This is a genomic window from Mesorhizobium sp. M1403, assembly GCF_040317695.1.
Classification (GTDB): Bacteria; Pseudomonadota; Alphaproteobacteria; order Rhizobiales; family Rhizobiaceae; genus Mesorhizobium.
The window spans coordinates 1-57671 of sequence record NZ_JAMYKY010000027.1; the positions used below are offsets into that span (position 1 = coordinate 1).

General features: G+C 61.4%; 54 protein-coding genes and 5 pseudogenes (1 of these 59 running past the window's edge). 33 read left to right on the top strand and 26 right to left on the bottom strand.

The window, feature by feature from the left end; genetic code table 11:
* Positions 1-583: 583 nt before the first annotated feature.
* The 5 genes and pseudogenes from NKH01_RS28810 to NKH01_RS28825 form a co-directional block, all read right to left on the bottom strand.
* Positions 584-1732 carry a tyrosine-type recombinase/integrase gene (locus tag NKH01_RS28810; RefSeq protein ID WP_353023540.1) on the bottom strand — a complete coding sequence of 383 codons (1149 nt, stop codon included), beginning with the start codon at positions 1730-1732 and terminating at the stop codon, positions 584-586.
* Between the two features lie 20 nt (positions 1733-1752).
* Entirely contained in the window at positions 1753-1983 is a 231-nt protein-coding gene (locus NKH01_RS35360) for a helix-turn-helix domain-containing protein (RefSeq protein WP_502912689.1), read from the bottom strand.
* 65 nt (positions 1984-2048) lie between these two features.
* Entirely contained in the window at positions 2049-2300 is a 252-nt protein-coding gene (locus NKH01_RS28815) for a hypothetical protein (RefSeq protein ID WP_353023542.1), read from the bottom strand.
* 820 nt (positions 2301-3120) lie between these two features.
* Positions 3121-4521: an NAD-dependent succinate-semialdehyde dehydrogenase gene (locus NKH01_RS28820; RefSeq protein ID WP_502912690.1), complete on the bottom strand. Its 1401-nt coding sequence runs from the start codon at positions 4519-4521 to the stop codon at positions 3121-3123.
* Between the two features lie 55 nt (positions 4522-4576).
* Positions 4577-4807, bottom strand: a pseudogene (locus NKH01_RS28825) (Atu4866 domain-containing protein); the annotation flags it as partial.
* A 149-nt stretch (positions 4808-4956) separates the two neighbouring features.
* Here NKH01_RS28825 and NKH01_RS28830 point away from each other — a divergent pair.
* Positions 4957-5850 (top strand): LysR family transcriptional regulator, encoded by an 894-nt coding sequence (locus NKH01_RS28830; protein WP_353023659.1) that lies wholly within the window; start codon positions 4957-4959, stop codon positions 5848-5850.
* A gap of 237 nt (positions 5851-6087) precedes the next feature.
* Here the strand turns inward: NKH01_RS28830 and NKH01_RS28835 are convergent, their stop codons facing one another.
* The 5 genes and pseudogenes from NKH01_RS28835 to NKH01_RS28855 all read right to left on the bottom strand — a co-directional run bounded on the left by NKH01_RS28835 (position 6088) and on the right by NKH01_RS28855 (position 9987).
* Positions 6088-6852 carry an oxidoreductase dimerization domain-containing protein gene (locus NKH01_RS28835; protein WP_353023545.1) on the bottom strand — a complete coding sequence of 255 codons (765 nt, stop codon included), beginning with the start codon at positions 6850-6852 and terminating at the stop codon, positions 6088-6090.
* Positions 6746-7393: pseudogene (locus tag NKH01_RS28840) on the bottom strand (FAD-dependent oxidoreductase); the annotation flags it as partial. The gene NKH01_RS28835 and the pseudogene NKH01_RS28840, both read right to left, overlap by 107 nt.
* Positions 7394-7466: 73 nt before the next feature.
* Entirely contained in the window at positions 7467-8051 is a 585-nt protein-coding gene (locus NKH01_RS28845) for a DUF308 domain-containing protein (protein ID WP_353023547.1), read from the bottom strand.
* A gap of 633 nt (positions 8052-8684) precedes the next feature.
* Entirely contained in the window at positions 8685-9308 is a 624-nt protein-coding gene (locus NKH01_RS28850; protein WP_353023549.1) for a hypothetical protein, read from the bottom strand.
* 91 nt (positions 9309-9399) lie between these two features.
* Positions 9400-9987, bottom strand: coding sequence for a TetR/AcrR family transcriptional regulator (locus tag NKH01_RS28855; RefSeq protein ID WP_353023551.1), 588 nt, complete (start codon positions 9985-9987; stop codon positions 9400-9402).
* A gap of 782 nt (positions 9988-10769) precedes the next feature.
* Between NKH01_RS28855 and NKH01_RS28860 the strand changes: the two genes are divergently transcribed.
* From NKH01_RS28860 to NKH01_RS28870, 3 genes are all read left to right on the top strand, one after another.
* Complete coding sequence (locus tag NKH01_RS28860) at positions 10770-11378, top strand: DUF6338 family protein (protein ID WP_353023553.1); 609 nt, start codon at positions 10770-10772, stop codon at positions 11376-11378.
* A 184-nt stretch (positions 11379-11562) separates the two neighbouring features.
* Entirely contained in the window at positions 11563-11841 is a 279-nt protein-coding gene (locus NKH01_RS28865; RefSeq protein ID WP_353023555.1) for a hypothetical protein, read from the top strand.
* A gap of 250 nt (positions 11842-12091) precedes the next feature.
* Positions 12092-12649 (top strand): SDR family NAD(P)-dependent oxidoreductase, encoded by a 558-nt coding sequence (locus tag NKH01_RS28870; protein ID WP_353023557.1) that lies wholly within the window; start codon positions 12092-12094, stop codon positions 12647-12649.
* Positions 12650-13123: 474 nt separating this feature from the next.
* Here NKH01_RS28870 and NKH01_RS28875 read toward each other — a convergent pair whose 3' ends face one another.
* Positions 13124-14149, bottom strand: coding sequence for a LacI family DNA-binding transcriptional regulator (locus NKH01_RS28875; protein WP_353023558.1), 1026 nt, complete (start codon positions 14147-14149; stop codon positions 13124-13126).
* Positions 14150-14353: 204 nt separating this feature from the next.
* On the opposite strand from NKH01_RS28875, the gene NKH01_RS28880 reads away from it, so the two are divergent.
* From NKH01_RS28880 to NKH01_RS28910, 7 genes are all read left to right on the top strand, one after another.
* On the top strand, positions 14354-15385 hold the full coding sequence (locus NKH01_RS28880) for a sugar ABC transporter substrate-binding protein (RefSeq protein WP_353023560.1): 1032 nt from the start codon (positions 14354-14356) through the stop codon (positions 15383-15385).
* Between the two features lie 97 nt (positions 15386-15482).
* Positions 15483-16439 carry an ABC transporter permease gene (locus NKH01_RS28885; RefSeq protein ID WP_353023562.1) on the top strand — a complete coding sequence of 319 codons (957 nt, stop codon included), beginning with the start codon at positions 15483-15485 and terminating at the stop codon, positions 16437-16439.
* A 17-nt stretch (positions 16440-16456) separates the two neighbouring features.
* Positions 16457-17233, top strand: a complete 777-nt coding sequence (locus NKH01_RS28890; RefSeq protein WP_254819833.1) for an ATP-binding cassette domain-containing protein — start codon at positions 16457-16459, stop codon at positions 17231-17233.
* Positions 17233-18207: an ABC transporter permease gene (locus tag NKH01_RS28895; RefSeq protein ID WP_353023564.1), complete on the top strand. Its 975-nt coding sequence runs from the start codon at positions 17233-17235 to the stop codon at positions 18205-18207. Before NKH01_RS28890 ends, NKH01_RS28895 begins: the two co-directional genes overlap by 1 nt.
* 10 nt (positions 18208-18217) lie before the next feature.
* Entirely contained in the window at positions 18218-19240 is a 1023-nt protein-coding gene (locus NKH01_RS28900; protein ID WP_353023566.1) for a Gfo/Idh/MocA family oxidoreductase, read from the top strand.
* Positions 19241-19320: 80 nt separating this feature from the next.
* Positions 19321-19575 carry a MurR/RpiR family transcriptional regulator gene (locus NKH01_RS28905; protein ID WP_353023568.1) on the top strand — a complete coding sequence of 85 codons (255 nt, stop codon included), beginning with the start codon at positions 19321-19323 and terminating at the stop codon, positions 19573-19575.
* Positions 19572-20531, top strand: a complete 960-nt coding sequence (locus NKH01_RS28910) for a sugar phosphate isomerase/epimerase family protein (RefSeq protein ID WP_353023570.1) — start codon at positions 19572-19574, stop codon at positions 20529-20531. Before NKH01_RS28905 ends, NKH01_RS28910 begins: the two co-directional genes overlap by 4 nt.
* A gap of 87 nt (positions 20532-20618) precedes the next feature.
* Here NKH01_RS28910 and NKH01_RS28915 read toward each other — a convergent pair.
* Positions 20619-20782 (bottom strand): annotated as a pseudogene (locus tag NKH01_RS28915) (IS3 family transposase); the annotation flags it as partial.
* A 527-nt stretch (positions 20783-21309) separates the two neighbouring features.
* On the opposite strand from NKH01_RS28915, the pseudogene NKH01_RS28920 reads away from it, so the two are divergent.
* Positions 21310-21471 (top strand): annotated as a pseudogene (locus NKH01_RS28920) (LysR family transcriptional regulator); the annotation flags it as partial.
* Here NKH01_RS28920 and NKH01_RS28925 read toward each other — a convergent pair.
* Positions 21434-22255 (bottom strand): helix-turn-helix domain-containing protein, encoded by an 822-nt coding sequence (locus NKH01_RS28925; RefSeq protein ID WP_353023572.1) that lies wholly within the window; start codon positions 22253-22255, stop codon positions 21434-21436. The pseudogene NKH01_RS28920 and the gene NKH01_RS28925 sit on opposite strands and share 38 nt — an antisense overlap.
* Before the next feature lie 104 nt (positions 22256-22359).
* Here NKH01_RS28925 and NKH01_RS28930 point away from each other — a divergent pair, with 104 nt between their 5' ends.
* The 4 genes from NKH01_RS28930 (at position 22360) to NKH01_RS28945 (ending at position 27479) form a co-directional block, all read left to right on the top strand.
* The gene (locus tag NKH01_RS28930) at positions 22360-23922 is read left to right on the top strand and encodes an ABC transporter substrate-binding protein (RefSeq protein ID WP_353023573.1); all 1563 of its coding nucleotides are present in this window, start codon (positions 22360-22362) and stop codon (positions 23920-23922) included.
* 75 nt (positions 23923-23997) lie between these two features.
* Entirely contained in the window at positions 23998-25989 is a 1992-nt protein-coding gene (locus NKH01_RS28935) for a CocE/NonD family hydrolase (protein ID WP_353023575.1), read from the top strand.
* Positions 25990-25992: 3 nt separating this feature from the next.
* On the top strand, positions 25993-26118 hold the full coding sequence (locus tag NKH01_RS28940) for an AraC family transcriptional regulator (protein ID WP_353023661.1): 126 nt from the start codon (positions 25993-25995) through the stop codon (positions 26116-26118).
* Positions 26119-26783: 665 nt separating this feature from the next.
* On the top strand, positions 26784-27479 hold the full coding sequence (locus NKH01_RS28945) for an SDR family NAD(P)-dependent oxidoreductase (protein ID WP_353023577.1): 696 nt from the start codon (positions 26784-26786) through the stop codon (positions 27477-27479).
* 718 nt (positions 27480-28197) lie between these two features.
* Here the strand turns inward: NKH01_RS28945 and NKH01_RS28950 are convergent.
* Complete coding sequence (locus tag NKH01_RS28950; RefSeq protein ID WP_353023579.1) at positions 28198-28704, bottom strand: cupin domain-containing protein; 507 nt, start codon at positions 28702-28704, stop codon at positions 28198-28200.
* A 36-nt stretch (positions 28705-28740) separates the two neighbouring features.
* Positions 28741-29421, bottom strand: a complete 681-nt coding sequence (locus NKH01_RS28955) for a peroxiredoxin-like family protein (RefSeq protein WP_353023581.1) — start codon at positions 29419-29421, stop codon at positions 28741-28743.
* Between the two features lie 460 nt (positions 29422-29881).
* Here NKH01_RS28955 and msuE (NKH01_RS28960) point away from each other — a divergent pair, with 460 nt between their 5' ends.
* The 15 genes from msuE (NKH01_RS28960) (at position 29882) to NKH01_RS29030 (ending at position 45530) form a co-directional block, all read left to right on the top strand.
* Complete coding sequence (gene msuE / locus NKH01_RS28960) at positions 29882-30442, top strand: FMN reductase (protein WP_353023583.1); 561 nt, start codon at positions 29882-29884, stop codon at positions 30440-30442.
* Between the two features lie 31 nt (positions 30443-30473).
* Positions 30474-31637 carry an acyl-CoA dehydrogenase family protein gene (locus NKH01_RS28965; protein WP_353023585.1) on the top strand — a complete coding sequence of 388 codons (1164 nt, stop codon included), beginning with the start codon at positions 30474-30476 and terminating at the stop codon, positions 31635-31637.
* A gap of 22 nt (positions 31638-31659) precedes the next feature.
* Positions 31660-32772 (top strand): LLM class flavin-dependent oxidoreductase, encoded by a 1113-nt coding sequence (locus NKH01_RS28970; RefSeq protein ID WP_353023587.1) that lies wholly within the window; start codon positions 31660-31662, stop codon positions 32770-32772.
* 69 nt (positions 32773-32841) lie between these two features.
* Positions 32842-33903, top strand: a complete 1062-nt coding sequence (locus NKH01_RS28975) for an ABC transporter substrate-binding protein (protein WP_353023589.1) — start codon at positions 32842-32844, stop codon at positions 33901-33903.
* Between the two features lie 12 nt (positions 33904-33915).
* Positions 33916-34935, top strand: a complete 1020-nt coding sequence (locus NKH01_RS28980) for an ABC transporter permease (RefSeq protein WP_353023591.1) — start codon at positions 33916-33918, stop codon at positions 34933-34935.
* Positions 34929-35726: an ABC transporter ATP-binding protein gene (locus tag NKH01_RS28985; RefSeq protein WP_353023593.1), complete on the top strand. Its 798-nt coding sequence runs from the start codon at positions 34929-34931 to the stop codon at positions 35724-35726. The genes NKH01_RS28980 and NKH01_RS28985 overlap by 7 nt, the downstream gene beginning before the upstream one ends.
* A gap of 22 nt (positions 35727-35748) precedes the next feature.
* Positions 35749-36294, top strand: coding sequence for a YcnI family copper-binding membrane protein (locus NKH01_RS28990; RefSeq protein ID WP_353023595.1), 546 nt, complete (start codon positions 35749-35751; stop codon positions 36292-36294).
* The gene (locus NKH01_RS28995) at positions 36291-37925 is read left to right on the top strand and encodes a copper resistance CopC/CopD family protein (protein WP_353023597.1); all 1635 of its coding nucleotides are present in this window, start codon (positions 36291-36293) and stop codon (positions 37923-37925) included. The genes NKH01_RS28990 and NKH01_RS28995 overlap by 4 nt, the downstream gene beginning before the upstream one ends.
* A 196-nt stretch (positions 37926-38121) precedes the next feature.
* Positions 38122-39459 (top strand): LLM class flavin-dependent oxidoreductase, encoded by a 1338-nt coding sequence (locus NKH01_RS29000; protein WP_353023598.1) that lies wholly within the window; start codon positions 38122-38124, stop codon positions 39457-39459.
* 57 nt (positions 39460-39516) lie between these two features.
* A complete protein-coding gene (locus NKH01_RS29005; protein WP_353023600.1) occupies positions 39517-40494 on the top strand; it encodes an ABC transporter substrate-binding protein in 978 nt (325 codons plus the stop codon).
* Positions 40495-40520: 26 nt separating this feature from the next.
* Positions 40521-41408, top strand: coding sequence for an ABC transporter permease subunit (locus NKH01_RS29010; protein ID WP_353023602.1), 888 nt, complete (start codon positions 40521-40523; stop codon positions 41406-41408).
* A complete protein-coding gene (locus NKH01_RS29015; protein ID WP_353023604.1) occupies positions 41381-42172 on the top strand; it encodes an ABC transporter ATP-binding protein in 792 nt (263 codons plus the stop codon). Before NKH01_RS29010 ends, NKH01_RS29015 begins: the two co-directional genes overlap by 28 nt.
* A gap of 12 nt (positions 42173-42184) precedes the next feature.
* A complete protein-coding gene (locus NKH01_RS29020; protein WP_353023606.1) occupies positions 42185-43774 on the top strand; it encodes an FAD-dependent oxidoreductase in 1590 nt (529 codons plus the stop codon).
* The gene (locus tag NKH01_RS29025; RefSeq protein WP_023804055.1) at positions 43771-44142 is read left to right on the top strand and encodes a 4Fe-4S dicluster domain-containing protein; all 372 of its coding nucleotides are present in this window, start codon (positions 43771-43773) and stop codon (positions 44140-44142) included. Before NKH01_RS29020 ends, NKH01_RS29025 begins: the two co-directional genes overlap by 4 nt.
* A 62-nt stretch (positions 44143-44204) precedes the next feature.
* On the top strand, positions 44205-45530 hold the full coding sequence (locus NKH01_RS29030) for an LLM class flavin-dependent oxidoreductase (RefSeq protein WP_353023607.1): 1326 nt from the start codon (positions 44205-44207) through the stop codon (positions 45528-45530).
* Positions 45531-45533: 3 nt separating this feature from the next.
* Here NKH01_RS29030 and msuE (NKH01_RS29035) read toward each other — a convergent pair whose 3' ends face one another.
* The 11 genes and pseudogenes from msuE (NKH01_RS29035) to rsgA all read right to left on the bottom strand — a co-directional run.
* Positions 45534-46100, bottom strand: coding sequence for an FMN reductase (gene msuE / locus NKH01_RS29035; RefSeq protein ID WP_353023609.1), 567 nt, complete (start codon positions 46098-46100; stop codon positions 45534-45536).
* Between the two features lie 5 nt (positions 46101-46105).
* Positions 46106-46912: a sulfurtransferase gene (locus tag NKH01_RS29040; protein WP_353023611.1), complete on the bottom strand. Its 807-nt coding sequence runs from the start codon at positions 46910-46912 to the stop codon at positions 46106-46108.
* Positions 46913-46988: 76 nt separating this feature from the next.
* The gene (locus NKH01_RS29045; protein WP_353023613.1) at positions 46989-48788 is read right to left on the bottom strand and encodes a vanadium-dependent haloperoxidase; all 1800 of its coding nucleotides are present in this window, start codon (positions 48786-48788) and stop codon (positions 46989-46991) included.
* A gap of 52 nt (positions 48789-48840) precedes the next feature.
* Positions 48841-49674: an ATP-binding cassette domain-containing protein gene (locus NKH01_RS29050; protein ID WP_353023615.1), complete on the bottom strand. Its 834-nt coding sequence runs from the start codon at positions 49672-49674 to the stop codon at positions 48841-48843.
* Entirely contained in the window at positions 49671-50486 is an 816-nt protein-coding gene (ssuC, locus tag NKH01_RS29055; protein WP_353023617.1) for an aliphatic sulfonate ABC transporter permease SsuC, read from the bottom strand. Before ssuC ends, NKH01_RS29050 begins: the two co-directional genes overlap by 4 nt.
* A gap of 2 nt (positions 50487-50488) precedes the next feature.
* Positions 50489-51667, bottom strand: coding sequence for an FMNH2-dependent alkanesulfonate monooxygenase (gene ssuD, locus NKH01_RS29060; RefSeq protein ID WP_353023619.1), 1179 nt, complete (start codon positions 51665-51667; stop codon positions 50489-50491).
* A complete protein-coding gene (locus NKH01_RS29065; protein WP_353023621.1) occupies positions 51664-52614 on the bottom strand; it encodes a sulfonate ABC transporter substrate-binding protein in 951 nt (316 codons plus the stop codon). Before NKH01_RS29065 ends, ssuD begins: the two co-directional genes overlap by 4 nt.
* A 253-nt stretch (positions 52615-52867) precedes the next feature.
* On the bottom strand, positions 52868-54262 hold the full coding sequence (locus NKH01_RS29070) for an FAD/NAD(P)-binding protein (RefSeq protein WP_353023623.1): 1395 nt from the start codon (positions 54260-54262) through the stop codon (positions 52868-52870).
* 92 nt (positions 54263-54354) lie between these two features.
* Positions 54355-54687, bottom strand: coding sequence for a BRA0787 family protein (locus NKH01_RS29075; protein WP_353023625.1), 333 nt, complete (start codon positions 54685-54687; stop codon positions 54355-54357).
* A 113-nt stretch (positions 54688-54800) separates the two neighbouring features.
* Positions 54801-54989: a hypothetical protein gene (locus tag NKH01_RS29080; protein WP_353023627.1), complete on the bottom strand. Its 189-nt coding sequence runs from the start codon at positions 54987-54989 to the stop codon at positions 54801-54803.
* Positions 54990-55375: 386 nt separating this feature from the next.
* Positions 55376-56019 (bottom strand): annotated as a pseudogene (gene rsgA / locus NKH01_RS29085) (GTPase RsgA); the annotation flags it as partial.
* 269 nt (positions 56020-56288) lie between these two features.
* Between rsgA and NKH01_RS29090 the strand changes: the two are divergent.
* A complete protein-coding gene (locus tag NKH01_RS29090) occupies positions 56289-56555 on the top strand; it encodes a BrnA antitoxin family protein (protein ID WP_353023629.1) in 267 nt (88 codons plus the stop codon).
* Between the two features lie 153 nt (positions 56556-56708).
* A protein-coding gene (locus NKH01_RS29095; RefSeq protein ID WP_353023631.1) for a metallophosphoesterase family protein crosses the window boundary here: on the top strand, positions 56709-57671 show its 5' portion. 297 nt of this gene lie beyond the right edge of the window; the window shows 963 of its 1260 coding nt (coding positions 1-963); its start codon is at positions 56709-56711; its stop codon lies beyond the right edge, outside the window.

Genomic DNA, 57671 nt, shown 5'->3' on the forward strand with positions numbered 1-57671 from the left:
AACGAACGCCCCAGAAAGACCTTGCTCTATCAGACCCCAGCGGAGAAGTTCGCTGAGTGTGTTGCAGCGATCGGTTGAACCCGCCGCGCAAAGCGGTCCGCACTACGCTGGGCGCAACGGTCGGCTTTCTTGCCAGTCATCCTGAAAGCTGCCAGGCCGTTAACGGCCCCGAACGAGACGCTCCTCGCTCGTCGCAGAGCGTCGTCAATGGTTCTACCGCGACCTTCCAATGTGAGACTGAAACACCGTCATGATCCTCCTTTCACCGTGTTAAGGTGAGCGAGGCGTTAATCGGGTGGAAATGTAGCGCCGCAGGTGGGACAAGAACATCGAAAAACATTGGAACAGATTTGAATGCTTTGCTGTCCCACTGGTTCCTAACTGCTTGATTTAGCTTCTTTTCCAAACATCCTCCGGGCCCACCATAACCATTGATTTTATTGATGAAAATATGCCTGGGCCCAAAACGTTTTGGGCCCGTTATGGGCCCAGAGAAAAGGGCAGCCGATATGCCACCCTGCGCATAGTCGGTTGATCTCACCTACTTGACGACGCGCAGGGCCGCTCGCTGCTTCATCGCATCTCATTTGGCCTCACGCTCGTTGATGGCGCGGGCTATGTCGACAGCCATTCGCTTCTTGTTGGCCTCTCGGACATATTCGTCCGTCACCGTCATGGAAGAATGCCCCATCGCCTCCATGATGGCGCGAGCTTGGATGTTGCATTCGGCAAGATACGTGCCGAAGGTGCGGCGTAGCCCGTGCAAAGTGTAGCCCTCCGGAATGCCGGCCTGCTTGTTCCAATGTGCCATCATGCCGGTGAGGCTCTTTTCCGCGAATGGACGCCCATAGGCATTCTTCAGCACCGTCCCGCCTTTCGAACGATCGAGCGGCGCCAACGCTTGCGCTAGCTTGTCGACGATGGGGATAAACATCTCGCGCCCGCCGTGACGGTTGCGGTTCTTCTTCTGCCGGAAATCGAAGGCCTCAATCACCTCTAGGGAGCCATCGAACAGTTCGATCTCCTCGAAGACCAAATCGTCCCATTCCAACGAGGCGATATCGCCGCGTCGGTTGCCGAGCCAGAAGCCGAGCGCGTAACAGGTGCGCGGCGGGGAGCCGATCGGATGGCGCGCCTCGAACTTTTCACGAATGGGGACCGGCCACGCGGGATTGGCGGTCGATTTAGGAATGCGGACGCGGATCGACAGTGAGGGATCGTCCTGCGGTTTGATCCATTTCTCAACTTCGATCCCCACCCACAGGAGCTTCTTGATTGCAACCAGCAGGTGCTTGGCAACCGTCCGGTTGGCGGCAAAGACGCTTTCGATAATCTCACGCAGATGGTCGGCGTCGAGATGCTCTACTGGCGTATCGCGCCAAGTTAGCGGATAGGCAGGATCGACCTGCATCCGAAGGAAGCGTTCAATAAGCCGGGCATTCTTCCGCTGCGTCGCTTCGTCAAAGTCCAGCCATTCCATCGTCGCCTCAAGTCGCCGCGCTGCATGACCGAATGTCTTTGGCAACGCCCGACCGGGTAGGTCGATAATAATTGCCTTAAGGCCCTGGCCTTGCGTCGCCCTTTCGTAGGCAGCCTCGAACTCCGGATCGCCGGGCTGACCGGGGAGGCGGATTTCGGGCATTCCTTTTGCACGATAACGATAGACTGTCTTTTCGTTTTTGAGGCGCGACGAAACGCCGGGGTAAGTGTCATCCTTGAATGGCCGGGCCATTAAACCCTCCTTCCAGTCTTCTACCGCCGCTTTTCCACATGCGAGGAGGCCTCCATCATAGCTTGAAGCGAAAGCGTTTTGCTTTCGAGGGCAACGCGTAGGAGTACCGGGTATGGGAAACCTCGACCTTGCTCTATGCCCTCGTATGTGCGTTTCGGTATTCCCAACACCTTGGCTGCACTTTCAGCAGTGAATCCCCCCTTCGCCCGCCAGGCTTTCACATCTCGCGCAAGCTTCTCATCCTCGTTCACGTCATCCCTTCCGCTCAGACGATGAACGTACTACGCCGACAGCGTATACGCAATGTGCGTAGTCTCTATCTTGTTGCAGCCTTCTGCTTACTCCGATCCAACAGTTCTTGGAGACCGCTATCTTTGTCTGGCAGCGAGGAGAAAGCGATATCGAGGGTGACACGATCCCAAATCGTACGACTGTTGATGAGCTTAGGCCTCGGCATGCGGCCATCAGCAACCATTTCGTCGAATAGCGTCGGTCCGATGCCGATATATCTCGCTGCCTCCTCACGAGAGAGCCCTCGAGGCGGGTATGAAAGCGCGTCATTGTTCATGGACGCCGCCTTGAACTTTTTGGTGCCGAAACAGCGCCATGAAAGACAAAGCGTCTGACCGCTTCAACAAGCCTCTACCCAGATCGGCGAGCCATAGTTGCCGTCCGCAAATCCACATCTCTGCACCATCCGATAATGACGAGATCGTGCTGCTCTATATGAGATGTCGTGTCATGTGGAAGTCGGCTGGCTAGCTCGTTCGGCAAAGGCGAGTAGCGACGTGCGCATCGGAGGGGTGACGGGCGGCGGAGTGTTTCGCTACAAACTTCGGGGGTTCGAGTCGCTAGAGCGCTACATCGCATCACCCACTATCAAAGAGGCGTTCTTCTGCTATCGGAGGTGACGTGCTCCCCTGAATTGTCCTCGGTTAGCCGATGCCCTCCGAAGGCAGAGGTCACAGGTTCGAATCCTGTCGGGTACGCCATTTTACCCATGTATTACAATAGCTTAGACGACGCTAAGTGAAATACGTTTACGCGAGGCAAGGAACCCGTAAGCAGTGGAGCACGCTTTGCCACCAACTGGCTGACGCCAATCGGTGCAATTTGCGTGGGATTACCCATTTTCTGCGGAAGCGATGCGTTCCGATGATCCAGCGGAACGGTTGAGCGTTGCTCGCGAAGGCAGCACTCAACCCGTTCAGTTCATCGTGGGTTTTGACGGCTTTGCCGCCATGCACGAACCCGCTGCGCGGCCATGGCGAGCAGTTGGCTGCCAGAGAGTGGGGGAGTCGTCATGAGGTGGAAGGGCCGTTGAAAGGCACGGCTGCGGCATCAGCCGCGGCGGGCGCAGTGTTGAAGATCCCTCCGGCGAAAGCGCTTCAGCGGTTGAGTCCGGCCATCAGGACGTACTTGACCTCGACATATTCCTCGATGCCGTAATAGCTGCCCTCGCGGCCGTAGCCGGATTGCTTCACGCCGCCAAAGGGGACCGAAGCCGTGCCGACCGAACCCGAGTTGAGGATGACCATGCCAGCCTCGATATCTCGCGACAGCCGGAAGGCGCGGCCGAGTGCCCGGGTGTAAGCATAGGCGACCAGCCCATATTCGGTGTTGTTGGCGCGCGCGACCACCTCTTCCTCGGTCTGGAAGCGATAGACTGCGAAGACAGGCCCGAAGATTTCGTTTTGCGCCATCCGCGCGTCGTCGCCGATGTCCGCGAGGATGGTGGGCTCGTAGAACAGGCCGCCCAGCGCGTGCTGCTTGCCTCCGAGCACCAAGCGGGCTCCATGCTCCCGCGCGTCGTCAACCAGCGCGGCCACCTTGTCGAAGCCGGTCTGATTGACCAGTGGCCCCACAACGAAGTCCTCGCGCATGCCGTCGCCGACCTCCAGCTTCGCCACCCGCTCCGCGAGCGCCGCGACGAACCGGTCGTAGACGCCGTCCTGCACGTAGATGCGGTTGGGGGAGATGCAGACCTGACCGGAGTTGCGCAGCTTGGCCGCGACGATCCCAGCAAGCGCCTCGTCGAACTCGGCGTCGTCGAAGACGATGAATGGAGCGTTGCCGCCCAGCTCAAGCGTCATCTTGGTCAGCGTTGCACCGCTCGCGGACGCCAACAGCTTTCCGACCGCAGTCGAGCCGGTGAAGGAGATTTTGCGGATGCGCGTATCACCGGTGAACAGCTCACCAATTTCCTTGGGGTTGCCCGTCACCATCTCGAACACGCCCTCCGGAATGCCGGCGCGGCGTGCATACTCTAGCAGCTTGTAGGCAGTGAGCGGCGTCTCTTCGGACGGCTTGATGATCATCGTGCAACCGGCGGCGAGCGCCGTCGCGATCTTGCGGCAGATCATCATGAACGGGAAGTTCCAGGGCGTGATCGCGGCGGTAGGCCCGACCGGCTCCTTCACGACCATCACCGCAGCGCCCGTAGCCTGGGTCGGGATCGTGTCGCCGTACACGCGCTTGGCTTCCTCCGCATACCATCCGATGAAGCCGAGGCCGTAATCGATTTCGCCCAGCGCCTCCGAGAGGCATTTGCCGTTCTCCTGCACCATGATCTCGGCAAAGATGCGCTTATCGGTCTTGACGAGGTCGAACCAAGCCCGCAGCAAGTCGCCGCGCTCTTTGGCAAGCCGGCGGGACCAGGTGGGAAAGGCCGCGCACGCGCGGTCGATTGCGGCCTTCACCTCGTCCAGGGACAACTCGGGCGCTTGGCCGACAACAGTGCCGTTGGCGGGATTGTAAACTGTAATCATGGGAGATTCCTTTGTTTGGATCGAGTGCGGCCATTACCGCCCGCGAGCCGGGTGTTGATTGCATCAGGTCGTCGGTTCAGGCTTGCTCGCGGTGGAACGTCAGGCCGACATGGTGGAGCACATCGTCGATGAACTCGCCGTCCGCCTCGAACCCGGTGTTGTCCCAGTAACGGATCTGGTTGCCCGTCACCTCGTAGCGGCCTTGGTAGGCGTGCTTTCGGTCGCCGCGCGCCTCGTCGTAGCGACCGTCGGGAAGCAGTTCCTGGCGGATGTAGCCGTCCTTGGTCACCCACATGCCCACGAAGGGCGAAGATGGTTCGCTTGCCATGCTCGTCTCCATTGTTCGGAAAGCGGCTCGCCATTGGTCGCCGTCTGGACAATGAAATAGCTTGGCGCGAGCGCCACCTCCAATATATCAACTATTATTTTTGATACATTTAATGTATCATGTTTCTTATGGAGTTACGGCACCTTCGCTACTTCCTCGCCGTTGCCGAGGAGCTGAATTTTCGGCGCGCGGCAGAGCGGGTTGGTATCGCGCAGCCGCCCCTGAGCAGCCAGATCCACGATCTGGAAGCCGAGCTTGGGGTACGGCTGTTCCGCCGGGTGCCGAAGGGAGCGGAACTTACCGAGGCGGGCGCGGCGTTCCTCGCCGAAGTCCCCTCGATTTTCGAGCGCGTCGACCAGGCTGTTCGCATGGCGCAGCGGGGCGGGCGCGGTGAGGTTGGACATCTCCGGGTGGGGTATACCGGCTCGACCTCCTTTAACAATCTTGTGCCCGAAGCGCTCCGTCAGTTCCGCCGGACCTACCCGGAGGTAGAGCTAACCCTCGAGGAGTTGAACAGCCTTCAACTCCTCGATCGGTTGACGCATCAACGGCTGGACGCGGTGTTCATTCGCCCGGGAAGGGAGCCAGTCTCAGGCGCTGCCGTGCTGTCCTTGCCGCCTGAAAGCATGATGATCGTCGTTCCGGCCGAGCATCGTCTCGCCCATCTCTACGCCGTAGAGATGAAGGACCTCGCCGGCGAGCCGCTGATCCTCTTCTCACGGCTTTTGGGCCCGGCGCTCTATGACGAAATAATCGCGGCGTGTCGCCGCGCCGGCTTCGAGCCCATCATCGGCCAGGTGGCGCCGCAAATAACGTCCATCGCCAATCTCGTGGCGGTGGAACTCGGCGTTTCGATCGTTCCGGCACGGATGGCGAACGCCGCTATCCCTGGTGTCCGCTTCCTTCCGATCAAGGGGGACGCGCCCGTGGCGCGCCTGGCGCTCGCCACCCGCTCGGAAGACCGAAGCGTCATCACGGCAAACTTTGTGCGCTTCGTGCGGCGCGCGGCGGAGAAACCCTGAATCGCTGCGGTGTCATTGAAGCGGTCTGAAAAACACAGATCGCGCAGAACGCGACAAGGGTTCCGCAAAATGTGCACGCAGGCCCCGAAATCCGTGCTGCCTAGCCTCCAGCCTGCCTGAGTGAGTGAGCGTCGGGGAACCGATTCCGCAATGTCAGACCGTGATGGGGGCGCGCCGCGCCATATAGGCTCGAATTGAAGACGCCCGTGATCCTATCGAATCCGCACTCGAGTGCACTTAACTGTCGGTCGAAAGGTCGAGCAGGACGGTCGGGATCAGCTCCGAGACGGTGGGATGTAAGGGGACAGCCCAGCGTAGCGTCTCAATGGGTTGGTCGGCATTCATCATGTCGAGGATGCCGTGGATCGCTTCATCGCCGCCGGTTCCGAGGATTGTCGCGCCCAGGATGCGGCGTGTCTCGGCATCTGCCACCACCTTCATGAAGCCTTGCGTTTCGCCTTTCTCCACTGCCCTGCCAACACGGGTCATCAAACGCTTGGCGTGAAGCAGCGGACGTCCGGTGCTGGCCGCGTCCGCGTCCGACCTCCCCACCCGTGCGGGCGGCGGATCGATGTAAAGGGCATAACCGGGCAAGCGCTGGGTAACGCGCCGATCTTCGCCGTCAAGCAAGTTGGCAGCGACGATTTCGAAGTCGTTGTAGGCGGTGTGGGTAAACGCACCGCGGCCATTGCAGTCGCCCAAGGCCCAAATGTTGGGGGCACTGGTCTGCAAGCGGTTGTCGACGACTACATAGCCGCGCTGATCCGTGACCACGCCTGCCCGGTCCAGGCCGAGATCATCGGTGTTGGGTCGTCGCCCAACGGCCATCAGGACATGGCTGCCGACCACCGCGGGCGCACCTTGGCTGCAATCGACCGAAACGGCGATGCCGTCATCATGGGGGCGGAAAGGCAATGCAGTCTGCGCCTGTGCGTACAGTGATGCCTTCGGCTTCGAGGATTTCGCGGACGGCGTTCGAGACATCGGCGTCTTCTCGCGCAATCAGCCGATCCATCCGCTCGACGACGGTTACCTCGGCGCCGAACCGACGGTACATCTGCGCGAATTCGAGACCGATGTAGCTGCCGCCCACCACGACCAGGTGGCGCGGCAGCGTGTCAAGAGCGACCATGTCGGTGTTGGTCAAGATCGGGACGTCGTGGATGCCTGGCAAATCAGGAACGAGAGCACGGCCGCCGACATTGATGAAGATGCTGGCGGCGCTAAGCGTCTCGTCATTGACAACAACAGTGTTGGCGTCGCTGAACCTGGCATGGCCGCGAATAAGCTCGACATTGGCCATGCCGGCCAGCCAATTCTCGTTGCCTGCCCTACCATCCGCAATGACCTTCTGCGCGCGCGGCAACGGTGGCCATCTCGACCGCCACTGATTCGCCTAGCCTGAAGCCATACTCGCCACCGCGGCGCGCTGTGGATGGCATAGGCACTGGCCGATCAGGGTTTTGGTCGGCCTGCAGCCGGTGTTGACACAAGTTCCGCCAATCTGATGCCGCTCGATGATGGCGACCTTCATCCCCTCGGCGCTCAGCCGACCCGCAAGCGGTGAGCCGGCCTGGCCGGCGCCAATAATGATAGCGTCAAACTGGCGGACCATTTCAGCTGGCCGCCTGGGCGGACTTGCGCCGCGCGCCGCTCACCGTAAGCCAGACAGCGGAGACGAGGAAGTAGAAGGCGCCAAAGGCCGCATAGGGCGCGACATTGGTGATGTCGATCATCGTCAAACTGCCCGCCATCTTCACAAAGAAAATGCCTGCCAGTGCCGACTGAGCGCCGCTCAGCACCATCGCCCACTGCGCCCCAGACTTCCAGCGCCGGACCGCGGTTGCGAGCTGAAAGACGCCCGACAGCACCGCCCAGACACCGAAGACCGCGAGCACCGCATTCATGCTTTTGCCGAGAGCAATGGCGACTGCCACTGTTGTGATGATGCTGATGACGAAGTTCAGCAGTTGGGTCTTGTTGCGGTTCAAGCCCCCGGTGCGCTGGCCGTCAATAAAGTTGGCCAGCGCATCCCAAGCCGGGTAGGCGACCAGCATGACGGCTGCCAGCGGAGGCACCACCTTGGCCACCGTGAAGGCCAAGATCACCCAGGCAGCCGAAACGGCAAAGCGTATGAAATAATAGCTCTTAAGCCAGGTGGTTGAGGATTGGATCAGGTTGTTTTCAATGTTGGCAAGCATTTCGATTTCTCCTTCGTGTTTGTTGTGACTACCTACTAGAAGGTAGATTGCGGGGCGTCAACCGCTTTTCTCGTGGGTCTCGAATTGACAAGATAGGTTTCCGAGAAACGAGCCCCGAATCCGGTTCAGTGATGAGAAGGACGCGGCTCCTCTTCCTAACGGCTTAGCAGCGTTGAAAACTCGCTGCCGACCGAGCGAAAGCCTCAACTCGGCTTGGAACCAAAACTATCGCCATCTGAATGGCGAAGGTACCGGCAGTAGCTGAGGGAAGCACCGGTGCAACCAGACGAAACTCCTTGGCCACGCTCCGGCCGGTGGTGCGGAGTTTCTCATCACGGGGCAGCGGACCGAGGCGATTGGCTTTCACCCGCCGCGCGATCCAGGCATTAAAGGCATCCGACGTTATCGAGTTGGTGCGGCAAATTGCGACGCCGGACGACGCCGATATCGGCCTGATGGCGGAAACCTTCTGTACCGTACCTGTAGTCGAGCGAGAGGCCATGTTCGGACGTCCTTATCAGCATCAAGGTCAGATCATCCGGCGCATTAGTCGGGTGCTTGCTCCCCCGAGGAGCCCCGGTGCCGCCGACAAACGTGCGGGCTGTGCTTACTGCTCAAAGGGCTCCGATGACTTCACATTGGCGGGACGACGCCATCTTTGCCGACAACCACCTGGTGACCGAGCACACCGCTCGCCGCCTTCTCAGCAACGATGAAGACCACAGCCCCCGATGCGAGATCGTCCTTTGTAGCTGCGGCGAGGGTAACCACCGGCGTGCCGTTGGGGATGGCGATCTTCTTCTCCTTGCCTTGGTAGGAGACGGTTACGGTCCGTCCCTGGATATCCTTGACAGCATCGGCCACCGTGGCGTTCGTCATGCTGCTATTGGGCTTGAGATCCCAGCCGTAACTTCCCTCGCCGGCACCCCGCAACTCCGGCGGGAAGATGAGAACCTCGAGCGCGCCGTCACCGCCCTCGGCCTTTGGCTGAGAGGCGATCCCGACAAAGTCGCCAGGCTTGATGTCGGTGACCTGTGCCCGTGCTACGGCCGAGATTTTCCAGCCGTCGACCAAAGCGACGTCAACTGTTGCGCCCTCCCGGGTCTTCACTTTCAGCACCGATGCACTGAAGGTCTCAATTGTGCCCCTGATATGGAGTTGCGGGGCCTTCTGGTCTTCCGCCTGCGCAGTGCGGGTTAGCAGCGGAAATGCAGCAAAGCCCATTGCGACAAGCGCGGGCAAAACTTTACGGATCATGATAGTTTCCTTACCTACTGGTTGGTAGTTACTCGACGTAGAATGAGACTTCGGTGGCTGGGGTCGCCGCCGCTGTCGCGCAAATAACTTGTTAGTGGACCTTCGCTGCCAAACGCTGGACGGTCGGCGTCAGGATGGCGTCAAAGAGGGCAGGGTTGCCATTGGCACGCGCCGACAGCATCGCGCCATGGACAATCGCCATGAAAATCTCCGCCTGCAGTTCCGCCGAGCCCGCAAATTTGAGAAGCCCTTGCTGGGCGCCGCGCTCCATGACCTTGGTCAGCCAGGACGATAGAAACCGGAAGTAAGCCCGGACCTCGGCGGCAACCTCAGGCGGGAGCGCCGGAAGTTCGCTGGCAAGCAGCGCGCAGACGCAAAACGGGATGCTCGCGTCTTCAATGCATTTTGCCCAGTGCTCAGCGTATGTTTGAAGCAATGCGAGCGGGTTAGGAAGTTTACTTTCCAGATCTGCCATGCCGACCTCCGCACGCTCTCGATGGCGCGCCACAAGAGTGCGAACAAGGTCGACTTTGCTGGGGAAATGATGGTGGATGCTCGCCTTGCGAATTCCCACTACCCCAGCGATATCGGCATAGCTGAATCCGTTGTAGCCGCCCGACACAATGAAGTTCCGCGCGGACGCTAGAATCTGGTCGGAGGTCATTCCAAGATTGCTCATGCTGCCACGTGCCCTTTCGCTGCATATCTGATTTAGCATGATACCTACCTTCTAGTAGGACCGTTGTCAATGCGAGATTGCCGAGGGGCATTGTCGGAGAATCCGGTGGGCGGGTTCCGTACCTCCGCTCGTCATTCGATAGTTCGGCAACTTGTCATCCGGGCAAGCCCGATTTCTCAGATGTGAGATGGTGAGGTTGGACCTCCCTCGCGGGCGCCCGAACTACGCGACCGTGACATTTAACCCGGGTTTTCACCCAACCATTGTCCGGCCGACGTAGATATCCGCTGCTCGCCAAGCTGACCTGGATGTCGGCGATGGGAGATCTGCGGTGGATGCTGCATGGCAGCTAACGGCCAAGAGCTACCGAGCGATCTGCGCCTCGTGGAAGCACAGAGCCAAACTTCGCCCGCTGTCCGGTGCGGGGCGGTACTGGCTGGGCACTCTATGGGGGCCGAGATAGCCAGGCATGCTCCGCCAGGAGCCGTGCTTATGTGGCTGGGACCATTGCGTGGCAGATCGGCTACGATAGGGAAGAGCGTCATGCCCTGCGAGGCTTCATCTGGAAGTACATTGATGGGCGCTGGCAAATGCTTTTTCATCAAGGGACACCCACTGGTCGGGGAGCTGGTGGCCGCTGACGTTGTGCTACATTAATCGAACGCTGCACTGAGGGATCTGAAGCTCACGCGTCGACAGAAATTGCCGATGGTTTTCGTCCGCGTTTCCTCGCCGCTGCGACTCAGCGCATAGTCAAGGAGTGGGAATAGGCGGGGCGGAACTTGGGCAACTTTCTTTCACTCGACGCCATCTACGTCGCGTTGGTATTCGTCATGCCGGGCTATATCATCGCGTCTTTTCGTGCTCACTTCATCACGGGCAATCGGCTCGACGGGCCGGACTACTTCGTCAGGCTGCTCACATTGAGCGCGCTTAATTTCACGCTCTCGGGATGGGCGATTTATCTCGCTATCGCTTGGGACGTCGGAGTCGAGATGCGATTGGCCGTCTGGCTGTTCGTGTTGCTCGTCTCGCCGGCGGTGATTGGGTTCATCAGCGGGATAGGCTCGAAGGCCGAATGGCTGCGAAGTATCTACGGGTGGTTCAGGCTGTCGCCTCTTCACATCATTCCGACATCTTGGGAATATCAGTTCTCCACCCTTCGGGAAACATGGGTTTATGTGGTCCTAAAAGACGGGACGACATTCGCGGGATACTGGGGAAGCAGGTCATTCGCGTCGTCGCGTCCAGAAGAACGCGACTTGCTCATAGAGCAGGTCTTCGAAGTACCCGATGACGGTCCATGGACTCCCACAAACAAGAGTGTTCTCATCGCCTCCGGCGAGATTCGAACGGTGGAATTCACACCCATCGAAAGGAACAAAGGATGACTGAAAAGACCAATGTAGCGTCGGGGCGCCCGCCTGCTGGCTCCGCCGAAAACAAGGGCTTCCAACCAAGCCGAACGCCATCGGGCGGGCGTGAAGGAGTTCAAGGCGGCTACCAGGGGCCAACCAGCGAGGGCGCCCCTGCCAGTCCACCAAGCGGCGGATCAAGTGGCGGCAAGAAGTAGGCATGGACGCCGATTGGGATCATGATGATATGGCGAGGCTGCTCGCCTTAGAACATGCGTTCTGCGCCCTCGCTCTGATCTCGGCCAGCAACTACGCCTATCTTGCCGAAAGCACACCAAGCGCGGCAGTCAAACAGTTCCGGGCGGCGATAGAAGGTTCCGTGTACGATTCAGGCCAAGCCTCAAAGGAGACGCAGGGGCTCATGAAACAGCATCTGAAAAGGATGTTCGATCATATCGCCCACATGGCCATCCATGCCGATCAAGGAGCGAGGAAGTAGGCCTCCAACGGAGGTGCCTTGCAAAACATTCGTCGGCATCGTCGACAAGGCGGCAATATTTGGCACTGGGCCAAGGGTACGGGATAGGACATTGGGGCCAGAATGCGCAACATGTTCATGACGCCGGTTGTCGGTCTCGGGATTTCGGGAGGCCAACTGACAGGGATTGCTTCAGCCGCTAGCGATGAATTAACTACTGCTTTGTCTGCCAACGGCGGCCGATACAATCTCGCCGAGCTGGGCCGCAGCTGTGGCTGCGGCAAAGAGTGGGCGGATCGACATCTGTGTCGCCAACGCCGGTGACGTGCTCGTAGAAGATTTCGCGACGTCCCTGGAGGATGATTGGCATGCGCAAGTGGATGTCAATTTACTGGGCGTAATGCGGACCTGGCAAGCCGCGTTACCCTTTATGGGAAGTGTAAATGGCGGTCGGCTCATCGCCGTTTCGTCAGCGGCTGGAGTAAGGGGAGAGCCGCATATTCCGACCTATAGCGCGACGAAAGCCGCTATTTCCGGATTGGTCCAGGCACTGGCGCTTAAGTACGCGCTCCGCTCCATCACTGTTAACTGCGTCGCGCCAGGCGAGATTGAGACAATGCTCAACCAGGAGGGACGGCGACAGGTTGCGGCCCTGACCAACGCGCCTCCTGAGGCGATCCTCCAGGAGCTCGTTGAAAAGCACATTCCGCTAGGCAGGCTCGGTCGCGCAGATGAGGTTGCGAAACTCATTGCATACTTGGCCTCACACGAGGCAGCATATATCACGGGCCAGACGCCCGTTCTGGACGGCGGCCAACTTCTGACCTGAGGCCCTCCGAATCTGCCAGCGGGTCAAAGTTTGTGCGATTGGTCCGAAATCGACCCATCCCAGCAAAATGACCTGCGTTTTCTAGATGGAATGGTTTCGCAGTCCATGTCAGGTTTCGGCGGAGTCTCATTGGGAGTTCTCGCTCAATCTATGAGCTGGAAGGCGAGTTGTGCCTGCTCATAGGTGCTATTGTCCTCCTTTTCCTCAGTCAGGTTTGTGCAGCCATGTATAGTCCAGCTATTTCAAGGCTGGAAAGACCCTTGGGCAACGCGTGCGGCAAAAGGCGGCCACGACGTATGAATGGGATCGTTGGGGGCCAATCGAGAATGTCGCGGCAGGAAGTAAGCTGGTGTGAAATGCCAGCATGATCCCATGGCAATTGCAGCTGCGATATCCTGTCTGGAATCGGACTTCTGCCGAACCGGAAATCATGACCCGACGGCGACATTCGTAGGCAGGGCCATGGATGACCCCTCAAAGCCCGCAATTATATCGCGTATGGACCAGTATCTGAGAGTGCGCGGGTTCGGCTTTGAGGCCGTTGAGATTGTCCTTGATCCAGCGAGCGGCTGCGCCCAGTTCGCTAACGAAATCGTGCGAAATCACATAATCCATGATGCCTGCCTCGAGCAGGTTACGGGAATGGTTCGTCAGTTCGTGGCCAACGAATACAGTCTCGTGCGCTTTGCCGGCCATCTCCAGAGCCTTTGCCACGCCCCGGTTCGCTCCGGCCACATTGTAGATCGCGGCAGGGTGACCATTTGCCTCGAAATAGCGCGTCAGCTGCTCGCATGTGGTTTCGGGTCGGTCATCCGAGATCACGCGCTCTTCAATCTTCAGATACGGAAAATCCGACCGTAGCACCCTGCGAAAGCCCATCTCACGCTCCTGCTGGCAGCGAAACGGTACGCTCATGACGATCAGGATATTGTTGCGCTCCCTCGGCAGGGCATTGCCGATCAGCAGCGCGGCGACGCTGCCAGCAGCGTACTGATCATTGCCGACATAAACCGAGCGGCGCGAACTCGGCAGATCCGTCGTCAGGCATATTACGGGAATCCCGATGGTACGCAGCTTGCGGATCGCGCGGTTGATTGCCGGATGCTCGCGGGCGATGATCACCACGCCGTCCATTCCCTCGCCGCGCTGCTCGATCTGCCGTGCGAATGAGGCGGGCTCAACCTCACTGGTGCTCACAAAAACGCCGTCGATCTCGATGCCCGCGAGCGTGCGATTGGCCTCAGCTGCGGCCGAAGCCATCGCGGCGTTGAACGTCTCGCCGGAATCGCTGACCAGCAGGATGCGGAGCGGAACGTCGCGCTCCTTGCTTTCGCTGCTAAGCTTTTCCAGTGCCACCAGCACGCGCGCTCTTGTCTTCTCCCGAACGCCGCTGCGGTTGTTCAGGACCCTGTCCACCGTCGCCGGGCCCACCTTGGCAAGTGCGGCAATTTCCTGGACCGTAGGACCTTTCCAAAGCCTTCCAGGGGCGCTGTGGGTCACCGGAGTCTCCTATGTTTGATGTAAAACACATCATTCAGGAAAAGTGAGCTGCCCGCAACCGCAATGTTTTGAAGAGCTTATATACGCTTTGTGCTGCGCAGCAAATTTTGATGCGATCTACATCGAAAATGACCCATCGCGCCCGTTGAATGATGTTGTTTCAATCGGAATACTTTGCATCGTCTAACGGAGGGAGGAGCCCCCATGAACATCAAGAGATTGGCGATGCTTTCGGCCGTGCTGGCCGCCACCGTGATCGCAGGCACAGCGGATGCACAGGACAGTGGCAAGCAGTACCGCTTCGTCATGGTCTCGCATATTGGATCGAACGATCCCAATATGAACTGGCTGACGCTGTCGCTGAAGGAGTTCGAGAAGAAATATGCAAACGTGAAGACGGAATACATCTCGACCAACAACTATTCAGTCCAGGAGCATGTCCGCCTTCTCGAGCAAGCGATTGCAACGCATCCTGATGGCATCGCGGTGCCAATCGTCAGCTCGGACGCGTTCGAAGGCCCACTGCGCAAGGCAATCGACGAAGGCATTCCAGTCGTTGCCTTCAACATCCCGGATAGCCGGCCAGCTGGTGAGCGCATCCCCTACCTGACCTACGTCGGCGGTGATGAGTATTTGACGGGCAAGAAGCTCGGCGAATACGCGATCGAACAGGCCAAGGAAGGCAAAATTCCGCAACCCAAGCATGTCGTCTGCGCCAGCCACGATTCCGCCCATCAGGGTCTCAAAGCCCGCTGCAAGGGTATGAAGGATGCAATGACGGCCGTTGGCGCCAAGTTCGACGAGTTGTTCATCGGTGCCGAGCCGGCCGGCGCACGCAACGCGCTGCAGTCGTTCCTGCAGGCCAATCCCGACACGAATTATATCTTCACTGTAGCCGGCTGGTCCGCACCCTGGGCTTGGAGCGTTGCCAACGAGATGAAGCTCGATCCCGATGTCGACGATAAGGGTATGACCATCCTGACAGTCGACGAGGGCCCAGTCTCGATTGAAGGCGTCCGCGCCGGCCACCTTCTGGCGACCAACAGCCAGGGCTTCTGGCTCCAGGGTTACGAGCCGATGGAGTGGCTCTACTGGAACAAGAAATTCGGCTACGCGCCGCAGAGCGACATCCTGACCGGGCCGGTCATCATCAACAAGGACAATGCCGATCAATGGGCCAAGCAGGTCCGGGCCGTGTTCGGTGACAAGGCCTACGACGAACAGAATACCTGGTAAGGGTTCCTCCCGAGAGGGGTGGCTTATTTCCTCGGGGAATGGCCGCCCCTTCTTTTATCCGCTTACAGCGGTTCCCGGAACAGCGGAACAAAACTGAATGAAACACCTTGTTCGCAGCCAGGGTTTTGGCGCGGTCATCGGCGTCGCGGTCATGCTTGCCGTCTTTACGCTTGTCGACTTTTCCGGCTGGTGGACGGTTCAGACCGTGTCGAACGTGACCCAGTTTGCATCCATCCTCGCCTTCGTCACGATGGGCGAGGCACTGGTCATTATGACCAAGGAAATCGACCTATCGGTGGGTTCGGTCTACGGGCTGGCGGGCGTTTCCTTCATCACCCTGGAGCCGCCACTTGGCGTTCCCGGTTCGCTGCTCTTGGCGCTTCTCATTGCGGCGCTTGCCGGCCTGGTCCAGGGCATTGCCGTGGTCAAGGGGCAGTTGCCGTCAATGATCGTAACCCTGGGCGGCCTCTTCACCGCGCGCGGCATCATCTACGTCTGGACGGGCGGATCAGTGCATAATTTCTCTCCCGACGCGCGCGCCCATCCGCTGACACGAGTTCTGGGCGGTGAGTTGTTCGGCGTCGAAGCCGCGATTTTCTGGATTGTGGCGATTGCTGCGCTTCTCGGCCTGATGTTGTGGGCAACGCCGTTCGGAAACCGACTGCTTGCGACCGGGGGCGGGCGGGAAAGCGCCGAATCGCGAGGCGTTCGGACCGAGAGGGTCAAGATCGTGACCTTCGTACTCTGCTCGCTGCTGGCTGGCTTTGCCGGGATCCTGACCTTGTGCAACCAACCGCAGACCCACGTGACGCTTGGCGAGAACATGGAGCTGGAGGCAATCTCCGCCGCGGTCATCGGCGGCTGTCTGCTCACCGGTGGCCGCGGTTCGATCCTGGGCGCCATCCTGGGCGCACTCATCGTGGTGAGCTTCCGCTACGAGCTGATTGCGCTCGGAGCGCCATCGTCCTGGTACATCACCTTCGTCGGCGTCGTGCTTATCGCGGCGGTAATCTTCAATCAGAGCCTGGCCCGGCGCCTCGGGCACAGCGTTTGACACGGGAGCGCGCCCGAATGACGAACGATCATCCCCTCATCCAGGTCAAGAACCTCGACCTTTACTTCGGCGCCTTCCATGCGCTCAGGAACGTCTCCGTCGACTTCCACGCAGGTGAGCTGGTAGGCCTCGTCGGGGACAACGGCGCCGGCAAGACGACGCTGATCCGTGTCCTATGCGGCATTCATGCGCCGACTTCCGGGGAGGTCTTCTTCGATGGCAGGAAGGTTGAGAAGTTCCATCCCAAGCTCGCCATAGATCAAGGCATCGAAACCATCCAACAGTCGGTGGGTCTTTGCGACAATCTGTCGATCGCCCGCAATTTCTATCTCGGGCGGGAGCCAGTGAAGCGCATCCTCGGCATTCCATTTCTGGATTTCGCGCTGATGCGCGAGAAGTCGGCCCGCGTCATCCGGCAGTTCGGACTTCGCGACAACGTATCCACTGACGATGAGGTGGAACGCCTGTCGGGCGGTGAGCGCCAGTCGGTCAAGATCGGCCGGGCGGTCGAATTCAAGAACCGCGTCGTCATCATGGACGAACCGACCAATCACCTGTCGGTACGCGAACGCGAACACGTCAATGAGCTTGCCGTGCAGCTCAAGGAACAGGGCCTGCTAGTGATCTACATTACCCACGACATCTTCCAGGTCCACAAGCTCGCGGACCGCATCGTCATCATGGAGAACGGCGCGAAGGTCGCCGACGCGTCGACTGATGCGATGACGGCCGAGGAGCTGGAGGAAGTCATCCGTCAGGGCGGTCGTGTGGTCGAGAAGCGGGAGACGGCCTGATGGCTTTGTCGGCCGCCAAACCCCTGATACGACGTCACGCCGAGGTCGGCATCCTTCTTATCGGCGCGGTCCTGGTCATCCTGTTCGCGTCGACCTCGGATGGCCGATGGGCCAATCTCTACAACATCGGGACGATCGTCCAGGTGACGGCCACACTTGGCCTGATGAGCCTGGGGGTGGCGCTGGTCATCGGAACGGGCGAGATCGACATTTCCGTGGGCTCGACGTTTGGCATGGGCGCGCTGGCCTATCTGTGGCTCGCAGCACATGTCGATCCGCTGGCAGCGGCCGCCGCCGCGGTCATCCTGGGTGCGGCTATAGGCCTACTGAATGGGCTGCTCGTGACCCGGACCGGCACGCCGTCCCTCATCGTCACGCTAGGGACGCTAATGATCTTTCGAGGCACTGCAATCGCGCTGACCGAGGGGTTCTCATTCTCCATTCCTTATGCCGCGCGCAAGGGATGGAGCTATTTCCTGCTCGGCGGTGACGATTTCCTCGACTTCAACACCGCACTTTACTGGCTGATCGCCGTAGTCGCCGTCCTACTGGTGATATTGAAGGCGACGCCTTTCGGCAACCGGCTGCTCGCCGTCGGCGGATCGGCAGAAAGCGCTCACTCCCGTGGCGTCCGCGTCGGTCGCATCAAGCTGTCCGCGTTCGTGCTGTGCGGAATGCTGGCGGCGTTCGCCGGCACGCTGGAGGCCGGCAAGCTCGGTTTCGCGGACGGGTCGATGGGTCGTCTCATGGAATTGCAGGCGATCGCCTCCTGCGTGCTTGGCGGGTGCGTGCTGGCCGGCGGCCGCATATCGCTTCTTGGAGCGCTGATGGGAGCCTTCGTGCTGTCGTCCATCCAATCGTATCTCGTCGTGATGGGCGTGCAGCCGCAATGGTTCGTGCTGATCCTCGGGGTGATCGTGGTACTCGCGGCCTATGGCGACAAGTCTCTTCGCCAATGGGCCCTCAGAAGATGAAAGCAGCAGCATGACCGTTAGAATTGCGATCGTTGGGGCCGGCATCATGGGGGCCGACCATGCCCGGATCGTGGCGGAGGAGTTGCCCGGAGCAACCCTGCAGGTCGTGTGCGACGCCTCACCCGAGCGGGCGAGGACAGTGGCGCAGGAACACGGCGCGGGCGACGTCACCACGGATCCGGTCGCGACCATCAAGCGCGGCGACGTCGATGCCGTGGTCATCGCCAGCCCCGACGACACCCACGCGCCCTTGTCGCTGGCCGCCATCGAGGCCGGCAAGCCTGTGCTTTGCGAAAAGCCACTGTCGCAGGACGCGAACGAATGCCTTCATGTGATCGAGGCCGAGGTCGCGCGCGGCCGACGCTTCGTCCAACTCGGCTTCATGCGCCGCTTCGATCCCTCCTACCGCGATCTGAAGGCGATACTGGACGATGGCTCACTTGGTCGCGCGATCATGATGCACAACTTCCACCGCAACGTGGAGGTGCCGGCGAACTTCACCGGTCAGATGGCCGTCACCAATTCGGCCCCGCACGAGTTCGACGTTGCCCGCTTTGTGCTCAGCACCGACTACAAGGCGATCTCCGTCTTCCAGCCTTCGGTCGTCGACACGACCAAGACCGGCGCGCCGGTCTTCATGGTGCTCGAGACGGACAAGGGCCAGCTCGTCAACATCGAGATCAACAACAATGCCGCCTATGGTTACGACGTTCGTGGCGAGCTCGTCGGCGAGAAGGGATCGGTCCTTCTGAATGCGCCCGTCTACACGCGCCGCAACGACCAATTGATGGCCTACGAGCGCTATGCTCCCGACTGGCGGCCACGCTTCGCGGAAGCCTACAGGCTTCAGGACAAGGCGTTCCTGGAATTCGTCCGTTCGGGCGTGTTTACGACAGTCGCGGCCGACGCATGGGACGGCTACTGCGCCGCGCGGGTGGCTGAAGCGGGAATCGAGGCGCTCGCTACCGGCGCGCGCGTGGGCATCACGATGGACGCCAGGCCGGATCTCTATCGACGCCCGAAGCTGCCATGAAGACCCCTGTCGCTCAGATGCGGCCAGCCTCAGCTGCAAGGCCTGCAGAGGTTTCAGCAATGTGTCAGGCGCCTGAGGACATGGCTGCGCTGAAGCAGTGGATAGCCCGCAATTCTTCCAACTTTTCCAGGGTGACGCTCCGCATAGCCCGGTTCGCGCTGGAAAATCCGACTGAGGTGGCAATCGATAACGGCGCCGAGCTGGCCACCGTTGTTGGCGTCTCCCGCATCTCGATTAGCCGCTTTGCGTTGGCCTTGGGCTTCGAAAGCCATGCGCAGCTTCGCCGCTTCTTCCAAAGAGAAGTCATATCGCGTCAAAAAAAGGATCTATCATGAAGCTGGGTTTTGTTTCCGACAGTCTTGGAGGCATGTCGTTCGAAGCGGTTCTCGACAACGCGGCGCGCCTCGGCGTCTCGGGTGTCGAGGTGAACACCGGCGGCTGGTCGACCGCGCCGCACTTCGACTTGGCGTCGATGAAGGCGAAGCCGGAAGCGCGACGGGCTTTCCTGAAGGCGTTCGGCGACAGGGGACTTGAGATCATCGCCCTCAACGCCAACGGCAATCCCCTTCATCCCACCCAGCCGGAACAGGCCGGGTGCCTGAAGGACACGATCCGCATTGCCGGAGAAATGGGCATCAAGACGGTCTGCACCATGTCGGGCTTGCCGGCCGGTCGCGAAGGCGACCTCATGCCGAACTGGGTGGTCTCCTCCTGGCCGCCCGAAACGCAGGTGATGTTGCGCTATCAGTGGGGGGAGAAGCTGCTGCCGTTCTGGGCTGAGGTCGCGGATCTGGCGAAGAAGAGCGGCGTCGAACGCATCGCACTGGAACTACATGGCAGCCAGTGTGTCTACAACGTTCCTTCGCTCCTCAAGCTCCGTGCGGCCATCGGTCCGGCGATCGGCGCCAACCTCGATCCCTCGCATCTGTTCTGGATGGGGGCGGATCCACTGATTGCAGCCGAAGCGCTGGGCGAGGCGATCTTCCACGTCCACGCCAAGGACACCATGCTTAATGCGTCGGTTCAAGCGACCACTTCGCTGCTTGAAAACGGTCCGCTGATGGACATTCCCGGCCGCAGCTGGTCGTACATCACGCTCGGCTTCGGCCATGGCGAGGAGTGGTGGCACAAGTTCTGCTACCGACTGAAGATGGCCGGCTACGACGGTTGGCTCTCTGTCGAGCACGAGGATGTGCTGCTCAACAGCCTGGAAGGGCTCGAGAAATCGATCGCTCTGCTGAGAGGCGTGGTCCCTGTAGCCGCAAGCGATTTCAGCCCGCAGGCGATCTAGAGTCGAGTGCTTATTTGCGAGGGGGTGCTCGGATGAGGATGCGCGCGCTAGTCGATCTCGACTTCGCCGTCCTCCCGACCGTCACGGCTTGCGAACCGTCAGCCGTTCTTCTCGGTAGAGTCGATAGATGCGGTTGATCCCCGATGGTTCGCCCTCCGGCGCAGCAGGATGAACAGCCGCCGGTAGCCGAAGCGGCTTCCCTCATTGGCAAGCTCGCGCAGCCTTCAGCGCAGCTCCGTCTCCGGCGGGCGACCTCGCTCCAGAACCGGACCGTCTGTTTCCGGCCCCACTCAGGACCTCTGCACGCTCGACGTAAAATGTCCGTTCCTAGCGCTATCAATAGCGTCACGTAGCACACTGCAGGCGCTTCTCGTTCCGCCATCCTAGACGCCTTTGAGCAAGGCGCGTTTGGTGGGACAAAAACATTGAAAAATATTGGAACGGATTTGAATGCAGCGTGGTCCCACCGGATTCTAACTTGTTGATTACGCTTATTTTCCAAACATCCTCCGGGCCCACCATTATCGTTATTTATCAGAGATTTATGACCCGGTTCGCCTCGAGGTTCGCCAACAGGTTCGCCAAGCATCGGCTTGCGCGTCGAGGATACCAAGGTCAGGAGGAGGACGGCTATGGCGAAGTAGCGGGGCGGCCCCGACAGACCGTCGACATGGATTCAGGTATCGTCCGAGATATGGTTTGTTGCTCCGTCCTGATGTGGCGCCGCCTGAAATCGCGCCAGACGCAACGAACTCGATTGACCTTTGCGCGAAACGCCATGCGTGACATCGACCTGAACCTGCTCACCGCCCTCGACGTCCTGCTCCAGGAATGCAGCGTGACAAGGGCTGCGCTCAGGCTCCGGCTCAGCACCTCCGCGATGAGCCGCACCCTGTCACGGCTCAGGGAGGCGCTCGGCGATCCGGTCTTGGTGTCTGCACAGACGCGGCGGCAACCGGCTGGGCCTCGGTCAGAAAAGACAGCACGGCCGTGGGTAGCGCTGCGGAATTGGGCGCATAGATGCCGCAACGCGATATAAGACTTCTCTTGTTGACGCGTTTCCCCAGATATTGCCAGACGGTGCGGGTGGCGTAGGGCAGATTGTTGTTTCGCCACGATATGCCCATAGTGACGCCCCGCAGGTAACGCCGCTGGTACGTTTCGAACGGCATGAGGATCGTCTGTCCAAAGGTTGGGGCATCGCCGCGCGTCAATTCCGTCAAAAAGATGCGCTGGTGCCGATACGCCGCAAGCCCCCTATAGCGTGAACGCTGCACGATGCCGTTTTCGGCATCTTCGATGCGCTCAAGCGAGGAAACCAGAACTTGTCCGCCATTCTCGCGCAAGTGAGCGCAGGCGCAGACGATCCGGTCAGGCCAGGACAGCGACGTGTGCCATGCCTGGTAGAATCCGAGATATGGTCCAAGTGCATGCAAGTCACCCGGAAAGGCGTCCGCCAGCGGCCTTTGGAGGGCCGTTTGTCGGCGCCACTCGCTCAATTTGCTGCGGAAGACGCCAGGGGACAGGTCGAAATCGGCTGGTTCGAGGCCAAAAGCTGCCGCGATCGTCAGGAGGTTATGAGCGGAAGGAAGGGTTCCTGCATTGAGGTAGCGGTTGAACTGCTGCCGGTTGATACCGATGGTGCGGCACAAATCGGATACCGATCTGTGGGTGCTGCAGGCAAGTTTCAGGTTGCTGCTGAAATTGGCGCATGGCTTGCTCATGGAGACAGTATAAACTCGCTTAAAAACGCTTCAAGCGACGAAATTGCGTTGCCGCGGGCTCTGCCTAGTATCGGCCACAAGGCTTCAGTCCAAAGGGGAACCCAATGAGCGCTTCCAGCAGGTTATCGAGTCTCTCACGCCGTGATCTTCTTCAAGCGGGGGTGGCTCTGGGCCTTGTCGCAGCCGCAGGCTCGCTTGCGTCACCGGCCGCGGCGCAAACACCAGTGCGCGGCGGACAGTTGCGGCTGGGGCTCGATGGCGGCGCCTCCGCCGATACGCTCGACCCGGCCCTGGCGTCCGCCAGCGTCAATTTTGTGATCGCGCATTGCTGGGGCGATACGCTGGTCGAATCCGATCCCAAGACGGGCGGGGCGGTTCCCTCGCTGGCCGAATCCTGGTCCCCGTCGGCCGACGCCAAGGAGTGGACCTTCAAGATACGCAAAGACGTTCGTTTCCACGATGGCAAGGCATTTACTGTTACCGATGCAGTCGAGACCTTGCGCCGCCACGCCGGAAAGAAATCGCAATCGGGCGCATTCGGCCTGCTGTCCGGCATAGACCGCATCGAGGAACGGGCGGGCGACATGGTGGTGACGCTGAAGGAGGCCAACGCTGACTTGCCGCTGATATTTACCGATTATCATCTTCAGATCCAGCCGGGCGGCGGCGTGGAAAAGCCGACAGCTGCGATCGGCACTGGCCCCTACAAGCTGGTTGCGTTCGAGCCGGGCATTCGCGCCGCTTTCGAAAAAAACACCGACGACTGGCGCCAGGACCGGGGCTACGTCGACGGCGTCCTTATTACCGTGATGAACGACCTGACTGCCCGGACCAGCGCCTTGCGGTCCGGTCAGGTCGATTTCATCAGCACCGTCGAACCCAAGATCGTGCCGTTGCTGAAGCGGGTTCCGGGCGTCGAAATCCTCCGTACCTCCGGCAAGGGGTTCTATTCCTTTCTGATGCATTGCGACACCGCGCCGTTCGACAACAATGATCTGCGTCTGGCGCTCAAATATGCGATAGACCGCGAGGCTATCCTCAAGCGGGTTCTGGGCGGGTTCGGCACCATTGGCAATGATTACCCGATTAACGCCAACTATGCGCTCGCGCCTACCGACATAGAGCAGCGCAAATACGATCCCGACAAGGCCGCATTCCATTTCAAGAAGTCGGGTCTTCAGGATCCGATCCTGCTGCGCACTTCCGAGGCGGCGTTCCCCGGCGCGGTCGATGCGGCCCAGCTTTTCCAATTGAGCGCGGAAAAGGCCGGCATCAAGATTAATGTGCAGCGCGAGCCGAGTGACGGCTACTGGTCGGAAGTCTGGAACGTCAAGCCGTTCTGCACCTCCTTTTGGGGTGGACGTCCGACGCAGGATGCACGCTATTCCACTTCCTACGTTTCCAACGCGGAGTGGAACGACACCCGCTTCAAGCGGCCCGACTTCGACAAGATGGTGGTGCAGGCGCGCGGTGAACTGGATGAGACCAAGCGGCGCGTACTCTACCGTGACATGGCGCTGATGGTGCGAGATGGGGGCGGCTTGATACTGCCGGTATTCAACGACTTCATCAACGCCTGCACGAGCCATCTCAAGGGTTTTGTTCCCGATATTGGCAATGACTTTTCCAATGGCCGCATCGCCAGCCGGGTCTGGCTGGAGGCTTGAACCGGGAAATGATCGTACCTTTCCGGCGGCGGGATAGTGCGCTTGCCACCGAGTGGAGCTTTGGTGGTTGATCGCATGACGAACAGGAATTTCCGTGTCATTGAAAATGAGTGGATCGTCCTGAAAGACGACACCCGGCTCGCCGCGCGCATCTGGATGCCCGAAAAGGCTCCTGGCGGGGTGCCGGCGGTGCTCGAATTCCTGCCTTATCGCAAACGCAACGGCACCGCCGCGCGTGACGAGTCCACCTATCCGGTCTTCGCGACGGCGGGCATCGCGGGCGTGCGTGTCGACATTCGCGGTTGCGGAGAATCCGACGGCGTGATCGACGGCGAATATACCGCGCGCGAGCTTGCCGATGCCGTCGAGGTTATCGAATGGATCGCAGCGCAGGACTGGTCGAACGGCAATGTCGGCATGATGGGAATTTCCTGGGGCGGGTTCAACGCACTCCAGGTGGCGGCCTTGAAGCCACCTGCTCTCAAGGCCGTGATTTCGCTGTCGTCCACCGTCGATCGCTACAATGACGACATCCATTACAAGAATGGTGCCCATCTGTCGGCGCAACTGTCATGGGCGGCGACGATGAATGCCTACCAGTCGCGATCCCCCGACCCCGATCTTGTCGGAGAACGCTGGCGCGACATGTGGCTCGAGCGCCTGGAAGGCGAGCCGTTCTTCATGGAGGAGTGGCTGTCCCACCAACGCCGCGACGACTTCTGGCGTCACGGTTCGGTCTGCGAGGATTTTCCCGGGTTTTCTGTTCCAGCACTGGTGATTGCCGGGTGGGCCGACGGCTACCGCAACACGCCCTTGAAGGCGGTTGCCGGGATGCCGGAAATGGCCTGGGGCCTGATCGGTCCATGGATTCACAAGTATCCGCATTTCGCCTATCCGAAGCCCCGCGCCGATTTTCATGCCGAGGCAATTTCATGGTGGCGGCATTGGCTGTGCGCAGAAGACAACAAGGTGGAGAATACGCCGAGGCTGCGTGCTTATATCCTGGACGGGCCGCGACCCGGCCGCCGGCGCGAGACCGACCCGGGCTATTGGGTTGCCATGGACACATGGGACGTTCCCGACACACTCGTCCTTAGCCTGGACGCTTCGGGCAGGCTTGCTCGGTGCAATTCATCGCATGCTGAAGGAAAAACCCTTCTGCACTCCCCTCAAGATACGGGCATCGCTGCGGGAGAGTTCTTCCCGCGGAGGCCGGATTCGGAAATGGCCGGCGACCAGCGTGTCGACGATGCTGGATCGCTCACCTTTGACAGCGCCGTCCTTGCTGAGGAATGCGTCGTGTTTGGCCAGCCGCTCGCAAAGCTGTCGCTTTCCAGCGATGCCGACTTTGCCAACCTTGCCGTCAGGCTCGTCGACGTCCATCCCGACGGCGCAGCGACGCGCGTCAGCTACGGTGCGCTTAACCTCTCGCATCGCAACGGCAATGCCGAACCACAGCCCCTGAAGCCCGGCGAGACGGTCGAGATCGCATTGGTGCTCGATGCGTGCGGCTACCGTTTTGCGCCCGGCCACCGTCTGCGTCTGTCCTTGTCGAGCGCCTATTGGCCGACGATCCTGCCGCCGCCCTGCGACGCAACGCTGACGATCGATCTTGCCACGCTGCGATTGGAACTGCCGCTGCTTGGCGAGCATCGCAGGGTCGAAATCCCGCAGCCATCCAATCCCGATCCTCTGCCCCGCTACGAGGTCCTGACGGACGGATCGTCGGGCCGCTCTGTTGAACGCGATCTGCAAAACGGCGTGACGCGCTACCGGGTGCATGAGGATACAGGTCTTAGCCGCCATCCGGGCAACGGCTTGTGCACGCGCGACATCCGGCAGGAGGTATGGTCGATAGCGCCCGATAACCCGCTATCGCTGACGGCAGAGATCCGCTGGACGTGCCGTGCCGAGCGGGAAGGCTGGCGAACGCAGAGCCATTGCACCACGCATCTCTCCTGCACGTCGACCGAATGGGTGGTGTCGCAACGGATCGAAGCACTGGATGAGGGCCGCAAGGTGTTTGAGCGCGAGCGCAATTCCCGCATCCCGCGTGACCACATGTAATAGATCGCCTATCGCTGCGGCTGCGGCAATGCCGGGCATTTCAGCCGGGTGTTTCGCCAGCACACCGGCATCACCCCGACCCATGTAAGGCATCCGAACCGATGCGCAAGCGGCTCTACCAATGCGTGAACTAATGCGTGACGTGAGTTCGTAACCGGATGCAGCTGCGCCAAGTCCGATTTCTGCTCGAGACTCCCGAAATCCGAGATGCTGCTATATCCCTAAGCCAGGAATTAATCTCGTTCATCGTCTTTAGGTTCGCCCGACCATACGAGAGATTACGGGGGAAACGGGTTGGCAAACCATCCTCTAACATATTGATTTCCTATGGGGAACTTTGTCCCTCCGGGCCCACCAAAACATACCTATAACAGTCTGATTTTATTGATTTTTCGTAAGTGGCCCACGGCATGGACTCGAACCGCCTCCAGCGAGAACAGTCAACAAAACTGTAGTGCCAATGATGGATGGGAATGGGACGGACTGATAAATAAAATCAAATAGTTATGGGAGATCGTGTGCAAAAACTGCACACGAAAGTTCTCCTTCTCTTCCATTTTCGTTCCTGCGAAGGAGCGGCCGACCGGTCACTTGAAGTGGTTTTTTGCTGGCGACACCAACCTATCCCGCGAGGATGTTCGCCGTCGTATTCATGATTAGGCGTGTGTGGCTCAGCTGACGTTGCGAGAGCGCCGGCGGATGATCAGGAAGACGTGAATCGGCGAGTAACTTCAGCGATTACCGTCCAACGCGCGTTGCCTGTGCCCGACTGACAGCGAGCCGAAGGAAATTCCATGACATCGGAAGTTGCCATCATTGCAGGCGCGGGATCGGGCCTGAGCGCATCGCTGGCCAAGCTTCTGACCCGCGAGGGTTTTTCGCGTGGTGATGGCGGCCCGCGATATTGCGAAGCTGAGCCGTTGATCGCCGAAACCGGGGCTGAAGCGATCGTAGCGGACGTCTCGGATACTGCCTCTGTGGACAATCTCTTCGCGGCTGTCGACAAGATCGGCCCGCTTTCGCTCGCGGTTTTCAACGCAAGTTGCCGGGTCCCTAGATCGATTGCCGATCTCGATCCCGACGGCGTAAGGAAGGCGCTTCTGGTCGGGGCCTTTGGCGGATTTCTCGTTGGCCAGCAAGCGGCGCGCCGGATGTTGGCTCGCGGTTCGGGATCGATCCTGTTCACCGGCGCGACGGCGAGCGTCAAAGGCTTTGCAAATTCCGCCGGCTTTGCCATGCCGAAGTTCGGGCTGCGCGGACTGGCGCAATCCATGGCGCGCGAGCTTGCTCCGAAGAACATTCATGTGGCGCATTTCGTCATTGATGGCGGGATCGCGTCTGTCAATGCCGGCCGGACTTCCGGTGTCGACTCACCGGATCGTTGGTTATCCCCCGATGCCATTGCCGAGGTCTATCCGGCGATCCATCGACAGCATCGCAGTGCGTCGACCTCGGAACTCGAGCTCCGGCCGTGGGTCGAGAATTTTTGACGGGTTCCGGGACCTATGCGCCTTGGCCATCGCGCCTCTGGACGATCCTGCCTTGCGACTTCAGTTCCAGTTCGCCGGCCGCAATACGGACGGACAGGATATCCTTCTCTCGTACCAACCAACGGCCGGGCTTTCACGGCGCGCTAGTGGCAAGATATCGTTCAATCATCTCCAGCGCATCGTCGGGCGATAGGTGGGCAGTGTCCAACACCGGGCGTTCCGTCTGCCACGGCTCATATTCATGCTGTTGGACGGATTGCCACGTCGGGGGGATCAATCCATCTACGTCGACGGTCCGCGTTTTCCACCCTCCGCCGATGCTCAGTCGGATCGGAGCAGGCGACTTCGATATCAAACAGGGCAGACCTGTCGCGATGTGCTGTCGCGCGCCAAGCCGCACGGCTTTCGGCGACCGGGTTCACACAATCGGCAATGACTGTATTCCAGCAGCGAGGTTCGATTCTGCCAAGGCGGCGCTACGATGTAGCCTGTAGGTCCGACTTCAGCGGTCAGGACCTGCGCGTCGCGGATCGCCTGCTCGATCGTATCGATCCGAAGGTATGTTGCAGATCGTCTGGCTACGAGTCTGCTCGCGACCGTTGTCTTTCCGCTTTCAGGCAGGCCACTAAACACTATCAGCATCACGCCACCTCTACCGACGAAGGCTAGCGTGAGCGAGAAAGGCGGAACGGCAAAAACGGGACATCCAAGGTGTCTGTCACCTGTGAATAGGATCTATCCAAAGCACCTCCTCGGGTGCTTCCACGGGTTCAATGTCCAGATTGACGACCACCGGCTCCTGGCCTGATCTGACAAGAACGCATTCCAGCGTCTCGTCGCGGCTGGCATTGATCTCCTGATGCGGCACGTAGGGCGGGACATAGATGAAGTCGCCGGGACCGGCTTCCGCGACATATTCCAGGTTGTCGCCCCAGCGCATGCGCGCCTTGCCCTTGACCACATAGATGATGCTTTCCAGATCGCCGTGGTGATGCGCGCCGGTCTTGGCGTTGGCGTGGATGGTCACCGTGCCGGCCCAGATCTTTTCGGCACCCGCCCGCGCCTTGCTGATCGCCGTCGCCCGGCTCATTCCGGGCGTCTGGGCGGTGTTGGGGTCGAGCGAATTCCCGGGGATGACTTTTACCCCATTCTCGCGCCAGTCGACCGGCGTGTGGTCATGATCATGCTCATAATGGCGGCCGTCGTGGCCGTGGTCTTTGGTCAAAGTCGCCTCGTCTTTCTTTGTGCCGGTCGTATCTAGTCAAGCAGCGGCGGCGCGGGTTATGATGGCCTGGACGGCCGCGATGATATCGACCGGTTCGGTGCGCACAAGCCAGTCGGGGCTGACATCGGCAAATCGCACCGTGCCCGTCTGATCAATGATGATCGCAGCCGGCATCGGAAGCTCCCATGTTCCCGTTCCGGTGACCTCGCCGATCGGGCTCCCGCTTTCGACCGAAAGGCGGCGCGAGGCTTCGTCGAATGAATAGAGGATGCCGAGGCGGCGTCCCAGTGAATTGCCCGCGTCGGTCGCGATCAGGAAATCCAGTTGGTGGCGATCCTTGATGTCGCGCAGCTTTTCGGGAACCTGCGGGCTGACGCCAACCAGCGTCGTACCCAGCCTGCGCAGTTCGGGGGCGAGATGCTGGCTGTAATAGGGCAGGGCGATGTTGCAGACGGGGCAGCCGGCAAAGCGGAAGAAGATCAGGACGAGCGGCCCGTTCTTCAGAAGCTCTGAGAGCGACAGCGGACCGGCATCCACTTCCGTCAATCCGAAAGACCCAACGGTGTCGCCTGCCTTCACGAAGGCCGAGTGGTCGGCGGTTTCGACGAGCAGGCGCCGCTGGTCGACATTGATCTTCAGTCTGTCGGCGGGCATCGTCAGCGCCCGTTCGGCCTGGAATTCAGCGAGCGTCTGGTTGAGCGATTGCGCTTGTGCCATCGGTCTTCTCCGTCGGTGAGGATTGGCCGCCGAAGCGGTACAGGCGATGGCGAGCCCATCGCGTTCCACTCAGGATAAAGTTGCAATGTCTCGGCGCGAGATAAAAAATTGCGCGGAAGATTTCGCCGCGCAACGAATTGTCTAATTCGAGCGGACAGACCGCGGAGTTTTGCCGAACCCTGATCGGCAGGCAACCGAAATCGGCAAGCCAAGGCCAGGCGAAAACCACCTCGGTCCGGCACGCGGCCGGCCGGAAAAACGCGGGCGTAGCGGTTCCATGAAAGGCTCCGTACCAAGCATGATTTTCTAACGGACCGCGAACATTCGGAACGTCCCGGACTCCTTGTCTTCAAGTTCTATAAATATTGTAGACATTAAGAAACCGAACACCTGATTGAATTTGGCGTAACGCGCCACGATCTCGAAAAGTGCTGGAATTTCAATGGTGAAGGGAACTTGCATGTCTGGTGCAAAACTGGTCGGTCTAGTTGGCAATTTCAGTCGCCCCTCCAAGTCTTATGCGCTGGCTGAGACGGTTGCCGAACTTGCAGCCGAGCAATACGGCTTTCGCACGCAGCTCCACGACCTGACCGATATCGGTCCTTCCCTGGGTAATGCTCGTCATTACAATGACCTCGACGCAGTTGCACGGCAGGCAGTGCAGAACATCGTTTCGGCCGATGTGCTCGTGGTCGGATCGCCGACTTATAAAGGCAGCTATACCGGGCTGTTCAAGCATTTCTTCGATCTGGTCGACCCGCTCGCCCTGCAAGGCAAGCCGGTGATCCTGACCGCGACCGGCGGCGGTGATCGCCATGCGCTGATCGTCGAGCATCAGCTGCGCCCGCTGTTCGGCTTCTTCATGGCGCATACGCTGCCGAGCGCAGTCTATGCGGCCGACCGGGATTTTTCCGACTACCACCTCGCTTCCGAGCCCATCCGCCGCCGTGCCGAACAGGCAGTCGCCGAACTCGGCGCATTCTTCCCGCGAGCATTGCAACACGCCGTGGCTGCCGAGTGATGCCGTCGTCGGAGGCTGAAGGGATGCGTGGATGACGGTCACTCCGCTTCGCCCAAGAATCAACGCACTCACGTCCGTGGAGGTGGCGGCCGAATTGGCGCGAACATTCGCCAAGACCGCCGGCGACTACGATGAAAGCGCTGCGTTTCCGCACGAGAACATTTTTCGGTTGCATGATGCCGGTCTTATCGCCCTGACGGCGCCGGTCGAATTCGGCGGCGCCGGCGCCGGCCTCGCCGAAGCATCCGACGTGATCCGCGAAATCGCGCGCGGCGAGCCGTCGACCGCGCTCATCCTGATCATGCAGTACATCAACCTTGCCACGCTGCCCAAGAGTCGCTGGCCAGAGCACCTCGTGCGAAAGGTCATCGTCGACGCCGTCGAAAACGGCGCCCTGATCAACGCGTTCCGCGTCGAGCCCGAGCTCGGTACTCCGGTACGTGGAGGACTGCCCGCCACCACCGCGCGGCGCACGGCCGACGGCTGGTCGATCAGCGGTCGAAAAATCTATTCGACGGGCGCGGAGGGTCTCAGCTGGGCCATCGTCTGGGCGCGGACGGACGAAGCCGAGCCACGTGTCGGCGGCTTTTTGGTTCCCGCCAATACTCCCGGCCTGCGGATCGAGAAGACCTGGAATCCGCTCGGCATGCGCGCCACCGGGAGCCACGACGCCGTGCTGGAAGATGTGCGCATTCCGCTCGATCACGCTGCCGATATTCGTCTTCCGGCCGAATGGGACACGCGCGGCGAGGGCCAGGCCGCATGGTTCGGTACGTTGCCTGGCGCGCTCTATACGGGCGTCGCGGAAGCAGCGCGCGACTGGTTAGTGCGCTTCCTTAAGGAGCGCGTGCCGACCAACCTCGGCCAGCCGCTTGCGACGGTTCCCCGCATCCAGCAGGCGGTCGGCGAGATCGAGGAACTGATCGCGGTCAACCGCCGCCTGATTTCGTCGGCGGCGCGCGATGTCGACGAAGGACGCCCTTTCACCCTGTCGGAAGTCGGCCTGATCAAGGTTGTCACCACGGAGAACGCGATTGCCGCGGTCGAAAGGGCGCTGAAGCTCACCGGCAATCACGGCATCTCACGCCACAATCCGCTAGAGCGCCATCACCGCGACGTGCTGTGCGGGCGCATCCACAGCCCGCAGGAAGACACGGTCCGGCTCGGCGCCGGCCGGCTTGCTCTTGGCATCTGATTAAAACGACGGAGATTCACTCATGCCAGTCGAATTCATCGGTTACATCGGAAATTTCAACGCCTCGGAGACGATCGCCCGGTCCGGTCCTGTGATCGACCGCGCCCACATCGCAGCTGCGGCCGCGATCCATGAGAATGGCGGCTTCGACCGTGTATTGCTCGCCTTCCACTCCACCTCGCCGGAAAGCATCCTCGTCGGTCAGTATGTGACCGGTATCACGCGAAACCTGAAGCTGATGATCGCCCATCGGCCGGGTTTTACTGCGCCGACGCTTGCCGCGCGCCAGCTTGCGACGCTCGATCATCTAAGCGACGGCCGCGTGTCGGTCCACATCATAACCGGTGGCAACGATCAGGAACTCGCGCAGGACGGTGACCATCTGACCAAGGACGAGCGCTACGCCCGCACGAGCGAGTATCTCGATATCGTGCGGCAGGAATGGACGAGCCAGAAGCCGTTCGACTATGACGGAAAATATTATCGCGTCGCCGGCGGCTTCTCGGAGGTCAAGCCGCAAGGTCCGGACGGCATTCCGATCTATTTCGGCGGCTCGTCGGAGGCCGCGATCGCGGTCGCCGGCAAGCACGCAGACATCTACGCGCTTTGGGGTGAGACCTACGCGCAGGTGGCCGAGACGATCCAGCGCATCCGCGCCGCATCCGCGCCCCATGGCCGCTCGCCGCGCTTCAGCCTGTCGCTGCGCCCGATCCTCGCCGATACCGAAGAGGCGGCGTGGGCCAAGGCCGACAGCATCCTGCAGCGCGCCAAGGCCTTGCGTGCTTCCGGCGAGCGCCTGATTAACATCAATGCGAAGAGCGGTTCCGCCGAACCACCGAACGAAGGGTCGCGCCGGCTGCTGGCCGCGGCCGCGCAAGGGACGCGTCTCGACAAGCGGCTGTGGACTGAAATCGCTGCCCTGACCGGAGCGGCAGGCAATTCGACCTCACTGGTCGGCACGACCGACCAAGTCGCCGACGCGATGCTCGACTATTACGATCTTGGCGTCACCACCTTCCTGATCCGCGGCTTCGATCCGCTTGAAGATGCCTTCCATTACGGTCGCGATCTCATCCCGCGCGTGCGGGCCCTCATCGCAGCGCGGGACGGCACGCATGCCCAAGCTGCGGAATAGCCTCGGGCGCAAGACCACCGGGCTAAGCGCTCCCATAAATCCGGCACGGCACCCTTAGGAGAAACGAACATGACCTGGAAGACTTTCGCATCGGCACGCAGTGACTCACTCATCGGCGGGCTCGACCGCCGCTCGTTCCTGAAGACGGCGGGAGCACTCGGCCTCGCAGCTCCACTCGGCGCTGTGTCCGCGAGCAGCCTCTGGGCGCAGGCCACGGCGCCGGCCGGAGAACTGAAGAAGATCAAATTCGCCACCAACGCCTCGGCGATCTGCCTCGCACCCGTCTTCGTCGCACAGGAGCAGGGCATCTTCAAGAAATACGGGCTTGAGGTCGAGCTGGTCAATTTCGGCGCCTCGACCGAGGCGCTGCTGGAAGCCATAGCGACCGGCAAGGCGGATGGCGGCGTCGGCATGGCGCTGCGCTGGCTGAAAGCGCTGGAACAGGGCTTTGACGTCAAGATCACGGCAGGCACCCATGGCGGCTGCTCGCGGCTCGTGGCGCTCAAGTCGGCCGGCATCACGGACCTCAAGCAACTCAAGGGTAAGACGATCGGCATTTCCGATCTCGCCAGCCCCGGCAAGAACTTCTTCTCGATCCTGCTCCACAAGGAAGGCCTCGATCCGGTCGCCGATGTCGAATGGCGTCAGTATCCGGGCGAGCTCCTGCAGCTTGCGGCCGAGAAGGGCGAAATCCACGCCATCGCCGACGGTGATCCCAAGGCGTATTTCTGGCTGCAGGATCCGAAATACCTTCAGATCGCGTCCAATCTCGATCACGGCTTCGAGAACCGCGTCTGCTGCATCGTCGGCCTGACGGGGAGCCTCGTGCGCGACGATCTGCCGACGGCGTCAGCTCTTACGCGAGCCCTGCTCGAAGCGCAGGATCTGACGGTCGCTAAGCCGGAGATCGCCGCCAAGGCATTCCTTCCCAACGCACCCAAGGACAAGACCATCGAGCAATTGGTGGGCGTGCTGCTCGACCAGACGCACGGCCACAACCCGACAGGGGCCGACCTCAAGCAGGAGATCGCGCTCTATGCGCAGGAACTGCGCGACGTGCAGGTCTTTAAGAACTCGACCGATCCGCAGGAATTCGCCGAGCGCGTCTATGCCGACGTGTTGACGGCGTAGGGAGGCGGAACGATGGCATCGATCGATCCGGCGATTTCCCGGCACGCTGAAACCTCTGCCCTGGAAGGCGCTTCGGCGCCGACCGGGGCAGGAATCTGGATACTTGGGCTCGTCGCCGCAGCCGGTTGGATCGGCGTCGCCGCGCTAGTCGAGCTGTGGCCGGAGATCATACCGCAGCCATATGGCCGGGAACTGGCAATCATCGCCATGGCGCTCGCGCTCGGTCTGGTCGTCGTCGCAGCGACGGGGCGGCTATTCGGAGCTATCGCCTCCACCATCCGCTATTATGGACCCTGGGCGATTGCCGCCGCGCTCGTCGTCGCGATCTGGGAGGTGGTGACGGCGAAGACCGGCTGGTTGCCCGTGCCGTTCTTCTCCTCGCCGCAGAGCATCCTGGAAGTGTTCTTCGACGATTGGAGCCGGCTTGGTCTCAGCGTCTGGTATTCCGTTGCATTGCTCGCCAAGGGTTACTTTTTCGGCGCACTCACCGGCTTCATCACCGGCGTGACGATCGGCTGGTCGCAGGCGGCGAGCTATTGGGTGCATCCGGTGCTGCGGCTCATCGGCCCGCTGCCGGCCACGGCCTGGCTGCCGCTCGCCTTCTTCATCTTCCCGACCAGCGGATCGGCGAGCGTGTTCCTGATCGCGCTTGCCACCGCTTTCCCGGTAACCATCCTCACCTGGTCGGGCATCGTCGGCGTCAACCGCGACTATTACGACATCGCCCGCACACTCGGCGCCAAACCCCGGTTCCTGATCCTGAAAGTGGCGATCCCGGCAGCACTGCCGCACGTCTTCGTCGGCCTGTTCATGGGGCTCGGCACCTCTTTTGCAGTGCTCGTCATCGCCGAGATGCTGGGGGTCAAGGCCGGCCTCGGCTGGTATCTGCAATGGGCTCAAGGCTGGGCAGCCTATGCCAACATGTATGCCGCACTTCTGGTGATGGCCCTGATGTGCTCGAGCCTGATCACCATCCTGTTCCGCGTGCGCGATTGGACGCTGTCCTGGCAGAAAGGTCTCGTCAGATGGTAGCTCTCGCAACGAACACGATAGCGGCATCCACTGCTGCCGGCCAGAAGATCGACATTGAGAGCGTCTTCCATCAGTTCGAGCTCGAGGGCGAACCGCTCCCCGTGCTCGACGGCATCGACTTTTCGGTCGAGCCGGGATCGTTCGTCGCGCTGCTCGGGCCCTCCGGATGCGGTAAGTCGACGCTGCTTCGCCTGCTCGCCGGCCTCGATCATCCGACCAAAGGCGACTTGAAGGTTGATGGTGAAAACGTCGGCGATCCTGATCCCTCGCGCATCATGGTCTTCCAGGATCCGACCCTGTTTCCGTGGCGGACGGTGTGGGACAATGTGGCACTCGGCCTCGAAGCCAGGGGCATACTGAAGAAGTCCAGGCAGAGGGTCGATGACGCGATCCAGCTCGTCGGGCTGGGCGGATTCGACAAGGCCTACCCACATCAGCTCTCGGGCGGCATGGCGCAGCGTGTGGCCCTTGCCCGCGCGCTGGTGAACGAGCCACGCCTGCTTCTGCTCGACGAGCCGCTCGGCAAGCTCGACTCACTGACGCGTCTCACCATGCAGACGGAGCTTGTAAGCCTGTGGCAGCGCGCGGGACTGACCGCCGTTCTTGTCACCCATGATGTCGAGGAAGCGCTGTTCTTGACGCAGCGGGTGCTGATTTTCGGCCCGCGGCCGGCGCGCATCGTCGCCGACATCGAGGTCGATCTTCCTTACCCACGCCATCGTGGCGATCCGCGCCTGGCGGAACTTAGGCGGGAAGCTCTCGGCCATCTGGGCCTCGCCGCAACCTGGTAGTCAACCGATCGGAATCCTTCAAATGAAAATGCTCAACTACGGCTTGCGCGCTACCCTCGCTATGGCGGCGTTTGCGATATCGCTTCCCGCCCACGCCCACATCACCTTCGAGAACAAGGAGGTAAAGGCGGGCAGCACGGTCAAGTTCGTGTTCAGGGTTCCGCATGGTTGTGCCGGGTCACCGACCACGGCGGTGAGGATTGCGCTGCCGGAGGAATTGACGGAGACCAAGCCGCAGCCCAAGCCCGGCTGGACGCTGGACGTCACCCGGATCGAAGCCCAGGGCGACGGCTCCGGCGAAAACGGCCACGCTGCCCATGGCGGACATGACGATGCCGTCATCAAGGAGATCGCATGGTCGGGCGGCAGGCTCGAAGACGCTTACTATGACGAGTTCGTGTTCCGGGCGAAGGTGGCGGAAGACATCGCGGTGGCGGCGATCTTTGTTCCGATCGTCCAGGAATGCGAGGCCGGCGTCGAGCGCTGGATCGAGATCCCGTCGGCAGGCGCCTCTTCCGAAGATCTCAAATTCCCGGCGCCGTCGATAAGGATACTCGCCGGATCGTGACCGGACTTCGTGCCTTACTTTTGCGGCAGGCGGCGGCGATCTTCGCCGCCGTTTTCGTGTCGAGCCTTTGTGCCGGATCGGCTTTCGCGCATGCGACGCTGATTGCCGCCGAGCCGGTCGATGGGGCGATTGTGGCGGCCGCGCCGCAAACCGTCACCTTGCATTTCTCCGAACCGGCCCGGCCGCTCGTAGCGCGGTTGATCCATCCAAGCGGGAGCACCGAAATCCTGAAGGAGATCGGCGAGAAGGGTTCGGTGATCGTGCTGACGTTGCCGCCCGGCCTAGAAAACGGCACGCATATCCTGTCCTGGCGCGTGGCCTCGTCCGATGGTCATCCGATCGGGGGAGGCCTGGTATTCTCGATCGGCGCACCGAGCGCGGTCGCGCCGGCGACGATCGAGCAATCAGATATCTCCGTCCGGATCGGGCTCTGGTCGGCGCGCTTCCTGCTGCTCGCCGGGCTGATCGTCGGTGTCGGCGGCGTGGCATTCAACGCCTTGATCGGCCGCTCCGACCCGGCGCCGGAAGCCCGCATCGTGAAGGGGGCGCTGTTCGCCGGCTTGGTGGCCGCGCCGCTGCTGATCGGCTTCCAGGGGCTCGATGCGCTGGGCGCGCCGCTCTCCGGCCTGGCGATGCTCGACATCTGGCGGGCCGGGCTATGGGCGACAAGCTATGGCCGTTCGGTGTTGCTGGCTGTGACGGCCATCTTCCTCGCTTATGCTTCCGCCCAGACCCGCGGTCGGCCGCGCTTTGGCATCTCGCTCTCCGTCGCCGCGCTGGTAATGGTCGGCGTTTCGCTCGCCAGCGCCGGTCATGCCTCGACTGCGCCGCCACGCTATCTGACTGTCCCAGCGGTTTTCCTGCACGCGGTGACGGTACTGCTCTGGATCGGCGCGCTGGTTCCGCTGGTGGCCGCGCTCCTGCGAGGTGGCCCATCGGTGCCGGTCGTGCTCAGGCGCTTCTCCTCAGCTACCCCGGTGGTCGTTGGCGTTTTGATCGTATCTGGCTTGGTGCTCGCCGCCGTGCAGGTCGAGACGGTTTCCGCGCTGTGGAACACGGATTATGGGCTGATACTGCTGGCAAAGCTTTCCCTGGTCCTTGCGCTGCTGCTGCTTGCTGCGCTCAATCGTTTCTACCTGACCGCACCCGCGATCGCTGGCGACGCGGGCGCGACGCGGCGCCTGAGGCGCAGCGTGGGCGCTGAGATCGTTCTTGCAACCGCTGTCATCGCTGTGCTCGGCCTATGGCGATTTACGCCGCCGCCGCGCGCAATTGCGGCAAATCCCGCTTTGTTCGAAGCCCAGGAAGTCCGTGTGCAGAAGGACGGGGTCAGTGCTGCCCTGTCGATCCATCCGCCGATCGTCGGGCCAGTCAGAGTGGAGGTGCGCGACCTGCTCCTCGATGGAAAACCATTCGACCCGGTCAGATTGAGCATAGACCTCGACAAGCCGTCCTACGGCCTCGGTCCGTTCACGCGGGAAGCGCGCCGGGCCGGGGATGGCGTCTATCTCGCCGACGGATTCGTGCTGCCCCTGGATGGCTTCTGGATCGTCCGCGTCACCGTCCTCGTGTCGGATTTTCGTTCAGTCACCCTCATGGATGTCTTCGATGTCCGAAAGGCATCGCCGTGAGCCGGATCGCCGATTTTCGAACCTGCGGACAACCTGCCCAGCATAACGCCGGAAAGGAGAATTCGACTCTCCGATCGGGGGAAAGTTCAGCACGCCATGCCTAGTCTACTAAACTAGTAGAAATTAGCCTGATGGAAATCGGCGGAAGCGAAACGACCTTCCGGCCACGGCCCAGATGAGAGCCAGGGAGTCCGTCATGCCCCAAAAACGTCAGCTGAAACTCGGCTTCATGCTCCATGGCGTCGGCATGGGGTGGGGCGACTGGCGCCATCCGGATGCCGACCCGACTGCGAGCACGAGCTTTGAATACTACAAGAAGCAGGCGCAACTCGCAGAGGCTGCGAAGTTCGATTTCGTGTTCGTCGCCGACAGCGTCTTCATCACCGAAAAATCGAGCCCGCATTATCTCAACCGGTTCGAGCCGTTGACGATTCTGTCGGCGCTTGCTGGCGCCACCTCCCATATCGGTCTCGTCGCCACGCTGACTGCCAGCTACAGCGAACCCTTCAATGTCGCGCGCCAGTTCGCCTCGCTCGACCATATCAGTGGCGGCCGCGCCGGCTGGAACGTGGTGACGTCGTGGCTCGAAGGCAGTGCTGCCAATTTCAGCAAAGCTTCGCATCTCGCGCATGATACGCGCTACCGGCTCGCCGCCGAACATCTCGACGTCGTGCAGGGCCTGTGGGATTCCTGGGAGGACGACGCTCTCGTCCATGACAAGAAGAGTGGCGTATTCTTCGATCCGGCCAAACTTCACACACTCAATCACAAGGGCGAGTTCTTTCAGGTCAAGGGTCCGCTCAACATAGCCCGTTCGGCGCAGGGCCAGCCGGTGATCTTCCAGGCCGGCGCCTCCGAGGACGGCAAGAATTTTGCATCGAGCCGCGCCGACGCGATCTTCGTCCACCACGAAAATCTCGATGAAGGCAAAGCGTATTACCGCGATATCAAGGAACGCGCCGCCGGGTTTGGCCGCGATCCGGACAAGCTCTTCATCCTCCCCGGAATTCGCCCGGTGATCGGCTCGACCGAAGCGGAAGTCGAGCGCAAGTACCAGGATTTTGCCGACCTCACATCGATCGAGAACGCGCTGTCTATGCTTGGCCGTCCGTTCAACGACTATGACTTCCTGCAGCACGATCTCGACACGCCATTCCCGGACGTGTCGGCATTTGGGGCGAACAGCAACCAGAGCACCTCGCGCAAGATTTTGGAAACTGCTGAGCGGGAAAACCTGACGCTTCGCCAGGTCGCTCTGCGTTTCGCGACGCCGCGCACGGAATTTGTCGGCACCCCGGAGCAGGTCGCTGACGCATTCCAGCGTTGGTTGGAGGAGCGCGGCTCCGACGGCTTCGTCTTCAATGTGTCGTTGCCGAGGGAACTCGAAGTCTTCGTCGAGGCCGTTGTCCCGATTCTGCAGAAGCGCGGCATTTACCGAACTGAATACGAAAGCGAGACGTTCCGCGGCAATCTCGGAATTCCGGTGCCGCCCAATCGCCATGCTGGGCGCCACGAAGCCGTCGCTGCCGAGTAATCTTTCCCGCGCTTTCGCAACCGAAGCCACTCTCACAAGCTGGAAGTGAACCTCCCCATGAAAACGCTCAATCGCCGCACACTCGGTCTCCTTCTCGGCGGACTCGCTGCCGTCGCCGTATTCGGTTCCGAGCCGTCGGCTCTCGCAGCCGAAGACCTCAGCAAGGTCGTACTGCGCGTCGGCGACCAGACCGGCGCCACCAAGGCGAAATTCGAAGCGGCCGGCCTGCTCGCCGACATTCCCTACCAGATCGAGTGGTCGGTCTATCCGGCCGCCGTCAATCTGCATGAGGCGTTGAAGGCGGATGCCATCGACATCGGCCAAGCTGCCGATTCGCCGACCGTCAGCGCTATCGCCGGAGGGTCGAAGATCAAGGTCGTAGCCAACTATTCGAATGGCGGCCTTGGCAGTTCGTTGATCGTTCCGGCGGGCAGCCCGATCAAGACGATCGAGGATCTCAAGGGCAAGACTATTTCGCCGACGACGCGCGGTAGTGTCGCCCACTATCTCGTCCTCGGGGTCCTGAAGAAAGCTGGGCTTACCCAGGACGACGTGGAGCTCGCCTTCCTCAACCCTTCCGATGCCAGCGCCGCCTTCCAGGCCGGAAGCATCGACGCCTGGGGGACCTGGGGCATCTACAAGGCGCGCTCGATCGGCACGCTGAAGGCAACGGTGCTGATCGATGGCCCCGGCATCAACACCGGCAACTTCGTGCTGAGCGCCACCGACAATGCGTTGGCCGATCCTGGCAAGGTCGCCGCGATCGCCGACTTCTCCGACCGCATCGAACACGCATTCGACTGGTCGAAAAAGAACAAGGATGCCTATCTCGATTTCTATGCCGCCTTCACCAAGCAGGACAAGGCGACCATCGAGGGTCTCTACCCGGATGAAGCCGCCTACGTGAGGCAGCCCATCGACGATGCCTTCGCCGCTTCGCTCCAGAACGTCTTCGATACCTGGAAGGAAGCCGGCGTGCTGAGCGGCGACCTCAAGCTTGCCGACTACGTCTATCGCGGGCTGCCCACGAACTGACGCCGGTTTCGAAAGGGAACAAGCCGATGAGTTCGATCGCCACGATCACCATCACGCCGGGCGCCGTCGAGAGGTGGCCGGCGAATGCTCCGGCCAAACACGACGGTCCGCTGGCACGGCAGCGCATCGAGCCGGTATCGACCGCTGGGCAGGGGGTGCCGCGCTGGCTGCGGCGGCTGTCCGGTCCCATCCTGCTGGTCCTGCTATGGCATGTCGCGTCGCAAACCGGCGTGCTGCCAAGCGAGGTCCTCGCCGGTCCGTCGACTGTGATCGGCAGCGCCGTCAAGCTCGTCGAGACCGGGGAGTTGCAGGATGCGATGGTGATCTCGCTCGGCCGCGCCATGGCGGGCCTGGCGATCGGCGGTTCCATCGGCGTGACGCTTGCCGTCATCGCGGGCCTGTTTCGGCTCGGTGAGGATCTGGTTGACGCAACGATGCAGATGTTGCGCACCGTGCCCAACGTCGCGTTGATCCCGCTGCTGATCATCTGGTTCGGCATCGGCGAAGCGCCGAAGATCGCGCTGATCGCACTCGGTACCGCCTTTCCGCTGTACCTCAACGTCTATGCCGGCATCCGCAACGTCGATTCGACGCTGATCGAGGCCGGCCGCACGCTCGGCCTGTCGCGCAGCGCAATGATCAGGCACGTCGTGCTGCCCGGTGCGCTGCCGAGCGCGCTGGTCGGTCTGCGCTATTCGCTCGGTATCGCCTGGCTGGCGCTGGTCTTCGGCGAGCAGATCAACGCCACCGCCGGCATCGGCTATCTGATGGCCAACGCGCGGGAGATGTTCCAGACCGATGTCATCGTGGTGTGTCTCGTCGTCTATGCCTTGCTCGGCCTTGGCGTCGATTTCACTGTCCGCACTCTCGAAAAGGTATTCCTCGCATGGCGGCCAGCCTTCAGCGGAACTTGAACGTGGTCGAGGCGGTCGCGCCTCCGCCTGTCGCGAAACACTCGAAAGCCCCGCTGCCTGCAGTCAGGGTTCGCGGGCTCAAACGCCGCTTCGGCGAGCGCGAGGTGTTGAAGAATCTCAATGTCGACATCGCGGCGGGCGAGTTCGTGGCGCTACTCGGCGCCAGCGGCTGCGGCAAGAGCACGCTGCTGCGCATTCTCGCTGATCTCGACCGCGAGATCGTCGGCGAGGTCGACGTGCCGGTGCGCCGTGCCGTCGCCTTCCAGGCGCCGCGGCTAATGCCGTGGAAGAAGGTGTGGCGCAATGTCGTCCTCGGCCTGCCGGGACGTCCCAACAAGACGCGTGCTCTCGCCGCACTGGAAGAGGTCGGGATCGGCCACCGGGCCGACGTGTGGCCGAAGGTTCTGTCCGGCGGCGAAGCGCAGCGAACGTCGCTGGCGCGGGCGCTGGTGCGCGAACCCGACTTGCTGCTTCTCGACGAACCCTTTGCCGCGCTCGATGCGCTGACCCGCATCAAGGCGCAGGACCTAGTCGGCGAGCTCTGGCAGCGGCATGGCTGCGCCATTCTCCTGGTCACCCACGACGTGGAGGAGGCAGTGCTTCTCGCCGACCGGGTCTTTGTCATGAAGGACGGCGTCATCGCGCATGAGGAACGGATCGACTTGGCCCGTCCGCGTGACGTCGCCGATCCGGTCTTCGCCAGGATACGCGGCAGGCTTCTCGACTGGCTGGGTGTGCGTCACGGCACTCACGGCAATAACTGAGGGTCTTGGACGATGAACAGGTCGAGCGGAGAGACACTCGAACTGACCGCCGACGTGCTGATCATCGGCGGCGGACTTGCCGGAACCTGGGCTGCTTCGGCGGCGCGGCGCGCGGGCGCTTCGGTTATCCTCGCCGACAAGGGCTATTGCGGCACCAGCGGTGTCACCGCAACTGCCGGACCGGGCCATTGGTGGATACCGCCAGATCCTCCCAAATTGCGTGAGACGGCTATTCGCAACAGGAGAAAGACAGGGGCAGGCCTGAACGAGCCGGGGTGGATGGCGCGCATCCTGGCGCTAACCTGGGAGAGCCTACCGACGCTCGAAGGTTTTTACGACTTCTCCAAAGATGAAAACGGCGCGAAGCAATATCGCGCCCTGCGCGGCCCGGAGTACATGCGCGCCCTGCGCAAGCTGGTCGACAGTCTCGGCGTGACCATCCTCGACCACAGCCCGGCGCTAGAGCTGCTGCAGCGTTTCGATGGCTCGGTGTCGGGCGCGCGCGGTATCCGGCGACAGAAAGGCGGCGCGTGGCAGGTCAATGCCGGCGCGGTCGTCATCGCCACCGGCGGCACTTCGTTTCTGTCGCGCCTGCTTGGCTCGCACACCAATACGGGCGACGGCTATTTGATGGCGGCAGAAGCAGGCGTCGAACTCTCTGGGATGGAGTTCACCACCTACTATACCGTCGCGCCGGTGCGCTCGACGATGACACGCTCGATGTCCTACGCATTCGCCACCTATTACGACGAGGACGGTGCAGTCATTCCGATGCCGCCTGGGCCGGAGACGACACGGCCACTGGCGCGGGCAATGCTGAAGGGCCGCGTCTTCTGCGATCTCGCCCGCACGCCGGAGGATATCCGCGCGCAGGTGCCGACGATCTCGCCCAATTTCATGCTCCCGTTCCGGCGCTGGGGCATCGACCCATACAAGGACCGGTTCGAAGTGACCTTGCACGGGGAAGGGACGATCCGCGGCATCGGCGGGCTGCGCATTGTCGGCGAGGATTGCGTGACTTCGGTTCCGGGCCTCTACGCGGCGGGCGATGCGGCGACGCGTGAACTAGTTGCCGGTGCGATTTCAGGCGGCGGCAACATCAATTCTGCCTGGGCGGTCTCGTCCGGCCAATGGGCCGGGAAGGGTGCGGCGCGCCATGCCGCCGAAAATCGTGCCGGAGTGGGGGGCAGGCCTATCGGGCAGGCGGGCCTGCGCCCTGCCAGTGTGCAGCGCGATGTCGACCTTGGTGCGACGCTGTCCGCCATTCAGAGCGAGATGCTGGCTTACGACAAGAACATCTTCCGCAGCGGGGAAAAGCTCCGGCACTCCGCCGAGGTACTTGAAGGTGCCTGGGCGGAGTTTGATGCGCACGCAGGGGGTGTTGGCGGCGGTCTGTTGAGAACTCGAGAAACCGCCGCGATGCTGGCCACGGCGCGCTGGTGTGCCGCGTCGGCGCTGGCGCGCGACGAAAGCCGCGGCATGCACCAGCGCGAGGACCGGCCGGAGACCGACCCCCGCTATAACCGGCGCATTATTGTCGGCGGCCTGGACAGGGTCTGGACGAGGTCGGACTACGGCCACGCATTGGAACTTGCATCATGATCGAACTCGTCATCGCCGAGCGTTGCACGGGCTGCAACGCCTGCGTCGAAGTCTGCCCGACCAACGTGCTCGAAGCGGTTTCCGGCGACACGCCGCGCATCGCCCGGCAGGAGGACTGCCAAACCTGCTTCATGTGCGAGCTCTATTGCCGTGGGGATGCGATTTATGTCGCTCCGGACTGCGAAAGCCCCACCGTGGTCGATAAAGACGACATTCTCGCCTCCAGCCTGCTGGGCGAATTCCGCCGCAATCACGGTTGGGATGAATGGGGGTCCGATCCCCGCTACACCAACGAGCACTGGCGGATGGAGAGCGTCTTCCTGCGCGCGAGGGATATGGCCATCGCCGAGGCGGCCGGAAACGCGTGAATGGAAATTTTGCCTCAGCCGACATTCCTATGACCTGAGCGTTTATCCGGGACCTCATTTCCATGATACAGAAACGGCAGTTGCGGCTCGGCGCGTTCATGCGCCCCGTCAGTCTTCATACGGGTGCCTGGCGTTACCCCGGCGCTTTCCCAGATGCGAACTTCAACTTCGCTCACCTAAAGCGTTTCGCGCAGACGCTTGAAGCCGCCAAGTTCGATGCGTTCTTCATGGCGGACCATCTGGCCGTCCTCAATATGCCCATCGAAGCCCTGAAACGGAGCCACACCGTCACCTCGTTCGAGCCATTCACGTTGCTGTCGGCGTTAGCGGCAGTGACAGACCACCTTGGACTGGTAGCCACGGCTTCGACGACCTTCGATGCGCCCTACCACGTCGCCCGACGCTTTGCGTCGCTGGACCACATCAGCGGCGGACGGGCCGGCTGGAATATCGTGACGACATCGAACCCGGACGCCGCGCTCAATTTCGGGCTGGAGGATCACGTCGAGCATGGCGAACGCTATCGCCGCGCCCGTGAATTCTACGACGTGGTGACCGGTCTCTGGGACAGTTTCGCGGACGATGCATTTGTTCGCGATCAGCAAAGCGGCCTCTATTTCGATCCGGCCAAATTTCATGTCCTTGATCACAAGGGACCGCAACTCGCGGTGCGCGGGCCGCTCAACATCGCCCGGCCGCCTCAAGGCTGGCCGGTGATCGTCCAGGCGGGTGCATCGGAGGCGGGGCGGCAGCTTGCCGCCGAGACGGCCGAGGTAGTTTTCGCCGCACATGCGAATCTGGCGGCCGGTCAACGTTTTTATGCAGACGTGAAAAGCCGGGCGGAACAAGCAGGACGCGCTCGTGATCAGATCAAGATATTGCCCGGCGCCTTCGTGATCGTCGGGGACACGGTCGAGGAAGCCCGTGCCAAGCGCGCCACGCTCGACAGCCTGGTCTATTACGAAAGCGGGATCGCCTCGCTTTCTATCGCGATAGGCCACGATGCGTCCAATTTCGATCCCGAAAGGCCGCTGCCAGACATCCCGGAGACCAATGCCAGCAAAAGCGGGCGCGAACGCGTAGTCGAGCTTGCACGCTTGGAGAACCTGACCGTCAGGCAGCTTGCCCAACGTCTGGGAGGCTATTCCGGCCTGGCGTTTGTCGGCACAGCAAAAACGATAGCCGATGAGATGGAAGAGTGGCTTGTCGAGGACGGGTCGGACGGGTTCAACGTGATGTTCCCTTTTCTGCCAGCCGGGCTCGACGAAGTCGTCGACAGAGTGGTGCCGGAACTTCAACGGCGCGGGCTGTTCCGACGCGAATATGAGGGGTCAACGCTCCGCGAAAATCTTGGTTTGGCACGTCCCAAGAACCGGTTTTTCGACTAACCGTCAGATCGAAGAGGCGCGTTCGACGCCGCGTCGGCGGGAGATCAGGAGAGAGCTCGCATCGTCGATTGCCTGTTCGCCTCGCTTGCGAATGGCCTCAGAGGCAAGCGCACCATTCAGGAAGTCCTTGTCCGTCGCATAGACCGCGGTCGGCAAGACGAGCGCCTCGAAGAAGGCAAAGAGAGGCCTGAGCTGATGTTCGATCATCAGCGCGTGCCGCTCGCCGCCGCCGGTCGCGGTCAGAAGTACCGGCTTGCCGCGCAAGACAGCCGGATCGACGAGGTCGAAGAAATGCTTGAACAGGCCGGTGTAGCTGCCCTTGTAGGTCGGCGAGCCGACGACCAGCACCTCGGCCGAGACGACCGCATCAAGCACCTTTTGGCCCGCCTCGTCGAGATCGCGCGACCAACGTGCCGTCCCAAGCGAGGGGCCGACATCGTCCAGATCGAAGGTCACTGCCGCAAGGCCGTGACGCGGCGCGATCTCAGTGACGAAATGCTCGACGAAGCTGCGCGTCTTGGATGGCCGCGTGAGATTGCCTGAGAAGCCGACGACGGTGGGGTTTGTCATGATGTTCACCGGGTTTGCGGGTCCAGTACGACCAGGCAGCTCTCGTCTTTCGCCCAGTCGGCGAAGCTCAGATAGTAGGCGCGGACGTCATCATATCCTGCTCGGACCGCGGCGGCGGCCGCAAGTGCGGCGCGGCCACCACCGTCGCAATGGGTGACCACGTGATCGCCGGCCCGGAACCCGGCTGCGGACAGAAGATTGCGTAGAGCGCCCGCTGGCTTCAGGCGGCCATCGTCGAGCAGGCTCGCATGCGGAAGCAGGCGCGCGCCGGGCAGATGGCCACCCCGAGCGTTGCGCCGCAGGTCCGTGCCGGCGAACTCATCCGCTGTTCGAGCGTCGAGAAGTTGGACGCTGTCCAGGTCGGCCTTCAGCGTCAGCCGGTCAACCAACCCGACCGATCCCACTCCCGGTCGAGCCTTGAATGTCGTCGGACCTGAAAGTCCACTTGCCTGCGCAAGCGGTTCCCTCTGTCCGCGGATGGCAGGCCATCCGCCGTTCACGATCAGCGCCTCCGCGCCGAAATATTGCAGGATGAACCAGACGCGGGCGGCCTCCGTCATGCGCCCGTCGTCATAGATCACAGCGGGCCGTGGGCCGCCGACGCCGAGATCGGTGATCGCCTGCTCCCAGTAGGTGACGTTCTCAAAGGAGGTCTCGCCCGACTTCGCGGCGGCCTCCCATTCTTCGATTGGCACGCGAACGGCCATCGCCGGGTGATCGGCCTCGAAGGACGCAGGCTCACGCACGTCGAGCAGACGAAACTCGCCAATTGATGGCAGCGCGTCGGGCTCGATGATGGGATCGTGTGGCATCAGATTCTCTTTGACAGGAGGCGGGGCGCCGAATTGTGCCGCAACTGCATTTTGGGCGAGTACTGGCATTGATGCGCTAGACCTCGACCTTGGTGCCGTCGAAACGGGTGAAGCTGAACCCCTCGAACGGCTCGCGATATGTTTGCCGCTCGTTGCGGAGAATGCTGATCGCGAGCTCTTCGCCGAGCGCCAGCGACGCCGAGAAATCCGAGCGCCAATGGATGCCGGCCCAGTCACGGCCGACGCCGTAGTTCCATGCAAGCTTGTTGAGCTCGCCTCCGACTGTGAGCGGCTCACCCTGGTAGGGGATGAGTTTCGTCGGATCCTTGGGATCAGTCTGAACCGGGTTCGAAATCACGGCGTCCTCATCGAAGAGCGCCTTGAGGATCGTCACGTTTGACGCGGCGATCTGGGCGGCTCCGCCGGGATAGCTCGAGTGGATCGGCGCGCCCTCGGGGTAGACGTGCGACAGGAGATGGCTGCCGAACTTGCCGACGCTTCGCGCCAACGCAGCCGAGTTCAGGACGTCGCTGTGGACCGGATAGACGTCCACCTTGTTGGCGATCCGGTGATGGATCAGACCGCCATACGCTTCCGGCCGTAAGGTGCGGTGGACATAGAACTTCTGCCAGTACGCAACGCGGATGGCCAGCGAGGCGGTGATCGGCAGCAGGCTCTGCGCGTAGGGCAGCCCGAACGTGCCGTAACCGCCGGTCTGCGTCTTCGACTTCACATACGGATTGGATTTGCTGAAGGGGATTCCAAAACCGCCATAGTCCGGATTGGCCTTGTCGGGTGCTACACCAAGGAGCAGGGCTGCCGACCAGAAGGCGGCCGGATTGTTGTGGACGTATTCCGCGAGATCGCGGCCGGTTGCGATGTAGCGCGGCGTCGGGTCGAAGCTGGTCGGCTTGGCGGGCGGATTGCCGTTCTGGATGGCGAGCCACTCGTCGTAACCGGTGAGGAAATCGTTCCCGGCCGCGGCGGTGCGAATGCGGGCGGAGATGAGTTGGCTGCCGTAAGGAGCGTCCTTGAGCAGGAATTGCGAGATGTAGGGACCCTGAAGTGTGCCGGGCGGCGTCACATAGCGACCGGTTCGCCGCGACGGATCAGCCGCGTCGATGTAAAGCGCCGTCCCACGAAACAGCGACTGTGGAGTAATGCTTCCGTTCGTGCGCGGCCCGTTGAAGGCGGCGAGCTTGCTCAACTCATCGACCGCGGCGAGCACGTCCTTGTTGCTGGTGTCGTCCGTCAGCTCCGACAGCGGAACGTCGCGCAGGATCGACTGCCAGTAGAGCTCGACAGCCTCGCTGGCCCGCGCCACGCTGTCGAGCGCAGGTGCCGGCGGGATCGCGAACTGCGGACCGACGCAGCCCGTCAGGTTCACGGCAAGGGAGCCGATCGGATTGAGCTGCTTGCGCTTGCCGCCGAGCGGTATCGCCTCGAAGTCGGCCGGATCACCCGAGGCGTAGGCCTTCAGCGTCGCGTCGAAGGCTGGTCTGTCGACTTCACCGCGTTTGTCGTGCGGCAGGCCGCGCGTATCGGAACCGATGAGATTTGGGTATTTCTCTTCGTCGCCACTGACCGGATGCGGCGCGACCGCCACCGCGAAATCCGTGTCCGCCGCGGCGCTCCGCACGACAAAGGCGTGTTTGCGGAAAACAACGTGGGCGTCCGTCGTCTCCTCGCCGGCATGCGCCCTGGCCGAGCCGACGACCGCGAGGGAAGGCAAGCCTGTGACCGCTATCGCCGCGACGCCTCCGGCTGCTCCAAGAAAGCGGCGGCGGCCGCCGTTGTGGACATCTACCCTATCCGGTGCTGATGCCTCACGGCCGGTCTGGCCTTCGCCTTCTGATCCGTGATCCCAGTGCGTCATTGCGATCTCCTTGTTTCGCCGAAGCGCTGCACTGATCGAAGGCATGCCGCGCCTATACCTCTTCGAGAATTCGCGCTTGCAGGGCGACTGCCGACGTGTCCGCAGCCTCGCGTCGAGGGCGAGGAAGATCGACAGGAATGTCGAGCGCTATGGCGCCATCGCGGATGACAATCACCCGGTCGGCTAGGGCCACCGCCTCGGCGACATCGTGAGTGATGAGAACCGTCGTGAAACCGTGCTCGCGCCAGATACGCTCGAGTAGGCGGTGCATCTCCATACGCGTCAGCGCGTCAAGAGCACCGAATGGCTCATCGAGGAGAAGAACACCGGGCCGGCTCACCAGGGCACGAGCAAGGGCGACGCGCTGGCTCTGGCCGCCCGACAAGACCGCGGGCCAATCATTCGCCCGATCCGCAAGTCCGACATCGGCGAGCGCTGCCGTGGCGGTCTCGCGCCAGCCGTACGCCCGTGCGATGCCGACATTGCTGAGAACGCGATGCCAAGGGAGAAGCCGCGCGTCCTGGAAGAGCAGCCGGACGTTCGACTGCAGCGATTGGACCTCCGCGCCGCCGACCGAGACGGTCCCGCTCGTCGGGCGGTCGAGGCCGGCGATCAGGCGAAGGAGCGTGGACTTGCCGCAGCCGGAGCGACCGACAATCGCCAGCAACTGGCCGGCAGGGATAGCAAGGTCGAGCTTGGACAACACCCGCCTGTCGCCAAACGACTTGGACAAGCCGTCAAGCAACACAGCCTGTCCATTCGCCGGGCGCTCTTCATGCTTCCGTCGCACAGCCTCGCGGAGCGTGTTTGCTCCGTCTGGAGCTGTATCGGTTTCCTGGAATACTGCGCCTTCGCGCAGCCGGAGCGCGGTTGCAACTTCTCTCATGGTGCTGCCCTGGTGGCGGCGGGTTGGTACGCCGGATGCCAGGCGAGAGCGCGCGCCTCGATCAGCCGGGTGATCGCGTCGGCGAGCTTGCCGAGCAGCGCGTAGACGATGATGCCGAGGACAACGATGTCGGTCTGCAGGAATTCCCGCGCATTCATTGTCATGTAGCCGATGCCCGAGGAGGCCGAGATCGTCTCGGCGACGATCAGCGTCAGCCACATGATGCCGAGCGAGAAGCGCAGGCCGACAAGGATCGACGGCAGTGCACCCGGCAGGATCACCCGCCAGAACAGGGCCAAGCGGCCGAGCCCGTAGACGCGCGCCATCTCGATCAGCCTGACGTCGACGGTGCGGATGCCATGAAACGTATTCAGGTAGATCGGAAAGGCGGTTCCGACCGCCACCAGAAAGATCTTCGCCTCCTCACCGATCCCGAACCAGAGGATGACGAGGGGAATCATGGCCAGGTGCGGCACGTTGCGCAGCATCTGCATCGACGAGTCGAACACGGTCTCGGCCGGCCGCGAAATTCCGGCCAGTACGCCGAGGACGAAGCCGATACTGCCGCCGATAGCAAGCCCCTTCAGCGCCCGTTCCGTCGAGATGGCGGCATGGGTGAGAAGCGTCCCATTGCGCAGGCTTTCCCAAAAAGCGGCGGCCACCGCGCTCGGAGCTGGCAGCAGGCGGGTCGACATTATTCCGCTGCGCGAAGCAATTTCCCATACGACCACAATGCCGATCGGCAACGCCCAGGACGCGAGGATCTGCAGTGCCGCTGCGCCTGCGTTTCGAAGCTGCGTCGTGTGAGCCACGGTCAGGATGCCCTTCGCGCCGCCGGCCGGATCTCGTTGGCGATGGTCTCGCCGAACGGACCCGTGTTGACGGAAAGGTTCGCCTTCTCCGGTGCGTGGGCGAGCGGAAGCAGGGGAAAGACGAGCTCGGCGAAGCGGTAGGCCTCTTCGAGATGCGGGTAGCCGGAGAGAATGAAAGTATCGATGCCGATCTCCCGATAGTCTTCCATCCGGGCCGCAACTTCCTCGGGCGAGCCGACGAGCGCGGTCCCGGCGCCGCCGCGGACGAGGCCGACGCCTGCCCAGAGGTTCGGGCTGACGACGAGCTTGTCGCGTCGGCCGCCGTGCAGTGCGCTCATCCGGTTCTGGCCGACAGAGTCCATGCGCGCGAAAACGCTTTGCGCCTTGACGATCGTTTCGTCGTCGAGATGCGCTATGAGGCGGTCGGCAGCCACCCAGGCTTCCTCGGACGTCTCGCGGAGGATGACGTGCAGGCGAATGCCGAAGCTGAGCTTGCGCCCGTGCTTCCGGGCTACCGCTTTGACCGTCGCGATCTTCTTCGCCACGAGCGCCGGCGGCTCGCCCCAGGTCAGATATTTGTCTACCGTCTCTGCGGCGACTTCAATCCCTTCCTCCGAGGAGCCGCCGAAGTAAAGCGGTGGATGCGGCGCCTGAACAGGCGGAAACAGCAACTGCCCGCCTTCCAGGCGGATGTGCTTGCCCGAAGTATTGACCGTCTCGCCGGCGAGCAGCGCCTTGTAGGCGTGCAGAAACTCGCGGGTGATCTCGTACCGGTCGGCATGGCTCGCGAAAATGCCGTCGCCCTTGTTCTCGACGGGGTCACCGCCGGTGACGACGTTAATCAGTAGGCGGCCGTTCGACAGCCGGTCGAGCGTTGCGGTCATGCGCGCCGCCACCGTCGGCGGCTGCAGCCCTGGCCTCACCGCGACCAGGAATTTCAGCTTCTCGGTGGAGGTCAGCATCGCCGAGGCGACGATCCAGGAGTCCTCGCAGCTTTTTCCCGTGGGCAACAGCACGCCGTAGTAACCGAGCTGGTCGGCTGCCTGGGCGATTTGGCGCAGATACGGCAGGTCTGTGGCACGCCCGCCAGTCGCTGTGCCGAGGTACCTGCCGTCTCCATGAGTCGGCAAGAACCACAGCACGTTAACGCGGTCGGGAGAAAGCTCGTCGGCGACGTTCACGACTGTGGCTTCCTCACGGCATCGGCGATCGAGATCGCGGTCGGGATCAGGCCGAGTTCATGGAACACATCGGCGATCTTCTGCTGCGCGGCCACCACGTCCGGTGTGATCGGTTTCACGCCATAGGAGCGCCGCTGGACTGCGACTTCGAGAATGTCGGCAGGAATGCCGAGTGCCGGCGAAAACTGTTCGGCCACATCGCCGCGATTGGCGTTGATCCATGTGTCGATCTCGCCGAGGGATGCCACGATGGTGTCGACGACCTCGGGGTGAGTGTCGACGAAGTCGCGCGAGGCGAGATAGAATTCGTGGTTGTCCACCACGCCGCTGCCGTTCGCCAATTGGCGCGCACCGGTGGCTGCTTCCGCGGCCGCCAGAAATGGCTCCCAGATCACCCAGGCATCGACAGCCTGCTTCTCGAATGCGGCGCGTGCGTCGGCAGGCGGCAGAAATGAGACTTCCACGTCAGAATAGGCCAACCCGGCTTTCTCCAGCGCCTTGACGAGAAGGTAATGGACATTCGAGCCTTTGTTCAGCGCGACCTTCTTTCCCTTCAGGTCGGCGACGGTCTTGAGCGGGCTATCCTTGGGGACCAGGATTGCCTCGGCTTCAGGCGCCGGTGGCTCATAACCCACATAGACGAGTGGAGCACCTGCAGCCTGCGCGAAGATAGGCGGCGCTTCGCCAGTCGTGCCGAAATCAATGGACCCGATGTTGAGCGCCTCAAGCAGTTGCGGCCCCGCCGGGAACTCGGTCCACTCGACCGTGTAGCCCTGCGGTTTCAGCTTTTCCTCAAGGAGCCCCTTTGTCTTCAGTAGAATGAGTGTGCCGTACTTCTGGAACCCTATTCGGACGATTTTGTCGTCCGCATGAGTTGCGGTGGCGGCGGCCAGCGCAATGGTGCCGGCGAGAGCGAGCTTCGCAAGGTAGCTTATGAAGGCATTCATCAATCGGACTCCTCTTCCCAACGTCAGTACAGGACTTTGAAATCAGCTGGCATGAAGCATGCCGCAGTGCTCTGCGCCCGCAATTCAGCAGCCCAGTCGGGGATGCCCGATTTCGTTGAGCGTAACGGGCGGGAGGAGCCCTCACAAAGGATATTCTACTAATCTGATAGAATTTATTGGGAACAGTTTTCCTTTGGAGGAGAGGACCGGCAAAGCACCGGCCCGTGCCCGAACAAGCAAGCGCCACCTGGCGTCACGTCGACGAAGGCTGGCTGAGCAATGCGGTCGCGAGGCGCTGGCATTGAACGCGGATGTCCGGGATCGCTTCGATCTCGAAAAAGGTGCCGCGGGTAAGCGGACCCACTGCTGAAATGCGATCGTTGCGGATTCCCTCTCGGCTGATCAGGGCGCCGTCCGTGGAGACGTCGAGGCCGATACGAAGCCGATCCGGTCGTGCCATGCCTGCAGCCAAAAGCGATCCGATTAGCGGATTTGAGCTCTTTTCAGGGTCGGCGATGACGCCTGCGCAGTCATAGATGCGCGCGACCCGAATTTCATCGACGATTTGGCTGTTTCGACGTTGCAGCCTCGCCGCGAAGCCCTTCTCGACAGATCTCACGTCAAGCACCCGGCCCGCGATCACGCGCAGCCGACCATCCGCGATCGCCTCGGAGAGCCGCTCGCTGACTTGCGGCGCCATGCGGTGCCTGTGGATGTCCCACCACGCCTTCAGATGTCTGAAGAATTGTAGCTTCGAGGCGTCCGGCCAGCTCTGCCAGATCGACTGATTGTGCGGGCGCAACGCATCCACGACATCGCGCCAGTTACCTCCGCGCGCCTCAGTCGCGCGAACGAGATCCCGGAACCAGCGCGCGAATTCGGGCGGCCCGCTGCCGAGCGGAACATCGGCTTGCGGAAGAACGATCGGACTGGTCTTGCTGTGCACGGCCGGAAGCAGTCCGCGGCGGGAAACAGCGACGATTTGGCCGTGGTGCCCGGCAAGCATCAGAGACAGGCAGGTATCGACCATGCTGAGGCCGCTGCCGATGATGAGGGCTTGATCGGCTGGATCGGGCAGGGCGGCGTCGTCCGCCCCTGACGGCGCAAGTAAGGACTGACTGCGGCTCGCCTTCTGATCGTGTCCCGTCGCCAGAACGCATCGCTGCGTCACAACGCTCGAACCATCCGCCAGCCGCAGTTCCAAATACTCATCGCGCTCAAGGATTCCGACGCATTCCTCGTCGATTATTCGCAATCTTCCGTATGAGCCCTCTTTCGAAGTCTCATGCAGCAGTTGTCCGAGATATTCGCCATACAGGCGACGGGGAGCGAAATAGGTAGCCGGATCATCGATCTGGATATTGCGAGCCCGCAGCCAATGCACGAAATGGTCGGGATCGTCGGCGAAGGCGCTCATGTTCGAGGCCCGGACATTGAGAAGGTGATCCGGGAGGTCCGTCGAATAGGCTAAGCCTCGCCCAAGCGAGGTGCGCTTTTCGATAATGACGATGTCGAGGTTGGGATCGCGACTGCGCAGGAGATGCGTCGCCATCAGCACGCCGCTTGCACCGCCGCCGATGATTGCAATCGAGCTCGCCGATACCGTGGGGCCGGCCAAATTCCATTTTCGGCGATGGGCGACCGTCATCAGCGAGCGATCTCCGTGCGGCTCGCGAGCGTGGGGCGCGACCCGGGAGGGGAATAAGGAGAAATCCGACACGCTCCGGTTAGGTGTGATTACTAGGCGGCGTCGAGATTGCGTAGACGCTCGACACAGAGCGCCCGCAACACGCGCGCGGCATCCGCATAGGTCAACTGCCCTTCGCCAAAGGCAAGAAGCCTCTCGGGGACCGCCGCGGCGACATCCCCCAGAATGCGAATCGGAAGGAGATCCGAACAGCTGCGCATACGCCCGAAAACCGAGCTGATTGGGACCAACTGACCTTCGAATTCGACCAGCGGTTCGCCCGTATCATGCTCCCAGCCTTCATAGGCGTCGAGGGCATCGGAGAAAGCCTGATGCAGATAGATCGGTGCGTGGCCTTCGTGCAGTGCGGGAAGCAAACGCGTCATCGATTCCTCCTGTGATCTGCTAACGAACGCAAGCGAACTCATGAGATTCACACGCCGGAACTGGCCGCCCAACAGCCCGGTCCTGATCTTGAAATCAACGAAAGTGGGCAGGCCTACCAATGGCCGTACATGCAGAGATAGAAGCTTTCGTCACGCTCTGGCAGACGTGAACGCTCTTCCCCTTGTTGGACGACTTCTTTCGGCGCGGACGTATCAGCCGCCGCTTCACGGCCTTGCGAAAAGAACATCCGGAGTCGGCTCCAGACATCCACTGCAGCCAGTCCGAGAAATGTCTGCGTCATCGTCACCTCCTGCTATGCAAGCACGAATGGGTGGTAGGCGTTCAGGCATTTACCTGACCAGTATGACTCCGGAGAGCAGGAAGTCAACAATGTCTACTATTATTATAGACATTAACTTGTCGACCGGCTACTTCGCTCGTGCTTGCGCAACTCGATGAGCATGGCACCACACCGAAGGAGGCACAGGGTAGCGAAATTCGACTGCACGGCGGTCGCGGGAAGCATACGGAACGATACGGGAAGGCTTGTGATTTTGGCCCACGAAAAAGCCAATCAAATCAATAATTTTAACATGTCCTCAGGGCACCGGTTACATGTCGACATCCGGCATTGCACGGCTCGATAAGGTGTCTTTGAGGATAGTGCCTGAGCTCAAACCTTGTCGTTCAACGCCTTTTTCCGCGATTGCTGGTGAAATTGCTGCCATGAGGCCCGGTTTGAACTGGCGTGTTGTTGCGATTTTCGTCGGAGAGTTTGCGCCAGCGAGCAAGACGCTCAGGATCCAGCGTACCAGCGGCCAAAGCTGCTTGTACCGCACAGCTCGGTATTTCGGCGAACAGTGTGTCGATGCCGTAAGCCACCTCGCTGACCTGCAGCGTTCGCATTCCTGGCGTGTCGATCACCCACCCGCCACCTGCAATGGGGTGCAGAGATCGCGAGGTGGTGGTGTGGCGTCCTTTGGCATCATGTTCGCGAATGTCTCCGGTCTGTTGAGGCAATTGCTGCGCTGATCCGGCCAGCGTGTTCACCAGCGTCGATTTGCCCACGCCGGAGGAACCGACCAGTGCAACTGTTTGTCCTGACAGGCGGCTAAGGCGATTGCCGCATCAGCCGTGCGAGGGTTCAACGTCACTACGATCAGCCCCCGCTGCAGTGCGGCAGATTGCTTTTCGTACTCCCGGGCGTCAGCCACCGTATCGGCCTTGGTCAGCAGGATCACCGGAGTTGTTCCAGCCTCGTTCGCTAGCGCCAGATAGCGCTCGAGCCGAGCGGGGTTGAAATCAGCATTGCATGAGGTGACGATTTTGAGCTTGTTGCATCCTTGGCCCTATGGAGCGGCCACAAGTGGTCCACAGCAATGTCATTGAAAGATAGGACCCACATGGACATCGCGTCGGATGTCTCCTCCCATTCGTCCGGCGCGTTCCCCTCTGGAGGTTTTAAGCCTTCATACTAGGCCGGGCTCAACAGTCCGGCCTTTTTCTTTTGTCCCATCGTTCGGTGCCTGCGGGACATGGGTTATGGTGCGCATTCGCACAGTCCCGCTCGACGAGCATTATGACCAGTCAGGATCATCAAATGGCAAATCCTCCACGCCGACCCACAAATCCGATGGCAGCCGCTGAGGCCGCCTTCAAGCCAATCAAGAAGCCGGCGGCGCCGGTTCGCGAACCGTCGGCTGCTCCAAATGTCAGAGAGCTTGTTTCGATCAGGATCGATAGGGCCGTGCTGGACCATTTCCAGGAAGATGGGCCGGGCTGGCAGGATCGGATCAACGATACTTTGCGGCGCACTATCTCCAAGAAACCGAACAATGCCGAGGACAAACGATCAGACGACGACTGATCGTGCACCGCACTTATAGACGCGACGCAGATAGAGGCGAAAAAGAAGCGTAAGTGATTGCGCACTTTCTGGACAGCCAACACCGCGTATCCTGTAATTTTTTTATCGAGCCGCGGTCCAACCCCCTTATGCTCCGTGGCTGGAGACCGCCGAATGGCATTTCGATTTATACATACGGCCGATATTCATCTCGACTCGCCGCTGCGTTCTCTTGCGATGCGAAACCCCGATCTTGCCGAACTCGTCGGAGACGCCAGTCGCCAGGCGTTTGTCTCCATTGTAGATTTCTGCCTTGCGGAGCGTATCGATGCTCTCGTCATTGCCGGCGATCTTTATGATGGCGATCAGACTTCGATGAAAACGGCGCGGTTCCTGGCGTCGCAGATGACACGCCTTCACCAGGCCGGCATCAAAATTTTCAAGATCCGCGGAAATCACGACGCCATGTCGCGGATATCGAAACAGCTTGTGTTTCCAGACACGGTAACGATCTTCGGTGGCCGTCCCCAGTCCGTGCTGCAAACAGCCGGCGGGCTTGATGTTGTGTTTCATGGATTGAGCTTCGCGAACCCAAAGGCACCGGAAAGCCTGCTCCCCAAGTATTCAGGGGCTCGTGAAGGGGCGGTCAATGTGGGCATCATGCACACAAGCCTGGCTGGATCGCCCGGTCACGACGTTTATGCCCCCTGCAGCGTCGCTGATTTGCACGGCCACAGTTTTGACTATTGGGCGCTCGGGCACATCCACGTCCGCAACGTCCATCCTGGAGCGAGCAGGGTTGTGATGCCGGGAATGCCGCAAGGCAGGGACATCAACGAGGCCGGAGAGAAATCCGTCACCCTGGTCACGATCCGAGACGACCGTTCTGTCGAGATCGAGGAAAGGCTGACGAGCGTCGCGCAGTTCGAGCGGGTGAGCGTCGACCTAACCGGGACGATGGAATGGTCCGAGGTCGTCGGGCGTATCCGATCCGCGCTCGAAGATATCCGGGCTTCCGTGAGATCCCGTCATGTTGTGGTCCGTCTCGATCTGACCGGGGCGTCGCCTTTGTCGTGGGCCCTGATCCGCGACAGGGACCTGCTCCTGGCCGAAGCCGAGCAGGCCGCGGAACAGCTG

Coding starts and splice junctions, on each gene's coding strand:
- NKH01_RS29020 (WP_353023606.1), top strand. CDS start 42,185: ATGAACAGGTCGAGCGGAGAGACACTCGAACTGACCGCCGACGTGCTG.
- NKH01_RS28900 (WP_353023566.1), top strand. CDS start 18,218: ATGACCGTTAGAATTGCGATCGTTGGGGCCGGCATCATGGGGGCCGAC.
- NKH01_RS29015 (WP_353023604.1), top strand. CDS start 41,381: ATGGCGGCCAGCCTTCAGCGGAACTTGAACGTGGTCGAGGCGGTCGCG.
- NKH01_RS28910 (WP_353023570.1), top strand. CDS start 19,572: ATGAAGCTGGGTTTTGTTTCCGACAGTCTTGGAGGCATGTCGTTCGAA.
- NKH01_RS29070 (WP_353023623.1), bottom strand. CDS start 54,262: ATGACGGTCGCCCATCGCCGAAAATGGAATTTGGCCGGCCCCACGGTA.
- NKH01_RS28845 (WP_353023547.1), bottom strand. CDS start 8,051: ATGCTTGCCAACATTGAAAACAACCTGATCCAATCCTCAACCACCTGG.
- NKH01_RS29065 (WP_353023621.1), bottom strand. CDS start 52,614: ATGAATGCCTTCATAAGCTACCTTGCGAAGCTCGCTCTCGCCGGCACC.
- msuE (WP_353023609.1), bottom strand. CDS start 46,100: ATGACAAACCCCACCGTCGTCGGCTTCTCAGGCAATCTCACGCGGCCA.
- NKH01_RS28905 (WP_353023568.1), top strand. CDS start 19,321: ATGGCTGCGCTGAAGCAGTGGATAGCCCGCAATTCTTCCAACTTTTCC.
- NKH01_RS28975 (WP_353023589.1), top strand. CDS start 32,842: ATGACCTGGAAGACTTTCGCATCGGCACGCAGTGACTCACTCATCGGC.
- NKH01_RS28985 (WP_353023593.1), top strand. CDS start 34,929: ATGGTAGCTCTCGCAACGAACACGATAGCGGCATCCACTGCTGCCGGC.
- NKH01_RS28890 (WP_254819833.1), top strand. CDS start 16,457: ATGACGAACGATCATCCCCTCATCCAGGTCAAGAACCTCGACCTTTAC.
- NKH01_RS29075 (WP_353023625.1), bottom strand. CDS start 54,687: ATGACGCGTTTGCTTCCCGCACTGCACGAAGGCCACGCACCGATCTAT.
- NKH01_RS29005 (WP_353023600.1), top strand. CDS start 39,517: ATGAAAACGCTCAATCGCCGCACACTCGGTCTCCTTCTCGGCGGACTC.
- NKH01_RS28990 (WP_353023595.1), top strand. CDS start 35,749: ATGAAAATGCTCAACTACGGCTTGCGCGCTACCCTCGCTATGGCGGCG.
- NKH01_RS29025 (WP_023804055.1), top strand. CDS start 43,771: ATGATCGAACTCGTCATCGCCGAGCGTTGCACGGGCTGCAACGCCTGC.
- NKH01_RS28980 (WP_353023591.1), top strand. CDS start 33,916: ATGGCATCGATCGATCCGGCGATTTCCCGGCACGCTGAAACCTCTGCC.
- NKH01_RS28925 (WP_353023572.1), bottom strand. CDS start 22,255: ATGAGCAAGCCATGCGCCAATTTCAGCAGCAACCTGAAACTTGCCTGC.
- NKH01_RS28945 (WP_353023577.1), top strand. CDS start 26,784: ATGACATCGGAAGTTGCCATCATTGCAGGCGCGGGATCGGGCCTGAGC.
- NKH01_RS29010 (WP_353023602.1), top strand. CDS start 40,521: ATGAGTTCGATCGCCACGATCACCATCACGCCGGGCGCCGTCGAGAGG.
- NKH01_RS29090 (WP_353023629.1), top strand. CDS start 56,289: ATGGCAAATCCTCCACGCCGACCCACAAATCCGATGGCAGCCGCTGAG.
- NKH01_RS29000 (WP_353023598.1), top strand. CDS start 38,122: ATGCCCCAAAAACGTCAGCTGAAACTCGGCTTCATGCTCCATGGCGTC.
- NKH01_RS29030 (WP_353023607.1), top strand. CDS start 44,205: ATGATACAGAAACGGCAGTTGCGGCTCGGCGCGTTCATGCGCCCCGTC.
- NKH01_RS28830 (WP_353023659.1), top strand. CDS start 4,957: ATGGAGTTACGGCACCTTCGCTACTTCCTCGCCGTTGCCGAGGAGCTG.
- NKH01_RS28885 (WP_353023562.1), top strand. CDS start 15,483: ATGAAACACCTTGTTCGCAGCCAGGGTTTTGGCGCGGTCATCGGCGTC.
- NKH01_RS28935 (WP_353023575.1), top strand. CDS start 23,998: ATGACGAACAGGAATTTCCGTGTCATTGAAAATGAGTGGATCGTCCTG.
- NKH01_RS29045 (WP_353023613.1), bottom strand. CDS start 48,788: ATGACGCACTGGGATCACGGATCAGAAGGCGAAGGCCAGACCGGCCGT.
- NKH01_RS28855 (WP_353023551.1), bottom strand. CDS start 9,987: ATGAGCAATCTTGGAATGACCTCCGACCAGATTCTAGCGTCCGCGCGG.
- NKH01_RS28895 (WP_353023564.1), top strand. CDS start 17,233: ATGGCTTTGTCGGCCGCCAAACCCCTGATACGACGTCACGCCGAGGTC.
- NKH01_RS28880 (WP_353023560.1), top strand. CDS start 14,354: ATGAACATCAAGAGATTGGCGATGCTTTCGGCCGTGCTGGCCGCCACC.
- NKH01_RS29080 (WP_353023627.1), bottom strand. CDS start 54,989: ATGACGCAGACATTTCTCGGACTGGCTGCAGTGGATGTCTGGAGCCGA.
- NKH01_RS28930 (WP_353023573.1), top strand. CDS start 22,360: ATGAGCGCTTCCAGCAGGTTATCGAGTCTCTCACGCCGTGATCTTCTT.
- NKH01_RS28810 (WP_353023540.1), bottom strand. CDS start 1,732: ATGGCCCGGCCATTCAAGGATGACACTTACCCCGGCGTTTCGTCGCGC.
- NKH01_RS28815 (WP_353023542.1), bottom strand. CDS start 2,300: ATGAACAATGACGCGCTTTCATACCCGCCTCGAGGGCTCTCTCGTGAG.
- NKH01_RS28850 (WP_353023549.1), bottom strand. CDS start 9,308: ATGATCCGTAAAGTTTTGCCCGCGCTTGTCGCAATGGGCTTTGCTGCA.
- NKH01_RS28865 (WP_353023555.1), top strand. CDS start 11,563: ATGGACGCCGATTGGGATCATGATGATATGGCGAGGCTGCTCGCCTTA.
- NKH01_RS28955 (WP_353023581.1), bottom strand. CDS start 29,421: ATGGCACAAGCGCAATCGCTCAACCAGACGCTCGCTGAATTCCAGGCC.
- NKH01_RS28965 (WP_353023585.1), top strand. CDS start 30,474: ATGACGGTCACTCCGCTTCGCCCAAGAATCAACGCACTCACGTCCGTG.
- msuE (WP_353023583.1), top strand. CDS start 29,882: ATGTCTGGTGCAAAACTGGTCGGTCTAGTTGGCAATTTCAGTCGCCCC.
- NKH01_RS29040 (WP_353023611.1), bottom strand. CDS start 46,912: ATGCCACACGATCCCATCATCGAGCCCGACGCGCTGCCATCAATTGGC.
- NKH01_RS29050 (WP_353023615.1), bottom strand. CDS start 49,674: ATGAGAGAAGTTGCAACCGCGCTCCGGCTGCGCGAAGGCGCAGTATTC.
- NKH01_RS28970 (WP_353023587.1), top strand. CDS start 31,660: ATGCCAGTCGAATTCATCGGTTACATCGGAAATTTCAACGCCTCGGAG.